Genomic DNA, 57671 nt, shown 5'->3' on the forward strand with positions numbered 1-57671 from the left:
CACCGCCTGCACATCCCAGTCGTTGAACACGCCGGTGCCCTTGACGTTGCCGGTGCCGTCGAGCTGGGTGCGCTCGGTGCGCAGGCCGACGACCTTGCCGTCCGCACCGAGCACCTCGGCGGGGGACTCGAAGAAGTGCAGGAACAGCTTGTGCGGCCGGTTGCCGACGTCGCGAATCGCCCACTGCTCGAGGGTGTTGGCGACCATGTCGACCTGCTTGGAATGCCGGCGCGCGGCTTCGGAGCCTTCGTCGTAATCGATGTCCTCGGGGGCGACGATGACCTCGATGGTCGGCGAGTGGTCGAGTTCGCGCAGCTCCAGCGGGGTGAACTTGGCCTGGGCGGGACCGCGGCGTCCGAAGACGTGGACCTCGACGGCCTTGTTCGCCTTGAGCCCGTTGTACACGTTCGGCGGGATCTCGGTGGGCAGCAGTTCGTCGCCGGTCTTGGCCAGCACGCGGGCCACGTCCAGGGCAACGTTGCCCACACCGAGCACCGCGACCTTCTCCGCGTCCAGCGGCCAGCTGCGCGGCACGTCGGGATGGCCGTCGTACCAGGACACGAAGTCGGCGGCGCCGAAGGAACCGTCGAGGTCGATGCCGGGGACGGGCAGGGCGCGGTCGGCGTTGGCGCCGGTGGAGAAGATCACCGCGTCGTAGAAGGCACGCAGGTCATCGAGGGTGATGTCGGTGCCGTAGTCGATATTGCCGAGCAGGCGGACCTGAGGCTTGTCGAGCACCTTGTGCAGGGCGGTGATGATGCCCTTGATCCGCGGGTGGTCGGGGGCGACGCCATAGCGGATCAGCCCGAACGGCGCGGGCATGCGCTCGAACAGGTCGATACTCACCTCGGCGTCGGACTTCATCAGCGCGTCGGCGGCGTAGATCCCCGCCGGTCCGGCGCCCACGATCGCAATGCGGAGCGGGCGGGTCGGCGCGGTGTGCGCGTCAGGCCCGGAGGAGGAAGCCTGCGTCGCCACCGAGGGCTCGCGAACACCGCCATCCGATACTGCACTCTGTTCGGTCATTTCTTACGCGCACCCTCATGGTCGAAACAATTAATGACGTCTGGCTTAGCTTAGGCTAAGTTGACACACCGGCTAGGTCGCCCCGGTCCGGTGCGGACGCCGGCGTTGCCGGCTCGTGGCTGCACGGTGCTCCGTTCGCCGCGGCGACGAGCTGCCGATTCGCTATCACAGCAGGCTGCCGTCCCGCGATTCTATCGGGACCCTCGATCGCGCCTCGAGCCGGTGCGTGAACCCCGTGGATGCCATAGAACCTCACAATCGGCGCATACCCGCTCTCGTTCGGTCTGAAGCGGCTGTTGGGGTCCCGGCGGCGACTCCCCCCTTTCCGGTGGGGCCGAGCGCCCGATAACCCCGCCGACCAGGGATCATCGAGCCATGACCGAGCAGCGGCCGACCGCGGACGACGACGACATCATCCAGGTCGATCAGACCGACCAGCCTTCCGCGATCCCGTTCATCGCGGCCGCGGTGATCGCGGCGATCGTGCTCGGCGCGATCGTGCTCGGCGGAGTCCTGTCGCCTGCTGAGAAAAATGTCACAGATTCCGACCGCATCGCCGCGGCCGTCCGCAACTTCGTCGAGGGCGCCAATGGCACCGAGACGGTGCCGGCGCCCGGTACCGGATGCCAGGGCTTCGACGCCGCCCGTTCGCCGCTGGCCGGGCAGTCCGGCGCCGGAAAGTCAGTCGAGATCAGGAAAATCGATCCCCCGATCGTCGACGGCGACAAAGGCAAGGCCACCGTGACCACGGTGACAGACGGCACGGAGACGACCAAGACGTGGAACCTCACCAGATCCGGCGCCAAGTGGTTGGTCTGCACCTGAGCGTTCGCGCAGTGTGAGCCACCGTTTGACACGGTGACCCGGCTCGGTGCAATCTCAGTCGAAGGTCATGAGAACCAGTGTCAAGCCCCGGCATTACTGGTCGGCAACCCTCCTCCGCGGTGGGGTGCTCCGGGTGACGACCGGGCCGTGCTCGAAGACGCGGGCGCGGCAAGTGCGGATTCGCAGGAGGAGCAGATGAGCAATTACGCCGGTGACATCACCCCCCAGCAGGCATGGGAACTGTTGCGCGACAATCCCGAAACCGTTCTCGTCGACGTGCGGACGGAAGCCGAATGGCGGTTTGTCGGCGTCCCCGACACGAGTTCGATCGATCGGCCTACCGTGCTGATCGAGTGGGTCGACTCCGCCGGCGCGCGCAACGAGGCCTTCGTCGAGCAACTGCGGCAGGCACTCGACAACCACGATCCCGCCACGCCGGTGGTGTTCCTCTGTCGCTCCGGCCAGCGTTCGGTCGGCGCGGCGATCGCCGCCACCGCGGCCGGCTACCACACCTCCTACAACGTGCTCGACGGCTTCGAGGGTCCGCTCGATGGGTTCGGGCATCGCGGCGGCGCCGGCTGGCGCGCCCTCGGACTGCCCTGGCGGCAGTCGTGATCACCGGCGGCGCGTTCGACAAGCCCCTGCCCGAGGGTGTCGGTCCCGCGACGCTCGGTGTGCGGGGCGGACTGCGGCGCTCCGGCTTCGAGGAAACCTCCGAGGCGTTGTACCTGAGCTCCGGCTTCGTCTACGAGAGCGCGGAAGCCGCCGAGGCCGCGTTCACCGGCGAGGCGGAGCATTTCGTCTACTCCCGCTACGGCAATCCGACGGTCGCCATGTTCGAGGAGCGGATCCGGCTGATCGACGGCGCCGAAGCGTGCTTCGCCACCGCGAGCGGCATGTCGGCGGTGTTCACCGCGCTGGGCGCATTGCTCGGCGCGGGTGACCGGCTGGTCGCCGCGCGCAGCCTATTCGGTTCCTGCTTCGTGGTGTGCAACGAGATCCTGCCGCGCTGGGGCGTGGAGACCGTCTTCGTCGACGGCGAGGATCTCGACCAGTGGGAGCAGGCGCTGTCGGTGCCGACCAATGCGGTGTTCTTCGAGACGCCCGCCAATCCGATGCAGACCCTGGTCGATGTCCGTAGGGTGAGCGAACTGGCCCATGCCGCGGGCGCGAAAGTGGTGCTGGACAACGTCTTCGCCACACCGTTGCTGCAAAGCGGCTTCGAACTCGGCGCCGACGTGGTGGTCTACTCCGGCACCAAGCACATCGACGGGCAGGGCCGGGTACTCGGCGGAGCGATTCTCGGCGCGCAGGACTACATCGACGGGCCGGTGAAAACGCTGATGCGCCATACCGGTCCGGCGCTGAGCCCGTTCAACGCGTGGACCCTGCTGAAGGGTCTGGAAACCATGCCGCTGCGGGTGCGCCATTCGGTCGACTCCGCACTGCGGGTTGCCCGCTTCCTGGAGGACAACAAGGCGGTCAGCTGGGTGAAATACCCTTTCCTGGAGTCGCATCCGCAGCACGCGCTGGCCACCGGTCAGATGAGCGGGGGCGGCACCGTGGTCACCTTCGAGCTGGACGCCCCCGAGAACGAGGCGAAGAAGCGCGCTTTCGAGGTGCTGAACCGATTGCGCGTCATCGACATCTCCAACAACCTCGGCGACGCCAAGACCTTGATCACCCACCCGGCCACCACCACCCACCGCGCCATGGGCGCCGAAGGCCGCGCCACCATCGGCCTGTCCGACGGCGTCCTGCGCGTCTCGGTGGGCCTCGAAGACGTCGAAGACCTCCTGGACGACCTCGACCGAGCCCTCTCCTGAGCGACCCGGCACCGGTCCCCGGAGAACGGCACGCGGCCGATATCCGGGGCCGGTTGCTGCCGCCCATCGCCGACCCGGCGTGCGAGTGTGACCCGGCTCGCCCTTCCGGCGTTATTGTCCTACTGTCAATTCACCCGTTCGGCGACGGCCGGGACGACGCACCAGCTGTCGGTGCGCTGAATCAACGACAAGCTGGATCAACGACCATGTGAGGTAGGGCGTGAGTACTCCATCCATCCCTGAGCGGGGCCCCCTCGCGGGCATCAAGATCGTCGAATTGGCCGGTCTCGGCCCCGGTCCGCACGCGGCGCTGCTGCTCGCCGATCTGGGCGCCGAGGTGGTGCGGGTGCAGCGCCCCGGGCAGTTGTCCGGCGAGCACGACCGGGCGCAGCTGCGCGGCCGGACCATCGTCGAGGCGGATCTCAAGGACCCGGCGGACGTGGCGAAGGTGCTCCGGCTGATCGACAAAGCGGACGTACTGATCGAGGGTTTCCGCCCCGGTGTCACCGAGCGGATGGGTCTCGGCCCGGACCACGCGCTCGCCCGCAACCCGCGCCTGGTCTACGGCCGGATGACCGGCTGGGGTCAGCAGGGCCCGCTGGCCGACCGCGCCGGGCACGACATCAACTACATCTCCATCACCGGCGTGCTGCACGCCATCGGCCGCAAAGGCGAACGGCCGGTACCGCCGCTGAACATGGTGGGCGATTTCGGCGGCGGTTCGATGTTCCTGATCTTCGGCATCCTGGCCGCGCTGGTCGAGCGGCAGAATTCCGGCAAGGGCCAGGTGATCGACGCCGCCATGGTCGATGGCACCCTTGCCCTTTCGCACCTGATCTGGGCCATGCGCGGCAGCGGCGCCTGGTCCGACGAGCGCGGCGTGAACCTGCTCGACACGGGGATGTCGTTCTACGACACCTACGAAACCTCCGACGGCAAATACTTGGCGGTCGGCGCGCTCGAACCCCAGTTCTACGCACAACTGCTCGCCGGGCTGGAAATCGACGCCGAAGGGCTGCCAGCCCAGCTCGACCCCGCGGGCCAGGACACGCTGAAAAAGCTTTTCGCCGAACGCTTCCGAACCAAGACGCGCGCTGAGTGGACGGAGATCTTCCAGGGCACCGACGCCTGTGTCTCACCGGTGCTCACCTTCGAGGAGGCGGCGACCAACGAGCACATCGCGGCCCGCGGCTCACTGCTGAACTTGGACAACATCACCCAGCACGCGCCGGCGCCGCGCTTCTCCCGCACGCCGAACGCGGTCCCCACCCCGCCGCCGACCACGGCCACGCCGATCGACTCGGTCTGGGCCGACTGAGACGGCCGCGTGGGCGCTGGCGCCACGGGGTGGCCGAGCGCGCCGGCGCCGGTTTCGTGAAGACCTCTACGGGCTTTCAGCCTTCCGCGCGAAATCCGCTCAGTAGCAAGTCAGTGGCGTCAACGGATCAGTGGCGCGCGGCGTCAGCGCCTCGTAGGCGGATGCGATCGCCTTGACCGCCAACCGCAAGTCCGGCTCCCGGTGGGTGAACGGCAGCCGCAGGAAGCGTTCGAACGCACCCTGCACGCCGAATCTCGGCCCCGCCGCGAGCAATACGCCGTGATTGGGGGCGGTGGCAGCCAGCGCCGTCGACACCGAGGTCGGCAACTGCGCCCACACCGACATGCCGCCCGCCCCGACGGTGACGCGCCAATCCGGCAGCTCCTCGGCGAGCGCATCGAGCAGAGCGGCGCGTTGCGAACGCAATTGGTCCCGGCGACGGTCGAGGATCGCATCCGCGTGCTCGAGCAGGTGCACGGTGGCCAACTGGTCCATGACGGGCGTGCCGAGGTCGACCGTCGAGCGGATGCCGAGCAGCTTGGCGATCAGCGCCTGATTGGTGCGAATCCAGCCGACCCGCAGACCGCCCCAGAAGGACTTCGAGGCCGAGCCGATCGTGACGATCTCGGCGCCCTTGGCGAAGCACGCGACCGGAGGCGGCGCAGCGGCGTCGCCGAGCCCCAGATCTGCCATGGACTCATCGATCACCATGGTCATCCTGGTCTCGCGGGCGATGGCGGCCAGCTCGGCGCGACCCTCGGCGTCGAGTAGCAGGCCGGTCGGGTTGTTGTAATCCGGCACCAGGTAGGCCAGGCTGGCCGCGGTTTGCTGTGCCGCGCTGCGGATTCCGTCGAGGTCCCAGCCGGCCGCCGGATCGTCCGGGCGCAGCGGCACCGGCACCGGACGCGCGCCGACGTCGCGAATCGCCTCGATGGCGTTCGGATAGGTCGGATGGTCGATGAGCACGCGGGCGGCGGGCGCGCTGAGCACATTCAGCAACAGACGCATGCCGTGCTGAGCGCCGAGGGTGACCAGGATCTGCTCCGGCTCGGTCGGCAGGCCGCGCGCGGTGTAGCGGCGGGCAATTGCCTCGCGCAGCGCCAGCACACCGACCGGATCCATGCCGTGCGTGTCGAGGTAGGCCGGAATCCCTTCCAACGCAGCGGTATACGCGTCCTGCATCTCGAGCGGCGCGGCCATAGCGGCGTAGGTCAGGTCGATGGTGGGCAGCGGCGGCGAACCCATCATGACCAGAATGCTCCTGGCCGGCTTGATGCCGTCGTGCTGCACGTCACGCGGCAGCGCCACGGTGCTGCGCGAACCCTGACGACTGATCAGGTAGCCGTGCTCGCGCAGCAGCGCGTAGGTGGACGTGATGGTGGTGCGGCTGACCCCGAGCGTGGCGGCGAGGTCGCGTTCGCTGGGCAACGCCACACCGAGCGGGGCCCGACCATCGTGGATCAGCAGCCGGATACCTTCGGCCAGCGCCAGATATGCCGGCCGCGCGGACCGTCGTGCGCCGGCATCCGGTTCGCCGTCGTGCGCGTTGCGCCAGCTGCCCAGATCGCGGGCCAGACTGCCCGCACCGATCACTCTCGTCGCCATAGAGTCCAGTATCGGCTGATTGGATATTTCTTTGCAAGGCCAGTTGAACGCACCCTGACGTAATGACCGCCCTCGCCACTCTCTGCACAGTCGCCGTTTTCGGCTTCCTGATCTATCTCTTCGGGCCGAAACGCGACGAGCGCAACTTCCGCCTCGAACGCTTCCACCCGGGCATACCGCTGTCGGACCGAACGCTCTCACACTACGATTACCAGCGGCGATACTCCGATCTCGCGGCGATCTACAGCCGTGCGGATGTGCCCGATCCCGACTGGACCGATACGGAGAAGGCCGCTTCACGTGGCGATCTACAGCCGCGCAGACCTTTCTGATGCCAACTGGACCGGCACGGTGCAGGCCGCTCGACCAGTACGGGGACGTCTGCGCGCTTGTAGCGTAGTCAGGGTAGTTCAGAGCCCACCGCTGACCACTTGATCTCGAGTCGATCGCATGGATAAAGGCTCGTATTCAAGTGGCCTGCACTCTCCGGGCTCATCTCGGTGGCAGTGTCCGGGGTGGATAGTCGTCCAACCGTGCCAGATCGGCGAGCGTGGCGACGGCAATGCCCCGGGGACCCTGCTGGAACTCGGCTACGATCAGCATCCATGTCTGTCTACCTCGTGACCGGTGCCGCAGGCTTTATCGGAGCGAACTACGTCCACCGCTTGCTGGAGTGGGAACCGGCCGCTGAGGTGATAGCGGTCGACTACATCGGTTTCGCCGGCAACGCCGCAAATCTGGATTCGGTGATCGACCGCATCGTCTTCGAACGGGCTGACATCGCGGAACTCGAAACTATGGAGGCGATCTACCGGCGCTATCGGCCGGATTTCGTGGTGAACTTCGCGGCGGAGTCACATAACGACCGGGCGATTCTGGGTCCGTCGGCGTTCATGCGCAGCAATGGGCTGGGGGCGCAGGTGATGGCCGAGTGCAGCCGTCTGGTGCCGGTTCGATCGCATGTGCATGTGTCGACGATCGAGGTGTACGGCGAGTTGGCGGCCGGGGACAAGTGGTTCACCGAAAAGTCGCCCTTGAATGCCAAGACCCCTTACAGTGCGGCGAAAGCGGCGGGGGATCAGATGGTGCGCGCGTATATGCAGACCTATCCGGAGATGAACATCCGGATGACGCACTGCGCCAACAACTATGGTCCGTATCAGCTGCCGGAGAAGTTGATCCCACTGGCGGTGACGAACCTGCTGCGTGGCCGCAAGGTACCCGTGTACGGCGACGGTCTGCAGAGCCGTGACTGGCTGCATGTGACCGATCACTGCGCTGCGGTGCACCAGGTGCTGCACGCCGAGCTGGACCCGATCCCGGCGTCGGCGGCCACCGATCCCGGGTTGTTGCCGATCTTCGACATCTCCGCCCGCTGTGAGGTCACCAACCTCGACATCGCGCACATTGTCGTCACTGCTCTCGGCCGCGATCCCGGCGAGTCGATCGAGCACATCCCGGACCGGCCGAACCATGATCGCCGTTACCTGATCAACCCGGAGAAGATCGAATCACAACTGGGCTGGCAGCCCAGCCACGACTTCGCGGCCGGGATCGCGGACACGGTCACCTGGTATGTCGAGCATCGCGACTGGTGGGAGCAGGTCATCGCCGACAAGGGCGAACTCGGCTTCGACTGGAGCCAGGCCGCACCACCGGTCGCGCGCTAGCCCCTTGTCCCTGCCGGGCCGGGAACTCGAACTCGTGGACTGATCAGTACAAACTTGCCGGTCCCCAGGTGCAGACTTGGTCTATGAGTGACGCCACGCGCCTGGCCCACGCGGCGGCCAAGGGCACCGGCTCCGCTGCGGAGCCCGGGGTCGAGAGTCATTCGGCAATGGCCCACCCGGTCGCGGCGGCGCTGTTCGATACCGCGATCGGCTGCTGCGCGATCGCGTGGAGCGGCGACGCCGTGATCCGATTTCAGCTCCCCGAAGCGAGCCCGGCCGCGACCCGCGCCCGCATCACCCGAATTGCCGCCGGATACCCGAGCGCGGAGGTCCACGAGCGAGCGCCCACCGCCGTCATCGCCGAAGCCATCGCGGGTATTCGTGCCCACCTCGCGGGCGAGCTCGATGATCTGCGGTGGATCCCCGTGGACACCAGCGCAATTCCAGCGTTCCACCGCGCGGTCTATGCGGTGACCCGCGCCATCGATCCCGGCCATACCCTCAGCTACGGCCAGGTCGCCGAGCGTGTCGGCGCGCCCGGCGCTGCCCAGGCCGTCGGGCAAGCCCTGGGCCGCAATCCGATTCCGCTCATCATCCCGTGCCATCGCGTGCTCGCGGCCGACCATGCGCTGCACGGATTCACCGCCCCCGGCGGAATAGACACCAAACGGCGGCTTTTGACCATCGAGCGCACGCCGGGGTTCGGCGAGCCCACCCTGTTCTGAACCCCTGAAGCCACTGGTCGGCGCGACCAGCGCTAGACAACCCTGCCCTGTCGACGAAAGTTATCCGGTGACCGGATACCGACCTGAACGGCGGCCCGCCGGAGCCGGTCGCGGGCACCTGCGCGGGTGACGTAGTGAGCCGTCGCGCCGACTGGTTCGACACCACGCGCGTGGGCTTGATGATAGGGACGCGCACCCTCGAAACTGGGCAGCATCGAGTGATGGATATTGATCGCCCGCCCCTCGAGTTCCTTACACAAGGACGAGCAGCACCGGCGCGCGACACGGACAAGAGCGGCCTGACCGAACGGGACCGATCACTTCCATCCGCGTCCTGACCCGCGCCCGAGTGGCCGCCACGACGTCGCGAAGCGCGACCGGGCAGAACTAATCGATCGGATGATCGTGGTAGAAATCGCAGGCTTCCCCGGTGATGTAACCGTCCATACAGCCGAAGTACGTCTGGATGCACGTATTCGACGAACAACCGAGTTCGATCAGCTTCTGCCGGATCCTGACGTTGCGTTCCTGCGGAGTCTCCGAGCTCGACGGCGCCACCGTTACCGAGGGGCGCGCCGAACTGGTGACCGGTCCAGGCTGTCCGTCCGAGCACCCGGCGACCAAAGCCACCCCGGCTGCTACCACACACGCCACCACCATTGACCGCACCTCTCAGTTCACCCCTTTCCGGATTCGCCGCGCATCAGGGCCCCGAGAGACTCGCGATCGGTGACGTCCATCTTGATGCAGGCCCGATACAGGTGGCCCTCCACGGTACGCACCGAGACGGTGAGACGGTCGGCGATCTGCCGATTGGACAGTCCCGCCGCCACCAGGTTCGCGATCTCCCGTTCCCGTGCGGTCAGCGGCAAAGGTTGGGCGGCCTGGCGCAGCGCGGGGGTGCTCGCTCCGCCGCACGCTGCGGCCAGGCGGTTGGCGGTGGCGGCGGACTCCAACAGCCTGCGTCGATCCCCGGCCCGCTCATGTGCCGACGCGGCCTGCGCTGCGGCGTCGGCGGCGGACAGCATCGCGCCGATCCGCTCGAATTCCGCTGCGGCGGCATCTAGTCCGTGGCCGTCGTGGGTGGACAGCGCCATTGCGTGCTGCGCCTGCGCCTGCACCAGTCGCCCGTCCACGCGGGCAGCTAGATCGGCCAGTCGGCCCGCCACGGTATGGTCGCCGAAACGAGCCGCGGTATGCAGCGCCATGGCCTCGATCGCGTGCTGATGCGACTGGGCCGCCGCATCGGCGGCGGCGACCGCGATCCGGATGGCCGGGGATACGGTTCCTTCGGCCGCGGCCACCCAGGCGCGGGCGATTGCCAGTTGCGGCTCGTAGACCGCGCTGTGCCGGCCGCCGCGTGCGGTGGCGTGCGCGATCGACTCGGCGGCCTCGGCGGCGCGACCGAGCGCTGAATATGCCTCCGCCAGGCGGATTCTCGCGGGAAACATCCAGGCGGCCGCGCCCTCCGCGGCCAGCGCGGCCAGCGCCTGTTCCAAATGCTCGATGCCGTCGGCGAACCGGCCCTGCGCCACGTCGACGGTGCCCTGCAGGATCTTCGACATCCCCCAGGCCAGGTACTGGCCGGGCGAAGAGTAACCGAAATACGCTCCCGCGCAACGCCGCGCGGCCTCGAGATCGCCGGTGAAGGTCAGCGCGAGCACCTCCGCATGGGTGGACATGAAGCGGTTGAGCCCGTCGATATGCTCCTCCACGTCGTGCCCGCGGGCCGCGTACTGCTCGGCTGCGTCGGCTTTGCCCATCAACGCCAAGGCCAAGCCGCCGCCGAACGCGGCCCACCACACCGCCCACGGCGGTGCGTCCGCGGTGGACATGACCGTCTCGGCCAGGGCGACCGCGTGATCGATGTTGTTCTCGTTGACCGCGCCGGCCGACGCCAAACCGGTGAAAATGGCTGCGATCTTCGGGTGGCGCACCTTCCCGCGCACGAGTGTGAGCACCTGGTCGGCGCGGTCGGCATCGCCCATGGCCCACAACAGGTTCGCCACCCGGGTGCTGCCCCAGCGCGCGAGCTGCACCTCGTCGAGCTGGTCGGGGTCGAAGCTGGCCAACGTGCGTTCGGCCTCGATCCGGTGGCCCTGCCACAGCAGGGCCCGCGCCAACAGGTCGGCGGCTTCCACCCCGCCGCGTCGTTCCACCGCGGCTCGCGCGAAGCGTTCGCCCAGAGGCAGATTCGCCAGTCCGATCGCGTCGGCGGCGGCCGCCTCGAACAATTCCAGATCGGCGGATTTGTCGCTGTCCAAGGCCAATTCGGCCAACCGGATACGGTCGGCCGCGGATTTGATCGGACGTTCCTTCAGCGAGGAATACAGGCGGCCGCGCAGGCGACGCGCCGAGGCGATCCCGAGCCTGCGCCGGATGACCTCACCGAACAGCGGGTGGTTGTAGCGCACGCTCAGCTCTTGCGAATTCTCCATCACCCGGATGACACCGCGGGTTTCCGCGGCCTCCACCGCGGCCTCACCCGCCAATTCGGCGAGTACGTCCAGGTCGATCGGCTCGCAGAAGGTCAGCAGTTCCAGCACCCGCAGCACCGACTCGGGCAGCTGCTCCACCCGGTCCTCCAGCAATGCGGCCAGTTCCGAGGTCACCGCGGCTCGCCCACGCAGCTGCCACACGCCGTTGACCTGCCGCAGCGTGCCCGCCTCCAGCGCCCCCTCGACCAAATGCCGAAGGAACAGCGCGTTTCCAGCGGAGGATTCCCACATGAGATTGGCGGTGAACCCCTCGAGTTGTCCGCCGAGCATCGACTCCACCAGTTCCACGCTCTGCTGCTGGGTGAACGGGCGCAGGTTGATGCGGCTCAGGTGCCCGTCTTTCCATAGCGAGGTGATCGCGTCCGGCGCCGGCACCCCGCTGCGGACGGTGACCACGATGTGCGCGGCCTTGTCGATGGCCAGTTGCAGCAGCAGGGTGGCGGAGAGTTGGTCGAGCAGGTGCGCGTCGTCCACGCCGATCACCGTGTGCCCGTCGGCGAGCAGCGCCTCGCGCGCCGCCGACATGAACGTCACCGGGTCGTGCGCCGTGTAGACCCCGACCATGTGCGCGAACACCCCGAGCGGAATGCTGCGGGCCGACTCGGTGCCCGCCACCCAGCGGATATTGCCGCCGATCGCGGCCGTCGCATGCCGGGCGAGGGTGGTCTTGCCGACTCCGGCATCGCCGGTCAGCACCACTCCGACGCGCTCCGGACCGGTCAGTGCCGCACGGATCGCCTCGAATTCGCTTTCCCGCTCGATCATCGGCCAGTTCCGAGCCATGCTGTAACTGTAGATCTTCAGCGATCATGATCGAAGCCGAGCGGGCACGATCACGGTGGCGAGTTCGTCATAACCCGCCGAATTCCCGCTGGACCGGATGGGATTCGCCGACCGGTTCTAGCTGAGGATGTCGTGCCGGACGATGGTCTGGTCGCGGCCCGGACCCACCCCGATGCACGAAATCCGCGCGCCGGACAGCTCCTCCAGACGCAACACGTACGCCTGGGCGTTGGCGGGCAGTTCTTCGAAGCTCCGCGCGCCGGAGATATCCTCCCACCACCCGGGCATCTGTTCGTAAATCGGCTTCGCGTGATGGAATTCGGTCTGTGTGGTCGGCATCTGCTCGACTCGCTCGCCGTCGATCTCGTAGGCCACGCAGATCGGTACCGTATCCAGGCTGGAGAGCACGTCGAGTTTGGTCAGGAAGTAGTCGGTAATGCCATTGACCCGGGTGGCATAGCGGGCGATCACCGCGTCGAACCAGCCGCAACGCCGGGCACGGCCCGTGGTGACGCCGACTTCGCCGCCGGTTTTGGCCAGGTACGCGCCGGATTCGTCGAACAGCTCGGTCGGGAACGGACCGGAACCGACCCGGGTGGTGTAGCACTTCAGGATGCCGAGCACCGTGTTGATCTTGTTCGGCCCGATACCCGCGCCGACCGCGGCCCCACCCGAGGTCGGGTTCGACGAGGTGACATACGGGTAGGTGCCGTGGTCGACGTCCAGCAGAGTGCCCTGCGAACCCTCCAGCAGCACGGTCTCACCCCGTTCCAGCGCCAGGTTCAGCGTCAGCCGGGTGTCGGTGATTCGATGTTTGAAGCTGTCGGCCTGCTCGAGCACCTCATCGACCACCTGCTGCGGGTCCAGCGCGCGGCGATTGTAGATCTTGACCAGCACTTGGTTCTTGAACTCGAGCGCCGCCTCGACCTTCTGGGTGAGGATCTTCTCGTCCAGCACATCCGCGACGCGCACGCCGACGCGGGCGACTTTGTCCTGGTAGCACGGGCCGATACCACGGCCGGTGGTGCCGATCTTCTTGTTTCCGAGGAACCGTTCGGTGACCTTATCGATGGCCACGTGGTACGGCATGATCAGGTGCGCGTCGGCGGAGAGCAGCAGCCCGGAGGTGTCGACGCCGCGCTGCTCCAACCCGGCCAGCTCGGCGAGCAGCACGCCGGGATCCACGACCACGCCGTTGCCGATGACGTTCGTCACCCCCGGGGTAAGGATGCCGGACGGGATCAGGTGCAGGGCGAAATTGTCGCCGTTGGGCAGCACCACGGTGTGACCCGCGTTGTTGCCACCCTGGTAGCGGACCACCCAGTGCACCCGGCCGCCGAGCAGGTCGGTCGCTTTGCCCTTCCCCTCGTCGCCCCACTGGGCGCCGATCAGGACGATTGCCGGCATGGTCGTGTCTCCTACGGTTGGACAGGCAACTTCGACAGGCAACACTGGCGTGTTGCAGCTACCTGCCGTATTGAGGCGGTGGCCGGGAGCACAGTCTAGTCGAGCCGGCCGAGGCGGCATCGCGTCGGATCTCGCCGTAGGCTCGGCAACCGTGTGGTCGCGGCCGGGCAGGGCTATGGTTGCACGGCACGCCGAGCGGTAGCGCGACGTGCCCGGGCGAGGCCCCAGTGGGATTCGCCCCGGAAGTGGCAAGGGGCTGACGGTGTCGGCTCGAACCGAGGAAGGTGTGCGGCAGCTTGAGTACCCACGTTCTCCGCTGCGACGGCGCACCCGTCCCCATCGCGCTCTCGGCACTGCCGACCACCCAGACGGCCGCCGTTCCCGACCCCGCCGAAATCGACGCACTGCTGCCCGTGCTCGCCGCCGACAGCCTGCCGCGGCTCATCGTGCTGGGCGAGGATGCCGCACTGGCCGCGGTGCTCACCCACCTGATGCGCACCGAGCGGCTGCATGTGGAGATCGGCTACGTGCCGGTCGAGAAGACCCATGCCGCGCACGTGTACCACACCGGCACCGGCAACGCGGCGGCCAAGCGCGCCATCGAAGGTCGCGCCGTGCCGACGCCGCTGATTCGGGACGACACCGGCACCGTGCTCGTCGGTCGCGCGGTGATCACCGGCGTCGGGGGCGCCAAACTGGAGGGCGAAGCCTATGTCGACGACACCCAGCTGTTCTCCGGAAAAGTGACGTCCATGATCATCTCGCCATCACTCGAACTTCCCGGTGTGCGGGCCACCGCGCGCAAGGGCATCCGCAAGCGCGGCTGGCTGGAGGGGCGGGCCGCCCAGCTCGGTACCCCCGGCGCCATCGTGACCAGAGATGACGTCCGCAGCGACCGTCCGGTACCGCGCTCGACGTTCTACCGCCACCACGAGTCCTGGCATCTGGTGCGATGAACTCACCATTCCCGATCAATCGCAGGTCGCGCGCGGTCCGGCCGAGCCCGGTGTTCCTGCTCGTGGTCGTGCTCACGGCGGTCGGCGGCGCGCTCGCCTGGGACGCCCCGGTGGACTCGACCAGGGCCAAAGCCGGTGTATTCATCCTCGTGGTGTTCGGCTGGGTCGTCACGCTGTGCCTGCACGAATTCGCGCACGCGTTCACCGCGTGGCGCGCGGGCGACCGGGAGGTCGAGCTGCGCGGCTATCTGACGCTGAATCCGTTGAAATACAGTCATCCGCTGCTGTCGATCGTGCTACCGATGGTGTTCATCGCACTCGGCGGGATCGGCCTGCCCGGCGGCGCGGTCTATGTGCACACCCACAACGTCGCGCGACGAACGCAACGGATCATCAGCGGTGCCGGCCCCGCCGTGAACGCGCTGTGCGCGGTGCTGCTCCTGCTGGCGGTCCGGGTCTTCGGCGGCACCGAAACGCATCCGGCGTTCTGGTTCGGCGTGAGTTTCCTGGCGTTCCTGCAGATCACGGCAACCCTGCTGAATCTCATCCCGCTGCCCGGGCTGGACGGTTACGGAGTAGTCGAGCCGTCCTTGAGCTACCAGACCAGACGCTCGCTCGATCAGTTCAAGCCGTTCGGCATGCTGATCCTGTTCGCGCTGCTCTTCACGCCGGCCATCAACAAAATATTCTTCGACGCGGTGTACGCGCTGTTCGAATTGTCCGGCGTCCCATCGGATTGGTCGCGGTACGGCAGCTACCTGACCCGCTTCTGGGCCTGACTGCGGCCCAAGGGCGTCCGGCACGCATATCGGTCCGGTAGCGACCTGTGCACGCCCGACGCAGCACAAGGCCGCCCGGTCGGATCGACCAGGCGGCCTCGGCTTCCTCGCCCGCGTCCGACTTCGGCCACCACACCCTGGCCGGAGTCATTTCGTCCGCTTGCGAAGCGATCGACCGCGATACCCCGCGACCCGCGGTCGCTGCCGAAACTACGACGCTGGTGCGCGGAAAACGCGGGTAGCGCACTACCTGTAGATCAACTCCGCGCGACGGCGCTACGGATGCGAACCACCTTGCCCGGCAGGAATGTCCGATTACCGCTGAGTAGTCCGGCTCAGACTTACGGCTCTTGGTACGGCTGCTCGACCATCGGCGGCAGCAGGGCAATCGCCGAGATGCGCTGTATCCCACACACCTGCATCAGGTCCACCAGCGTCGAACGCACCTGCGCGAACACGACGTGCGCCGAAAGTCCCGCGCCGGCAACCAGTTCCGGGTGCGCGCCCTTCGCCACCGAACGCAGCACGCGAGCGGCCTCGGCGCTGTCGGGCTGCTCTCCCGGGTCGGCGAGCATCATCCGGCGCATCACGTCCAGAGCTTGACCGAGGCGTTCCACCTCATCGATCACACCGGGATGAAGGATTTCGTCGTCACGCAGCAGAGTCAGCGAACGCCGCAATAGGACTCGGGTATTGCGGATGGCGTTGTCCAGCGGGTCCGCGGTGGCCCTGATGCGCTCGAGCCGCGAACGAGAGTTCCAGTACAGCGGGGAAATCCGGCTGATCTCGCGGCCCCCCTCCAGGGTGGCGCGCAACGAATCGAGCTGCGGTTGGGTCGCGCGGACCGCGGTGAGTGCGCGGTGCACCTTCTCCGGGTCCTGCTCGAGCAGTCCGTCGGCGCACGCGGTGAGCGAGGTGCCCATCACCCCGAGGATGTCCGCGGCCAGCACCCTGGCCCGGCGTACCGGATGCAGGGGGATCGCGGCCACCACCAGCACACCGACCAGACCGCCGACCAGGGCGTCGATCATGCGGGCCAGGCCGCCGCCCACCGAGGGCGGCAGCAATGTCGCGACCAGCACCGCGGAACTGGCCGCCTGCACGGTGATGATCGGACCGCCGTCGAGGAACACCGCAGCGGCCATGGCGACCGCGACCACCAAGGCGATCTGCCAGACTCCGGTGCCCGCCCGGGAGATGAACAGATCGCCGACGCCGATGCCGACCGCGACGCCGACCACGAGTTCGACCGAGCGCCGCAGCCGGGCGCCGAAGGAGATACCGATCGACACCACAGCGGCCGTCGGCGCGAAGAACGGTTGCGTATGACCGATGACGTAATGCGCGAGAAACCAGGCCAGCGCGGCGCCGACCGCGCACTGGACGATCGGCAGCGCCGAACGCCGCAGCCGGTCCCAGGCGACGCGCAGCTGAGCCATGCCGCTCGCGCGAGCGGTGCCGACCCGGGAATTCAGCTCGAGCACCCGACCGCCACCCTCATCCAACCGCTACGTGCCGCTGTGATCACTACAAATCAGTCACTACGAATCAGTCGAGGCCGAGCTCGGCGGCCGCACGAGGGTCGCAGTCTTCCAACAGGTCCAGGCAGCGGGCGTACTCGTCGGTCTCGCCGATCGTCTTGGCCGCGCGGGCCAGCGCGCCGACGCAACGCAGGAAACCACGATTGGGCTCATGGCTCCAGGGCACCGGACCGTAGCCCTTCCAGCCGTTACGACGCAGGAGGTCCAGGCCGCGGTGGTAGCCGGTGCGGGCGAAGGCGTACGCGGCGACGATGTCGTGGTCGACCGCCTCGCCCTCGGCTTCGCCGCGGGTCAGCGCCGCCTCGGCGAGGTAGGCCCAGGCGATCGAGGCGGCGGGATGATCAGCCGCGACCCGCGCCGGATCGGCATTGTCGCCGAGCGCGTCCTCGGCGTCGGAGATTTCGGGTAGCAGTACCGGTTGCGGTCCGAGCAGGTCACCGAACGAGGTCATGCGGTTCATTCTGCACGGCACATCGATGTGGTCGATAGGCACCTGCCCCGCCTTCGCTCGGCCCGGCACGAGACTGATTGCGGACTTCGTCCGGCTGCGCCCATTAGGCTTGCGTCGAGTTCCACAGATCCACCTGAGCGAGGGGTGTGCGTGTCCGACCCGAACGACGAGAAGAACCCGGCGCGGGGTAGTGCCGGACCGGCTGACCGGGCCGGGGCCGACGCACATCCCGATACCGCCGCCGACCGCACCCCGGCCGCCGAGAAAGCCACGCCGACGCCTCCGGTCGCCCCCACCCAGCCGATCACTCGGCAACCGCGACGGCCGGGCACCACGGCGCAGCGTGGTGCGAGTGAATCCGCCTCGGAAGCAAAGGATTCCGCAGTCGAGGGTGCCGCTTCCGGGCAGGCGCGCGGCGTCGCGTCCAGCGCATCTGAGCGCGGCGAATCGGGCCGGGCGCCCAACGAGCAGGGTGACGCGCCGAAGAAGGCGAATTCGGCGACACCGGATTCGGCAGACGCCGCCCCGGGCACCCCGAACACACCTGCGGCTCGCCCCGCAGGCACCACCGCACCGGCGACCCCGGCTCCCGGTTCGGCTCCCCCGCACACACCCGCATCCGGACCGGCAAACACCACCCAGAACACCGACTCCGAAAAGCAACACACCCCGACACCCGCGCCCGACGCCGACGGCGCCACACCCGGCGCGCCGAACGTCACCACACCGCACCCCGAGGCCGGATCAGGAAACTCGGCCCGCCCCAGTGCAGCCGGGCCCCGCCCCGCCACCACACCGGCTTCCGGCGCAGCCGACGGCGCGAAAGCCTCGACCCCACCCTCGTCCGAGACCGGGCCATCCGGTGACACGCGCAGCCCCACACCTGGAAATAAGACGCCGAGCGGAACGAACGCCGCACGATCCACAGCGGAGTCGGGAACAGCGGGCACACCCGCGTCCCGATCGGAGACCGGCGGCCATGGCGCCGCCAGCGGTGCGGAGGCGGATTCTTCCGGCACGACGCACGCGAGCAAGCCCGCAGGAACCCCGCCCGCCAAGTCCGCGGGCGCGCCCCGCGATCCGAGTGAATCGAAGACGCCCACAGTGCCGTCCGCCGGTTCACCCGCGTCCGAAGATGCGGGCACCGACCACGGCGAGAACGCGTCGTCCTCCCGCCCAGAGGCCGCCACGAGCACCGATGCGGGACCACGTTCCGGTTCCGGCGCGCAGACCGGAGTTCCGGATCGACCCACGACGCAGGACGCGGAAACGGCGGCGATCGAACGGAGTACCGCGCCGGAACGGACACCCACCGGCGGCGCGACCGCAGGCGCGGCGAAGGCCGGTTCCGCATCGGGTGGAGCAGCGACCGACGCGCGCACCCAGGTGATCAAGCGGGATCAACTTCCGTCCGGCTCTACTCCCCCCGCTGGCTCCACTTCGAAAGAGGCTGCGGCGCAGCAGAGTCAAGTCGCCGAAGGCACGAAGGCAACAAGCACCGCCGCCGGCGCCACAAGCGCGGCCGGCGCGAGGCCCGAGTCGACCGGCCCGGCATCGCCGGCGCCGAGTTCGTCAGCCGCATCCACTGCGGCCCACGCCCCTAGCACGGCCACCACCCCCGATGCCGCGGCGAAGACGGCGCCGATCCCGCAGAAGGATTCGAAACGATCGGGTGGCGACGCCGCGACCGTCGCGTTGCGCAAGCCACAGCCGCCGACCGGGCCTGCAGACCCGCAGCAGAAAGCGGCAGCGCCCACCGCCCCCGATGCGCAGAACCCGCCGGGTTCGGATGACGTGACCATGGCGATGCCGGTGATCGGGGTAGACGACGCCAAGACCGTCGCGCTGCCGATCCAGCGGCCCGCGGGCGCCACCCGGCCGGGCACCGATCGTGTGGTCGCTCCCGCGGCGCGGCCGGTGCCGATCACCAAGCCGCCGAGCACCCCGCGTCCAGCGGCCGGTCCCAAGCAGCCCGGGCCGCACGGTCCGTCCGCGCCACCGCAGCATGGACCGGGAGTCGAGCAGACCCGCCCGTCCGCGCCGCGGCCCCCGAGCGCGCCCCGCCAGGTGGCGACGGCCCCATCGCCCGCCGACTTCCAGCACACCGTTCCCGCCCAGCAGCGGCCGGTCGCGCAACCGCAGCGGATCGCTCCGCCCCCACAGCCGAGCACCGCGCCGTCGGACACCGCGCGACCGAATCGGCGGATGCTCGTCCTGGGCGCGGCAGCCGTGCTCGTGGTCGCGCTCGTCGCGGTGATCGTGGCGCTCGCCACGTCCGGCGACAACTCCCCCGAGTCGCAAGTGCGGGCCGCCATCACCGGCTATACGGATGCCCTGAAAACCGGCGACCTGGCCACCCTGCGCTCGACCACCTGCGGGCCCTTGCACGATTTCTATCAGGGCCTCGCAGAAGACCAGTTCGCCGGCGTACACGCGCTGTCGATGGAGCGTAAGAACATCCCGGTGGTCGACAGCATCGACGCCGTCCGCATCACCGACGACACCGCGCTCGCGCAGGCCACCGTGTACACCGAGGCCGACCCAGGTAAACGGTCCCAACGTACCTTCGACCTGCAACACACCGGTGACGGATGGAAAGTCTGCGACCCGCCTTCCGGTACCGGGTAGCCCCCCGCCATGTGATAGCCGACACGCGTCGGATGCCGGTCGCGCGCGTCACACTTCCGTGGCCAATGGTCCGGCTCGCCAGTAGCATGGCCGGGATCATGGGCAGGGAACAGACGATCGCGCGGCCGGACATCGACGCGGTTGCGGCATCGCTTGCCGGACAGCGCTTCCAGGTCGACGATCACTACGAGGTCGGCCGGGAAAAGGTTCGGGAGTTCGCTCGCGCGGTGCAGAACCAGCACTCCGCGCATCAGCACGAAGCTGACGCACACGCACTCGGCTATCCCGGCATCATCGCTCCGCCGACCTTCGCGTCGGTGGTCGGGATGACCGGGACCAGAGCACTGCTCGATTCGGTGCTCGCCGACTACGACCTGTCCCAGTTCCTGCAGACCGACCAGGTCTTCGAGACCTATCGGCCGATCCTGGCCGGCGACCGGCTCCGCAGTGAGATGGTGATCGAGTCGATCCGGCAGTTCGGCGACAACGACTTCATCGTGGTGCGGTTCGCGCTGATCAACCAGCACGATGAGGTCACCGTCGTGGGATCGACCACGATCGTCGCGCGCCGCGGCGCCGAGGCCGACGCCCACCTGGCCGACGTGATCGAGAACATCATGATGCACGGGCGGCCGGCCGAATCCGATCCCACCCACCGCGACGAGCTGGTCCCGCTCGGCGTGAGCCCGCTGACCGAGCCGGTCGAACACCGGATCGCGCCGGTGCACACCGTGCCCGCGTTCGACGACTTCGCCCCCGGCGACCTGCTGCCCGTCGGCAGCTTCCAACTGACCCGCGGCGACCTCGCCAACTACGCGGGCGTCTCCGGTGACGCCAACCCGATCCACTTCAGCGACCACGCCGCGCAGGTAGCCGGCCTACCGACCGTGGTGGCACACGGCATGCTGACCATGGGCCTGGCGGGCGGCTACCTCACCACCTGGCTGGGCGATCCGACCGCCATCCGCAAGTTCAGCGTCCGCTTCTCCGGTTTCGTCCCGATCGCCGCCGACGCGGCCAGCACCGTGGAGTTCACCGGCCGGATCAAATCGCTGGACCCGAACACGCGAACCGCGGCCATCCTGCTCGGCGCCACCTCGGACGGACGCAAGCTGTTCGGTCGCGCGCTGGCCGAGGTCCGGCTCCGGTAGGCGCGTCAGCGCCCGCGCACCGCCGTCCAGCCTGGAATCCAGTTGTCGCCAGGACGAGATCGCGGCTGGATAAGCCGACGATTGGTGATCGGCTATCGCCAGCCGCTTTCGACCTCTTGAAAGCTGGTTGTCGTAACGTGTCGGCGGCGTGACTTCGGTTTCGACGCAGGTGATCTCGGCGAACTCGGCTCGGCATCAAACGCAAAGGCATTCAACGGCTCCATCGTCAGTACGGCGCCCGCGAGGTATCCGGTCGCATCCGACCGGCGTCGATCAGCGTCTGGCGAGCCACCGCTTTACGTGGGCACTGGTCAGCTCGGCATCCCCTGTGGCGCTGCATAGTCTGGTGTGCCTCGGAAACACTCAGTGAATAGTCGGGCGCTTCGTGTGGCCACCCAGCCGGCCAGAGTCCGACGTCGGGCTGTGAAGCTCGAATCCGTTCGTGTCGGCGCCCGGCACGCCACTCGGCCTGCACGCGGTCAATAATCGCTTGCACTGATGTATCGTCCTGCTCGGCTTCTCGCCACCAGTTGAATGGCATCACATCACCCCTGTTGTCTCGCATGTTGTTCGGGTGCACTCCACCCGGCGGGGTTGTGGTCACCGCGGGCCGCTCACGGTCAGCGGTGCGTCCGTATCGCGAAAGCAACTGGGACGCACCCGCCAGGTGGGTGCTGGGTACGAGCGTCACACCGGGGCTGTTCCCCTCACACCTGTGCAGCGGTTCGATCTCCGCCAGATTCATGGGCGCGCTGACCTGCGAATTCAGGCATTCATCCTGATGCTGCCCATCAGAATGGGTAGCTTGGATGGAACGCCTGCCGTTCGGGAGTGCGAAAGGGGTGTGTCCGTGGGGGTCTCATCAAGGTTGCCGCAAGCGAAGGCAACGTCGAGCCGACCGCTGAGCCCGCAAGCGCGTGGTCGTGAGATGGCCGCAGTAGGCAAGAAGCTGTGGACCGAGCTGGGGTCGGTGCGACGCGCTGCGGCAGAGTTGTCGGCCAGTTACCCCGATGTGCCGAGTTTGCAGGCATTTCGATACGCCGCCGGCTTATCTCAGGACCAAGCTGCTGAGCGGTATAACCAGGTCACCGGGCATCAGACCAGCCTGGGTGGTACGTCTATCAACGCGTGGGAAACCTGGGCGCGAGGGCGTGGCCAAGGGTCGCCGCCGTCATTGTCGAGTGTGCTGATCTTGTGCGCGGCGTACGGTCGCGGCCCCCTTGGCGCGGCGGAAGAATACGTGTCGCCGAGCGAACTGATCGCCGAAGCTTACGAACGTCTGCCAATCGAGGATCAGCTGTCGCTCAAGCAGTTCACGGCGCAGAATAAGGGCCCATCGGAAACCACGCGTGAGCAGTCGAACACCATCTCGACGAGACAGGAGTCCGCCACCGCTCCGGAAGGGATAGTAAGCCAGGTTGGTGGCGAGTTCGACCTTGCGGTGCCCACTGTCGAATACGGCAACTCCACCATCATGGTGTTTTCTCTCCCCAATCCGTACCCGGGCCAGCTACTCGATTTAACGTGGGAGACATTCGGGTTCGGCATCGAACGGCTGTCACGACAAATAAAAAATGTCGGCAAACGCCTGGATGTAGACGTGTGCTTCGGTGTGAACGAAGCCGGTCTTGTGATGGCCACTTTCCTCGCTTCTTCCCGTTTCTCCCGTTGCAAGATCGGCTACCTCCGTTGCAGCAAGATACGGGATGGAATCGATCTCGATGACGCATCGCATTTCCCTGACGCCAGAGATGCACCCACGATATTGATCTGCGATTTCGAGGTCAAACACGCTGACGTTGTCGGATTTCTTACCCATCAGGTGCGCGCACGGTACCCGAATGCCGAGCTGTATTTCGCCGTGTTCGGTGCCATGACCAAAGGACGTGACTTGAAAGTGGGCAGCTTCGATGAGCTGACCGGAGCCAAGATCATGCGTGCCGCCGACTTCGCGGCTATCTTTATTGCCGCAACCATGAGCCCACCCGGCATCGAACCCCCGCTGGAATTGCGATGACACCCGAAGAGAGGCAATCGCCCGATGACCAGCTCGAGCAGGATCCCCGACATCGCACAGCGCATCGCTGAGGTGGTGCGCCAGATGATCGGAGAAATCCGGCCACAACTGATCGAAGCCGCGCTGACCGGCCGTCGCGCAGAGAATGAGAATTTGCGCCATACCGACAACTTCCTGTCCGAGTACGACCTGTGGATGCACCAGCGCTACAAAGAGATACTGGTCGAGTACATCTCCTCGTTCGTCTACGCGTCGGAGGAAGCTGATCCGGAAGTCGTCGGAGACGAAGCCGAGCCGGATTTGTGCGTGCTGGTCGATCCCCTCGATACCAGCGAGCTGGCCGTGCGCGGACTGTACGGCTATACGCATATCATGGTGTACTCACGCACATTAGCTCGGCCGGTTGCAGCGGTCGTCGGTGATATCTTCCATACTATCCAAATATATTTGGCAGCCCGCGATGAGAGTTGCGATGATCGAGCATTCATGATCACCGACGACGGCAACGAATACATTCTTGACAACCCATCTCACGCAAGCCTTTCCGGCGCCCTGGTCACCAATTACATGATGCGCCCCGAAGCACGGTTCCGGCCTCTTGCCGAGCAGCAGAATTTCATCAGCGCGTTGAGTTCGCCGTCTTGGGACGGAAAAGCGAGAGGCCGTATCGGCGTCGATTTCGGCTCGATCGGCTTATGTCATGTAGCGGCCGGATTTTCCGACGCCATGATCGAATTCGCAAAGGGATTCGCAATCTGGGATCTATCGCCTGGTCACTACATTCTTCACGCCGCGGGCGGCACCCTGATCGATCTACACGGAGCACCCATATCGCTGGATTACGGCTTGAGCTCATTGCCCGAAATCAAGAGCGCGATGAACAGGCGCCAAAAATTCATTGCCGCCGGAAACCCGCACCTCGCGAGCGAAATCAGGACAACACTCCACGTGTGAGATCGTATGCACCGGCGACCAGCCCGATTTGCCGATTCAGGCGCCGCGGCCGTTCACTCGCCGAGCACCGAGTGCATCAGGTAGACGTTGTAATCGCTCCAGGTCGACAGGGTGAAGTAGAAGTCCGACCCGGACGACCAGGGGTGAATGAAACCGCCGTACAGCTCGGGGTAGTCCAGTACCGAAACGGTCGGCGTGCTCTCCGACCAGACGCCCTGGGGTGAATCCGCTTCGCGGACTACGATGGCGGCCTTCGCAGTGTCGAGGTAGCTCATCTGCCAGACGTCTCGGGCGGTGTCGTAGCGCACCGAGAGTTCACCGACCGGGCCGTTCACTATCGGTGTGGCCGCGGTGAATCCACCGACGGGAGTCCAGGTGCCGTCCCGCCAGTACTGGTAGGCGGTGGTGTTGAGGATCTGGTCCGCGGGTACCCGCGCCAAGCCGACCGCGCCGAGGCGGGTATTGGGGGTGCCGAACATGTACACATAGCCGCCGTGCGGAACCATCGCGCTGACCTGGAAGTTGGCGAGGCCGAAGATGTTGTCCCAGCGGGCGTGCGGGTCCTTGGTCCAGGTCTCGCCGTGGTCGTCGGAGTAGGCGATGCCGCCGTAGTTGGTGAAGAACGTGCCCGGGGCGCTGTTCCAGGTCCGAATGGACATGTAGCTGAGGTATTGGCGTCCGCCGAGCGCGAAACCCGAGGTGGGAATCGTGGTGACCTCGACGTTGTCGAGCTTGCGGCTGGCGAGGATCTCGGCGGCGTGGCAGCGGCCGTCGGTGACCATCCGGTCGTAGCTCATCCCGTCGGCGAGATCGTGATCGGTGCTGAACGCGAGCACGTTGCTGCGCCAATCCAGCCCCATACCGCCGGGCGGATGGAAACCGCGCCCGACAGTGTCGCCGAACACGGTCGCGATCTCGCCGGGCGCGCTCTCCCACATGATGCCGAGATCGGTGCCGTCCACCTGCCAGCGTTTGTCGGTCCGGTTCACCGAGTTCGCACCAGTCAGTTTGGCCACCTCGCGTGCCGGGCTCAGGCGCGGCGCGGGACGGGCGGGCGACTGCGCCGCTGGTTCGACCGGCGGCTGCACCGGCGGGGGTGGTGGCACCGAACCGGGGTCCGGGCCGGGGCCGGGAAACGCGAAGTGGAACGGCTTGGGATTCAACAAGATCTCCGGAATCCCCAGTTGCGCGGCGAGACTCGGTGGCGCGCCGGGCAGGTCGGTGAGGTCCGGGCAGGGGCTGGTGCACGGGTCCGGCGGCAGCTGCATCGTGATCCGCGTGGGCGTGGGTTCCGGCGCCGCGGGCGGCAGCACGGTAACCACGGGATACGGAATCGGCACCTCGAGTGTCTTGGGCACCAGCGCCTCATGGGTCGGCACCGGGTCGGTCACGCACGGCCCCACGCCCGCCGCGCGATCGGTCATTTCCGGCGCCGCGACGGCAGGCCGATCGGCGTAGACGAGCATTCCCGCGCCGAAGACCATAGCTCCGACCGCGGCCAGCATTCGCGTGGCCATAGCAAACCCCTCGAAATCCGTTGCGGACACAAACTTGCGGACAACGAACCAGCGGACCGACCCTACCTCCTTCGGCTTTCGGAATCCGGCGCGACGACACACCGAATCAACGAGCGCTGGATCAACTGCGGGCCGAGGTATCCGGCTGGGGTGGGTTCTGCTATGTCAGCGGATGCACGGCCAGCTGGGAAGCGATCCACTCGACATCAGTTCGCTCGGTTGCGACGGCGTCGATGAGTTTCACCACGGCCGCGCCGTGTATGCCGGGGGTCAGTCGGTGGCAGCCAAGGATCAGTCGGACCGCCACCCATGCGGTCTGCTTGTTTCCTTCGCTGAACGGCTGCTCGCGGATGACGGATTGGAACACGGCCGCGGCTTTGAGCTCGGGCGTCGGATAGGCCTCCTGACCGAGAGCTATCACGTCGGCTCTGGTGGCGGCCGCCGCAACCAGCCCGAGATCACGAACCCGCCCGCGGCCCTCGGTGACTCGCTGATTGCACTTGATCAGCGCCTCCGGCCGCACTATTCAGTGTCCCGGATCAGGGCCAGAAGCTCGGCGTCCTCGGACATGACCCGGTCCAGAATGACGTCTTCTCTCCGGCTCAGCGCACGGGCGGTGACCCAGTCGCGCAGGGCATCACAGATGGCCGTATTGAGCGAGACGTGGGCGGCCTCGGCCTCAGCGGTGGCTGCCGCGTGCAGGTCCTCGGGAAGTCGCAGGTTCAGATTCGACATAGCACCAATTTAGCACCACGCATGGCATGGCTCGTCGCTGTTCGGGTGACCGGCGACGGCAGCAGGCACCGAACCGGTCCGACTCTCAGTCCGAGACAGTGGCGCCCTAGCCCAGTCGCGCGGTACCTCTCGGCGGAGCCCGCCTGGCGAGGCGGAGTCCTGTGGTCGCGCAGGCGCGGGAGACGGTTGCGCTAGTGCAGGGCCTGAAAGGTCAGGATCGTCGCGCCGATGCGGATCTGGTCGCCGTCGGCGAGCAGCACGCCACTGTCGATCGGGTCATCGTTGACGAAGACGCCATTGGCCGAATGCAGATCCTTGATCAGCAATCCAGCCCGGCTCGGCATGATATGCGCGTGATAACGGCTGGCCCGCGGATCCTCCAGGACCAGGTCGTTATCGGTCATCCGGCCGATGCGCAGGCCGCCCTGTGCGATGGCCACCACGCGACCGTTCGGCAAACGCAACTGACCGCTGCGCACCGCGCGCGGCAGTTCGGTGACCGTCTCGGTCATCGCCGCGGCCAGCCGCTCGACCTGACGGAGTTCGACCGTGCTCAGCGGCTCCTGCCGCAGCACGCGCTGTTCCAGATCGATCAGCGCGGCCCCCGGATCGATGCCCAGTTCGTCGGCGAGCACTCCGCGCACTTTCCGGCACGCTTCCAGCGCGTCCGCTTGCCGCCCGGACAGATACAACGCGGTGATCAACTGACCCCACAGCGGTTCGCGCAGCGGATGCTCGGTAGTCAGCGTGACCAACTCGCCGATCACCGACGACGCACGCCCACAGGCGATTTCGGCGTCGATCCGCGCCGAGGCGACCAGCAGGCGCTCCTCGTCCATGGCGGTGGCGAAACCCTCGGCGAAGGACAGACCGGCCAGATCCGCCAGCGCCCGGCCGCTCCATTCGCGCAGCGCGGAACCGAACAGCTGGGCGGCGCCCGCGTGATCGCCCGCCTCGGCGGCACGGGTGCCCTGCTCCCGCGCCGCCTCGAAACGGCCCAGGTCGCTGGCGGTCTCGTCGATCTCCAAGCGGTACCCGGACGACTCGGTGCGCAGCACCGCCGCCGGATCGATCCCGGAATTCCGCAGCGCCTTGCGCATATTCGATACGAAAACCTGCAGGCTGGCGGCGTAGGAGTCGGGCGGATCCTCGTTCCACACCATGTCCGCGAGAGCGGCCGACGACACCGCGCGCCGCCGATTCACTACGAGCGCGGCGAGCAGAGCTCGCGGTTTGGGCCCGCCGACGGCCACCGGCTCACCGCCGACGAGCAGTCGCACGGGCCCGAGCACGCGCACATCCAGACTCATGTGCACCAAGCCCCCGACGGGTGTCGCAGGGTCAGGCGCTGATCGAGCGTCCAGCGGAGTTCAGGTCGTTGCACGCCTCGACCACGCGCGCCGCCATCGACGTCTCGGCCTTCTTCAGGTAGCTGCGCGGGTCATAGGTCTTCTTGTTGCCCACCTCGCCGTCGATCTTCAGCACACCGTCGTAGTTGGCGAACATATGCCCGGCGACCGGCCGGGTGAACGCGTACTGGGTGTCGGTGTCGACGTTCATCTTGACCACACCGAAGCGCAGCGAGTCCTCGATCTCCGACTTCAGCGAGCCGGAGCCGCCGTGGAAGACGAAGTCGAACGGCTGCGCGTCGGCGGACAGGCCGAGCTTGGCCGCGGCGACCCGCTGGCCCTGTGCCAGCACCGCGGGCTTGAGCACCACGTTGCCCGGCTTGTACACGCCGTGCACGTTGCCGAAGGTGGCCGCGAGCAGGTACTTGCCGTTCTCACCGGCGCCGAGCGCGTCGATGGTCTTTTCGAAGTCCTCCGGCGAGGTGTAGAGCTTCTCGTTGATCTCGGCCTCGACGCCGTCCTCTTCGCCGCCGACGACGCCGATCTCGACCTCGAGAATGATGTTGGCCGCGTGCGTGGCCTTCAGCAGTTCCCGCGCGATTTCCAGGTTCTCGTCGATCGCGATCGCGGAGCCGTCCCACATGTGCGACTGGAACAGCGGGTTCCGCCCGGCGTTGACCCGCTCCTGCGAGATCGCGATCAGCGGACGAACGAAGGTGTCCAGCTTGTCCTTCGGGCAGTGATCGGTGTGCAGCGCGATGGTCACGTCGTATTCGGCGGCCACCACGTGCGCGAACTCGGCCAGGGCGACCGCGCCGGTGACCATGTCCTTCACGCCCAGGCCGGAGCCGAATTCCGCACCGCCGGTGGAGAACTGGATGATGCCGTCGCTGCCGGCGTCCGCGAAGCCCTTGATGGCCGCGTTGATCGTCTCCGACGACGTGCAGTTGATGGCCGGGAAAGCGAAGGAGTTGGCTTTGGCCCGACCGAGCATCTCGGCGTAGACCTCCGGAGTCGCGATGGGCACAGTAAGACCTCCGTTTTGTTGCGGCAAATTTGATGCGGGAAAGACCTCTTTTGTCAGCCTTCACCCTAAGGCAGCCGAAGTTTCGCCTGGTATCCAGGGACGCGATGGATAGTTGACTGGCGAGTAATATTGCCCACAGCGCGAGCATTCTCCGCCGCAGCCGGTACTGTGGGGCCGGTAATTTGCGCTGGCGGCGTCCGACGCGGGAGCGAGCGACGCAGGCCAGCCGGATCGGGACAGGAGGCCACGTGATTCTGCAGGCAGCGACAGAATCGGTGACGAGCAACCTCGCGCTGACCGAGCTGCTCGACCCGATGCACCTGCTCACGGAAACGTGGCTGAAGAACGCGGTGCTTCCGGCCATCCTGGTGATCGTCTTCATCGAGACCGGCCTGCTGTTCCCGCTGCTGCCCGGCGACTCGCTGCTGTTCACCGGCGGCCTGCTGGCGGCGCAGCCGAACCCGCCGGTGTCGATCTGGGTGCTCGTCCCCGCCACCGTCCTGGTCGCGTTCGCGGGTGACCAGTCCGGGTATTGGATCGGCCGGGCGATCGGGCCCGCCCTGTTCCACAAAGAGGACACCCGCTTCTTCAAGAAGCACTACGTGACGGAAACACACGCTTTCTTCGAGAAGCACGGGCCCAAGACGATCATCTTGGCCCGTTTCGTGCCCATCGTGCGGACCTTCATGCCGGTGCTGGCCGGCGTGTCCAAGATGGACTACCGCAAGTTCGTCGCGTTCGACCTCGTCGGCGCGGTGCTCTGGGGCGGCGGTGTCACGGTGCTCGGCTACTTCCTGGGTAACATCGCGTTCATCCGGGACCATGTCGAGGCGATCTTCCTGCTCATCGTGTTCGTGTCGATCCTGCCCGGTATCACCGCGGTGGCGAAGAAGCTTCTCGGCCGCCGCGCACCGGAGGCTGCCGCGGCCGAGGCGGATACCATCGAGTTGACCGCTTCGACGAGCGATCCCGCACGCTGAGCCGGCGTTGTCGACGGCGTCTGCGCCCCTAGCTGTGGGCAGTTTCGATCCGCTGATGTCGGCGGGACCCGCGCTCGTCTGGACAGTGGTGCTGGCTTTCGTCTTCCTGGAATGCGCGGTAATTCTCGGGCTGTTCCTGCCGGGTGACTCCATGCTCATCACGGCGGGCATCGTGATGGCCTCGCACGCCTCCGGCGAAGCGCACGTGTGGGCGCTTTCGGTGGGCGCGATGATCGCGGCCGTCGCGGGCAACCAGGTGGGATATGTGATCGGGCAGCGCACCGGACAACATCTGGTCGCCCGCAAGGACGGTAGATATATCAACGTCCGCAATCTGCAGCGGGTGGCGCAGTTGCTGCATCGGCACGGGTTCGTCGCAGTGCTGGTCGCACGGTGGATTCCGTGGGTCCGCACGCTCTGCCCGTCGGTCGCGGGCGCGGCGCGAATGGACCACCGCAAGTTCACCGTGGCCAGCACCATCGGCGCGATCGTATGGGCGCCGGTGCTGTTGCTCATCGGCTACTACGCGGGCAACTTCCTGGGGCGGGTGCCGTGGCTGATGCCGATCGTGATCGGCACGCTGGTGGTGGGCCTGATCATCGGAACGGTGCTCGGCGTGCGGCACTACCGGCAGGAGATGTCCCGGCCCGCCGAGGACTTCGACCTGGAGGACGCGCCGACCGTGGCGCTGGAGACCGAACGCTGCCGCGGGCTCACAGACCCGCGGCGCTGACCTGATAGGCCGCCTCCATCAGCAGCCAGCCCGACAGCTGCACGGACAGATCACGTTCCGGCACCTTCGACGAGGTCACCGAACCGCCCGCGGTGAAGTATCCCGCTCCGGCGCTGCCACCGGGCAGCTGTGCGGGCTTGTTCCAGTCGTGCCCGAACAGAGGCTCGCCCTCGACCTCGAGCCTGTTCGCCCAGGCCGCCGTGGCGGACGCGCGCACGATCGCGGCGGCCGCGCGGCGATCCGCCAGTTGCGTGGGGCCGTCGCCGGGCAGCATCATCGCCACAATCGCGAGGTAGCGAGCCAGGATGCCGTTGAAGAGTCCGCCGTCGCCGCCACCGCCGCCGTGCACGACGCCACCTGTGGTCAAGTGGTTCTCGACGGCCGCAAGCAGCCGGTGCACTCGTTCGGTGTGCCGGGCCTCGCCGGTTTGCAGAGCCAGTTCGGTCTCCAGACCGAGCACCACCCCCTGGCAGTAGGTGAAGACGGGACGCTCGATCTCGCCGGAGGGCAGGTGGATCCCGTCCACGATCAAACCGGTCTCCCGGTCCCGCAGCGTCGCGTCCAACCAGTCGGCTATCTCCTGGGCACGCTGGATCCGGCCGAGTCGCAACAGCGCGATGGCGGCGGGACCATTGGCGGGGGCGTTGAAGTAGTCCGAGCCGATACGCCACGGCAGTCCGCCGCCCGTCTGCGGCTCCCAGCCCTCGTACAGCGTGTTCTCCAGCGCGACCAACGCGGTGCGCACATCGGCGCCCTGGGTGCGCTCGGCCCGCTCCAGCGCGATCGCCAGCCAGGCCATGTCGTCGTAATAGCGGTTCGTCCACCCGGTGAGATTGCGCAGGCGATGCGCGCGCGCCAGTGCGGCGATTCGCTTGCGCCGCATGGGAGTCGGCGCGCGGTTGGCGGCGTCGGTCGCGCAATCGAGCAGATGCGCCTGCCACCAGTAGTGCCACGAACCGAATAGTCGTTCGCGTTTGGTGGCCGGCCAGCCCACCACACCCAGCTCCGTGCCCGGCAGCACCCATAGCGCACGCAGATGACGCGAGACGATGGCGGATTCGGCCATGTCGGCCCGTTCGGACCACAGTATCGCCGGAGCGACGGCGTCCCGGCCGGACCGCGAAGGGCCGGCCGACGGATGCGGTGCCGCGGAGGCCGATCCGGCGTGCTCCGCGTGCGGCACGTCGATATCGTCGCTCCGCGAGGTCATGTCTCCATGGTGCCAGGATCGAACGCATTTTTGCGTCCGATTTGTTACGAAAGCGATGTGAAATCGTCGTGCTTCGCTCGGTGATCGGAAGATCCGCTGGTCACGCCGCCGAGCCGCTCGTGCGCGCCTACCAGGCCGTCGCGAGATCGGCGTGTTGCCGGATCCACGCGTGCATCGCGATCCCCGCCGCCACGCCCGCGTTGATGCTGCGAGTGGAACCGAACTGCGCGATCGACACCGTCAGCACGGCGACCTGTTTGGCGTGCTCGGTGACTCCTGGCCCCTCCTGACCGAACAGCAGCAGGCATTCGCGCGGCAGCGTGACGGTCTCCAGCGGGACCGAACCCGGCACGTTGTCGACGGCGACGATGGTCAGACCCGCGCGCTCGCTGAAGGCGAGCAGCTCGCCGATATCGGCGTGATGCTCGATGTGCTGGTAGCGGTCGGTCACCATCGCACCGCGCCGGTTCCAGCGCCGCCGGCCGACGATGTGCACGGCCGCGGCAGCGAAGGCATTCGCCGTGCGGACCACCGTGCCGATGTTCGCGTCGTGCCCGAAGTTCTCGATCGCGACATGGAACGGATGCCTGCGCCGATCGATATCGGCGACGATCGCCTCGCGGCTCCAGTACCGGTAGGCATCGACCACGTTGCGGCGGTCGCCACCGGCCAGCAGTTCCGGATCCAGACGCGGGTCCTCCGGCGGCGCCCCCGCGTGCTCGACCGCCCACGGGCCGACGCCATGCGCGTGCACACCCCACTCCGTCGGCCCGGGAAGGTCCTGGTCCGTTGCGTCCGGCACTGGATGGCTCACGCTGACGATGCTAATTCCGGCCGCCACACCGATGACGGGCGGCCACGGCTGGACTCAGTAACCGGACGAGCTTCCCGCGAAGGCACCGATCACGAGGAGCACCAGGAAGAACACGCCGAACAGGAGGCTGAGGCACAGCAGCACCGTCGCGATAATGCCGCAGATGTAGCCCGCGTTGACATTTCCCCGGCCGCCGATGGCGCCACCGGACGAGTCGATCTCGTTGAGTGCGCGCTTGCCCATCACCCAGGCGAAGGGACCCATGAACTGGCAGAACACGAGGCTCAGGATGCCCAGGATCAGGATCGTGGTGGCTTGCGGGTGGTCCGGTGGCGGACCGTACGCACCATAGGCTGGGTAGCCGTATGGTGGCGGCTGCGGCGGGTAGCTCATCCGCGGGATGGTAGCGGTGTGCCGTCACACCACCATTCATCGGTGTCCTGTGCAAGACTGGCCACGACGCGGTAGCCGTGCGGGGAGGGAGGAAGCGATGACCGTCGAAATGCACTGGCCTGATCATCTGCTGACCCTGGAGGACTGGACCGCGCTGCCAGAGGACAACAGCCGCAGTTACGAGCTTGTCGAGGGGGTTCTGGTCGTATCGCCGAGGCCGGTCTTGCGCCATCAGTTTGCGGTCTGGCAGCTGGCTGCTCAGCTCCACCCACAGCTGCCCGGTCAGCTGTGCGCGGTGACCGAGGCCGAGGTGATCATCGACGCGGCGTTGCCGCCGACGGTGCGCGTGCCGGACGTCGTGGTGATCCCGAACAAATCGCTGGAAGACGATCTGGCCCGCGCCCAGCCCGAGGACGTCGTGCTCGCCGTCGAGATCCTGTCCGACGGTTCGCGCCGCACCGATCGTGTGACCAAGTTCTTCGAGTACGCCGACGCCGGTATCGAGCACTACTGGCTGGTCGACTTGGACGAGCCTGCCAGCCTGGCCGCCTATCGCCTGGTCGATGGGAACTACGAATTGGTCGCAGAGCAATCCGGCCAGATGGGGCTGGAGCTCGCCGAAACGCCGATCACGATCGATATCGCCGCACTGACCAGCACTCGCACGGACCGATAGCCCTTCGCGACGGGCGCGGCAGGCCTATTCTGGAGGTCTGGCGCTCGGGGTGGAGGCTGGCATGGATCACGAGCGGATGCTGCATACGGTGCTCGGTGTGACGGCCGGGTATCTGGTGCTGCTGGCGTTGTGGCTGGGGTGGGTAGTGCATCGGACACCACCGGGAACCGTGCCCTATCAGATCGTCGCGTTGGTCGGATTGTTCGGCACCTGCGCGGGAATCGGGATGATTTTCGCGGCGCGACCGTCGAAAGCGGACCGGAAGCTGTGGCGGCACGGCCTGGAGGGGTGGGCGACCGTCGAGGGCGTGCATCCGCTGGAACGCACCGACCACTCCACCGAACTCACCGAACTGGATCTCGAATTGACCGTGCCCGGATCCGAAAGTTATCGGGGGACCGTTGTTTTCGACGCCACCCCAGCCGACAAACCGCGCCTCGTGGTCGGCGAGATCCTCTCGATCCGCGTCGATCCCGCGAACCGGGACCGCATCATTCTGGTGCTATGACCACAGTCTTCACATGCGCTTTCGGATCAGCCAGCAGGTACTGCGCGGCGGCGTAGGTCGCCAGGATGACACCTTCGGTCACCCGGCGGGCCCGCTCGCCGCGCGCGAACAACCGCCGCAGCACGACGAGGCCGTCGGAGACGGTGAACAGCAGCGCGCCGAGACCGAGGCGGCTGCGTGGATCAGCACCGGGAATATTCACGCCCGCAAGGTTTTTCGCGGCGGGTGCCAGTGCGGGATCGGAAGCCAGCGCAGCCGCGGCACCCAAGGTGACTCCGTAAGCCGCCAGCGGTGCGGCCACCGATGGAGCTTTCACCCGCAGTAATCCGATCGCCGCCAGCCAGGCCGCCACTCGGGGGACGACCGCCGCGCCGGTGGGCCGGCCACCCATCCGCCACCAGAGCGCCGAGTACCCGGCCTGCATCACCGCGAACGACGACGCGCCCGCGATCAACCGACGATCGTCATCCGGGTCGATGAGCAGAATATCGCCGACCGTCGCCGCGCCGAGCGACCCGATCAGCACGGCGCGATCGGCGGGCGGCAATACGGTGCCCTGGGTCGCTACATCGGCCGCGAGCAGCGGCATCAGCAGCGGTTTCGCGATCCACTGCGCCCGCTTCCGGCCGGTGACCGCCCCGCAGACGGTGACCGCCGCCGCGACGAGGAATCCGGCTCGAAACGAGCGCATCGGTCAGAAGCTCGGTTCGGCCGGAGCGGGCGGCAGGGTGACCACCTGGCCCGCGTAGCTCAGGCCCGCGCCGAACCCGAGCAGCAACGCGGTCTGGCCACCCTTGGCTTTGCCGGTTACCAGCATCTCTTCGATCGCGAGCGGGATGGAGGCGGCCGAGGTGTTGCCGGTGTTCTCGATGTCGCCTGCCATCGGAACCTCGTCGGCCAGGCCGAGGTTCTTCTTCATCAGCTCGTTGATGCGGGCATTGGCCTGGTGCGGGACGAACACCTCGATGTCCTCCTTGGCCACGCCGGACACCTCCAGCGCGGTGGAAAGCGCCCGTGGCAGGGTGACGGCGGCCCAGCGGAACACGCGCGGTCCCTCCATCCGCAGCGACATCCGGCCGACCGGCTGGAGCTGCGGATCGAGGCCCTGCATGGACTGCGCCCGGTGCATGTACTCCAGGAAGTCGATGTCCTGCGTGATCGCGGAGGCGTTCTCGCCGTCGCTGCCCCACACCGTCGGCGAGATGCCGTTCTCCTCGCTCGGGCCGACCACCACCGCGCCGGCACCGTCACCGAAGATCATCGCGGTGCTACGGTCGGTCGGGTCGAGCCCGACTGTCATCGTCTCAGCGCCGATGAGCAGGACATATTCGGCCGAGCCCGAGCGGATCAGGTCGGCGGACACACCGAGGCCGTAGCCGAAGCCGCCGCAGCCGGAGGTCAGGTCGAAGGCGGCGACGCCGTTGATCCCGATGTCGTAGGCCACCTGCGGCGCGCCGTGCGGGGTGAGTGTCAGCCAGCTGGAGGTAGCCAGGATCACGGCACCGATCTTGGACCGATCGATGCCGCTGTTGGCGATCGCGCGCTCGCCTGCTGCCGCGGCGATCGACCGCAGCGTCTCGTCACCGCTGATCCAGCGCCGGTTGCGGACACCGGTGCGGTCGTAGATCCACTCATCGGTGGAATCCAGCACCTCACACACTTCGGCATTGCTGACCACGCGTTTGGGTCGGTAGGCACCGATTCCGAGCATCGCGACGTTCTCGCGACTTCGGTTTACTGCAATGCGCACCACTGGTGACTCACACGACCCTTCACCTTCTAGAACTCAGACCATCGACCAGGCTATCCCAGTGCGAGATCCCGCAAGCCGAGGATCGACCGGTATTCCAGTCCCTCCGCGGCGATCACCTGGTCTGCACCGGTCTCCCGGTCGACGACAGTGGCGACTCCGACAACGGTAGCGCCCGCCGCGCGCAACGCGTGCACCGCGGTCAGCGGTGAATTGCCCGTGGTGGTGGTGTCCTCGACAACCAGAACGCGCTTGCCGGCGACCTCCGGACCCTCGATCTGGCGCTGCATGCCATGCGACTTCGCGGCCTTGCGAACCACGAAGGCGTCGATCGGCCGACCGGGGGCGTGCATCACCGCCAGAGCGACCGGGTCAGCGCCCATGGTCAGGCCCCCCACGGCGGCGAAATCCCAGTCCGCGACCAGCTCGCGCAGCAACTTGCCGATCAGCGGCCCCGCCTCGTGATGCAGAGTCGCGCGGCGCAGGTCGATGTAATAGTCGGCTTCCTTGCCCGAGGACAGCGTGACCCGGCCGTGCACTACCGCGAGCTCGCGCACCAGCGCGGCCAAACTGTCCCTGTTGTTGGTAACCACCTGGTCGATCATGTCTATGTCCTTCCGCGTGCGTTGAGCAGCCCGCGATTGAGTCGGGCCACCAGGGTTCGCGGGATCAATCCGGCGACGGTAGTGAGCGCTTTGTACTGCAGACCGGGCACGCTGAGCACCCGGTCGGACTCCAGATCACGCAGCGAGCCGGCGACTACCTGGTCGACGCTCAGCCACAGCGCTTTCGGCACCGACGACATCTCGATACCGGCGCGCTCGTGGAATCGCGTGTGCACGAATCCCGGGCACAGGGCCTGGACCCGCACTCCGGTTCCGGCTAATCCGCCTGCCAACCCTTCCGTGAAGGATACGACGTAGGCCTTGGAGGCCGAATACGTCGAGCCGCGTCCGGGAACCAGGCCCGCCACACTGGCCACGTTGACAACGCAGCCCTTCGCCGCGGCGACCATCGACGGCAGCGCGGCCCTGGTGAGCTGGACCACCGACGTCACGTTGACATCCAACTGCGCCTGCAGCTGCTCGGGCGGCAACGTCCAGAACTCCCCCGAGTGCGCGAATCCCGCATTGTTGACCAGGAATTCGACACCGTCCGCCAGCCGCGCCGCGATCCGCTCGCGATCGGGCGCCCGCGCGAGATCCGCGACGAGCACCTGCGAGCGGGTGCCGAAACGGTGCTCCAAGTCGGTCGCGAGGGCCACGAGACGCTGCTCGTCCCTGGCGACCAGCACCAAGTCGTGACCGAGCGCGGCCAGGCGAGTCGCATAGCCGTGACCGATGCCCGAGGTCGGGCCGGTGACCAATGCCACCGGACGGGTGGCGCCGGGCAGACGCGGATGCGGGACCTCGGTCATGACGGCGCGATCGTTCGCAGCCGTGCCGACCCAGCCCCGGAGGGCGCGCGACCGATCACTGCGGCACAGGTCCCTGATAGGGCCGGAACCCGGGGTGGAACGGTCCACCGGGCGGGTCGGTGGGCCCGTCCACCCCGGCCGACCGGCTCTCCGCAGCGGGACGCTCCTCGTGCCCTTCCCGCGGCCGAACGCTCTCGCCCGCCCGATCTTCGGCACGGACCCGATCTTCTTCACGGACCCGGGCACGCGCGTCCGGCACCACCGCGAGCGACGGGCGACGCGGAGGTTCCGGCCTGTCGTCGGCCGTGGTCAGCGGCGCGCGCTCGTTCACGTAGCTGTCCTCGCCGACCAGCGCTTCGTCGCTCTCGGGCTCGTTGCGCACCCGCGGCAGCTGCGGCCGGGCGGAACCGCCCTCGGCGTCGTCCTCGGCATCGTGTTGCCACTCGCGTGGATGCGGACGGCCCGGGTCGTGCCCGCCGCCGTCGAAATGCGGCTCGCTGACCGGGGGCAGCACGTGCAGCAGACCGGACAGGCGCAGCACCGCGTCGATCGCGCTCTCCCAGTCTTTCGGGGGGGTGCCCACCGCCAGCATGCCCAGGGTCCAGTTGCCCTCGCTCCAGAGCATCTGCACGGTGTCCGACAGGTTCTCGATGAAGGCGACCATGCGCTGATCGACAGCGTGCCTGGCGATTTCGGGGTTGGTCGCGAAAACCACCCGGTCCCCGATCGCGCCGAGCAGTTCCAGATCGTGGTCCTTGGGCGGCGCGGCGGTCTTCAGCCGCATGTCCACGTCGATGTCCGAGCCGATCTGTCGGCGGACCGCGACCAGAGTCGCGGCATCCTCCAGATCGAACAGCACGAATTTCTCGCCCTTACGGACGCCGGAGACCACGTCGACCGCGGACAGATAGCCCAGTTTGGCCAACGCGCCACGCCGCCACGTAGCGGGCAGCGCGGGCTCCACGGACACGTAGGTATAGCCCTGGGATTTCGCCCAGACCTGTCGTGCGTGACCGGTCCGCTGCCGCTGGAGCCGATCGAAATACAGCAACACGATCGCGCCCACGAGCGCGATCGCCGCCAATCCGAACCACATTGCCGTCATCGCCGCCTAGCCTAATAGGCCCGGCCGGACATAGTCCGTCATTGGCCCCGCGCCGGGCCGAGGGAACACGAGACGGCCGCCGAACGAGCTCATCCGGCGAACGCGAGTCACCGTCCACCCCCGCCGCCTCATCGCCCACCGCCTCATCGTCCGCCGCCGGGCAGCGTGGTGCCGATGATCACCTTGGCCTGAATCGATCCGTCCGCCGCCTTGTCACCCTGGATCAGCACCAGCTCGCCGGTTTTCAGATCGGACACCGTGGTGCCCGACAGCGAGATCACCTGGGTGCCGCCGTCGGTATGCACGGTGACGGTCTGGCCGAGCACCGTGCTCACCGTCAGCGCGCCGCCGTTGTTACCGGTGATGGTGCCCATGGTCGTGCCGCGGCCATCGGCATCGCCGAGGCCGGGCAGGCCCGGCAGCCCACTCGGCGGAGTCGGCGCGCCGGTTCCGGCGCCCGGATGCGACCTGGTCGTGACCGGCGCCGAGGAGGCCGCCACGGTATCGCTGGAACCGGAATCACTGCCGCCCAACACCATGCCCGCGACCACGCCTATCGCACCGATCAACAACACGACGCCGATCCCGAGCGCGACCCACAGGCCGGTATTGCGCCGCGGTGGCCGCGGCTGCTGCGGCGCGGCCCCACCGGGCGGCACCGTCGTTGCGGCCCATCGGTCGTCGGCGCCGGCCTGGTAGGCGGCCCACTGAGCGTCGTAGGACGGGAACTCCCGCGTGGCATTCGGTCCTGGCGGCGGCCATCCCCCGTACTCCTGGGTCGGAGGATATTCCGAGGGTGCGCCGGTGCCGTACGCCTGGGTGTACTCCGCGGTATGCGCCGGCTCCCGGTATCCGGACTTGCCCGGCGGACCGAGGTGCTCGGTCGGCGCATCCTCCGGCCGTCCCCACGGATCGTTCGGGTTGGTCATGCATCCCAGCGTAGGTGGTCTTGTGGATTTGCCGCGCCTGCGGCGCTGCGTGTGCTGTGTTTGTTTGGCAGCGCCTGCGGCGCTGCGTGTTCGCGGGCCCGGGGAGTCTCGTGACCGTGCCCCTGGCAGGCCAGGACACGTCACGCGGCCCGCGCGGTAAGGCCGCTCGCGGTGCCGTGGCCAGGTCTTTGCCGGCCGACGGGTACGGATTGTGGTTCGTTCGCTGTGGAGGTGCGACGCGCCTCCACAGCGAACCGGGACTCACCGGCCGACGAGCAGGCTGTCGCCGTCCGGCGACACGGTCACCTTGACGCTGTCGCCATCGGCGACCTCGCCCGCGAGCAGTTCCTTGGCGAGCGTGTCGCCGATGGCCTGCTGGATCAGCCTGCGCAGCGGGCGAGCGCCGTAGGCGGGGTCGTAGCCGCGAACGGCGAGCCAGAACCTGGCCGAATCGCTGACATCGAGCTTCAGCCTGCGCTGCGACAGCCGCTTCTGGAGTTGGTCGAGCTGGATGTCGACGATGGTCTCCAGCTGGTCCTCGTCCAAGGCGTGGAAAATGACCACGTCGTCGAGGCGGTTGAGGAACTCCGGCTTGAACGCCGAACGGACCGCGTTCAGCACGAACTCGCGATCACCACCCGCACCGAGGTTCGAGGTCAGGATGAGGATCGTGTTGCGGAAGTCCACGGTACGGCCCTGTCCGTCGGTGAGCCTGCCCTCGTCGAGCACCTGGAGCAGGATGTCGAACACATCCGGGTGCGCCTTCTCGATCTCGTCGAACAGCACGACCGTGTAGGGCCTGCGCCGCACCGCCTCGGTGAGCTGGCCGCCCTGGTCGTAGCCGACGTAGCCGGGCGGCGCGCCGACCAGCCGGGCGACCGAGTGCTTCTCGCTGTACTCGCTCATGTCGATCCGGACCATGGCGCGCTCGTCATCGAACAGGAAGTCCGCCAAGGCCTTCGCCAGCTCGGTCTTGCCGACACCGGTCGGGCCGAGGAACATGAACGACCCGGTCGGGCGGTTCGGGTCGGCGACACCGGCGCGCGAGCGGCGCACGGCATCGGACACCGCTTGCACCGCCTCGGTCTGCCCGACCACGCGGCGCCCCAGCTGCTGCTCCATGCGCAGCAGTTTCTGCGTCTCGCCCTCCAACATCCGGCCCACCGGGATGCCGGTCCACGAGGACACCACCTCGGCGATGTCGTCGGGTCCGACCTCCTCCTTGAGCATGACCTCGCCGTCTCCGGCCGCGGCGGAGGTCTGCTCCGCCTCGGCGAGCTGCTTCTCCAGCGCGGGAATCCGGCCGTAGCGCAGCTCGGCCGCTTTGCCCAGATCACCGTCACGCTCGGCACGCTCCGACTCACCGCGCAGCGCTTCCAACTGCTCCTTCAGCGTGCGCACCTGGTCGATCGCGTTCTTCTCGTTCTGCCAGCGGGTGGTCAGCTGGTTGAGCCGCTCACGCACATCGGCGAGCTCGGCGCGCAGTTTCTCCAGGCGCTGCTTGGAGGCTTCGTCGGTCTCCTTGGTCAAGGCGACCTCTTCGATCTCCAAACGGCGCGCCGCACGCTCCACCTCGTCGATTTCCACCGGGCGGGAGTCGATCTCCATGCGCAACCGGGAGGCCGACTCGTCGACCAGGTCGATCGCCTTGTCCGGCAGGAACCGGGAGGTGATGTAGCGGTCCGAGAGGGTTGCGGCGGCGACCAGCGCGGAATCGGTGATGCGTACGCCGTGGTGCACCTCGTAGCGGTCTTTGATGCCGCGCAGAATGCCGATGGTGTCCGCCACCGACGGCTCCCCGACCAGCACCTGCTGGAAGCGCCGCTCCAAAGCGGCGTCCTTCTCGATGTGCTTGCGGTACTCATCCAGCGTCGTCGCGCCGACCAGGCGAAGCTCGCCGCGGGCCAGCATCGGTTTGATCATGTTGCCCGCGTCCATCGCCGATTCCCCGGTGGCGCCCGCGCCGACGATGGTGTGCAGTTCGTCGATGAAGGTGATGATCTGACCCGCGCTGTTCTTGATGTCCTCCAGCACGGCCTTGAGCCGTTCCTCGAATTCGCCGCGGTACTTCGCGCCGGCGACCATCGCGCCGAGGTCGAGCGCGACGACGGACTTGCCGCGTAACGACTCCGGCACATCGCCCGCCACGATGCGCTGGGCCAGGCCCTCGACGATCGCGGTCTTGCCGACGCCGGGCTCGCCGATCAGCACCGGATTGTTCTTGGTGCGGCGGCTCAAAACCTGGACCACACGGCGGATTTCGGTGTCCCGGCCGATCACCGGGTCGAGTTTGCCGGAACGGGCGGCCTCGGTGAGATCGGTGGAGTACTTCTCCAGCGCTTGGTAGCTGCCCTCCGGATCGGGGCTGGTCACCCTGGCGCTGCCGCGCACGGTGGTGAACGCGGCACGCAGCTCGTCCGCGGTGGCGCCGTACTTGGCGAGCAACATCGTCACGTCGGAGTCGCCCTCGGCGAGCCCGACCATGACGTGCTCGGTGGAGACGTACTCGTCACCGAGTTCGGTGGCCAGGCGCTGTGCGGCGGTGATCGCGGCGAGCGCCTCCCGGCCCAACTGTGGCGTGGTGGTGGCGCCGGTGGCCCTGGGGAGCCGGTCCACGATGTCCTGTGCCTCGCGCCGCACGGTCGCCGGATCGGTGCCGACGGCCTTCAGCAAGGGCGCGGCGATGCCGTCGGTCTGATCGAGCAACGCCACCAGCAAGTGCGCCGGACGGATATCCGGATTGCCCGCGGCGGACGCCGCCTGCAGTGCGGCGGTCAGGGCCGCCTGGGTCTTGGTGGTGGGATTGAACGAGTCCACGAGTCACCTTCCTACTAGTCGATTCGCAGGTGCCCAGTCGCGACCTCGCAGGAACCGCGATCTCGCAGGACCAGGTCCGGCTCGGCACCATTTCTATCCGTCCAACGTCGGAAAGGTTGAGTCTGTTCCACTCAAGTTTGAAATTTTTCCGCCAGCCGTTCCAGCCGCGTCGATGGTTCGCCGGGCTCGATTCGAACGCTACGCCGCGACAAGGGCGAAAGCGACGAGTGCGACACCGCCGAAAGCGGTGAATGCGCACGTCGGCGGGCTTCGGGCGCCTACGATGACCACGGCCGTCAGTCGATGCCTCACTATTCAGCCCGAGTCGAGGAGCCAACGGATGCGCGCAATCGTGGTACGGAAGTTCGGAACGACACCGGAGCTAGCCGAGATGCCGATGCCCGAGCCAGGGCCGGGAACCGTGCGGGTGCAACTCCAGGCGGCGGGGGTGAATCCCTTCGACCAGCGGATGGCCTCCGGCGTGCTGGACGGCAAGCTGCCGCACGACTTTCCGATGATCCTCGGGGTGGACGGCGCGGGCACCGTCGCGACGCTCGGGGCGGGCGTCAGCCGGTTCGCGGTCGGCGACCGCGTAGTCGGCAAGTTCCTCACTCCGCCGGTCGGCCACGGCAGTTTCGCCGAGTACGCGGTGCTGCCCGAAGGCGGCACACTGGTACCGATCCCGGTCGGCGTGCCGACAGTCCAGGCCGCGGCATTGCCGACCGCGGGGGTCACCGCGCAGGACCTGGTGGACGCCACCCACATTCAGCCCGGTCAGACCGTGCTGATCGTCGGCGCCACCGGTGGCGTCGGCTCGTTCCTGGTGCAACTGGCCAATATCGCGGGCGCGCATGTCATCGCGACGGCGCGGGGCGACTCCGCGGACCAGATGACCCGTCTCGGTGCCGCCGAGACGGTCGACTACACCGCCGGCCCGGTGCGCGACCAGGTCCTCGCCGCGCATCCGGACGGGATCGACGTCCTGTTCGACCTGGTGAGCGAGCCCGAGGTACTTGCGGAACTGACCGCAGTGGTCCGTGACGGCGGGACGGTCTACTCCACGATTTTCGCCGCCGACGAGGACGCCTTGCGCGCCCGGTCCATCAAGGGCGGCAATATCGAATCCAAAGGCAGAGCACCGGAATTGGCCCGGCTGATCCAGCGTGTCGCCGCCGGCGACGTGGTGGTGCCGATCGATGCGACCGTTGCGCTCGAGGACGGCCCCTCGGTCATCGGTGCGGCGGGCGCGCGCGGCAAAACCGTGCTCGCCATTTGAGCGCTGCCGCCAACCGGGTGGATCGCGCCCGGAGGTGTGCTCGAGCACCGAGCGGCCGAATTCGGCCCGTTTCCGAAGCCGACAACTACCGGCAACTCACCGACCCCAGCGGATCGGCGGACGGGCTCGTCTTCCGGCCGACCGTCGATGGAACCGGCAGAGCAGATCCCGCATGATACCGAGCAGGTCGTCCCTACGGTCCGTGCCGGCACCCGCCTGACCAGCTGTCTCCTCGCGACGACGCGGCGAGAGTTCCGGTGCCCCGACAGCCGCCATCGGACGGGGGCAGCCGCATCGCCTGTTTGCCCACCGATTACCGTTGGCCGAGCCTTATGGGCTTGTACCCACACGACCACGGCATTTTCGGGGATACTTGTCGCCGGGAGACCGCCGGTAACGGGCGTGTCTCCGGGAAGAACCGAGGGAAAGGAAGCTCGACGTCGTGGATGCGCGTTCGGCTGCGCTGGTCCGCGCCAATTTCCGTACGGTGATCGAATCGCCGAATGGACCCGAGCGGCTGGTCAGCGCCTTCTACGGACATTTGTTCGCCGAGGCTCCCCGGCTGCGCGAGTTGTTCCCGCCCGCCATGGACCTGCAACCCAAGCGGATCGCCACGGCCATTCAGTACGTGCTCGACCACCTGGAGAACTGGGACCGGGCGCAGAAATTTCTGGAACAACTCGCCCGCGACCACCGCAAATTCGGTGTCGAGGCGGCGCACTACGACCTCGCTGGGCGCGCCCTGCTGGCCGCGTTCCGGGTCTACAACGGCCCGGCCTGGCACCGCGACCTGGAGGATGGCTGGCGCGACATCGCCATCCTGATCTCCGCGTCCATGGCCATCGGCGCCAACTCCGACAAATCCCAGCCGTTCTGGCCGGCTACGGTGGTGGGCCATCGCCGCGTACTGGAGGACCTGGCCATCGTGCGCCTGCAGTCCGACGGGCCGGTGCCCTACCAGGCCGGGCAATATGTGCCGGTCACGGTGCCGCAGCGTCCGAAGATGTGGCGTTACCTGTCCCCGGCCATTCCGTCCAATCCGTATGGCGAGATCGAGTTCCATGTACGCAAGATCCGCGGCGGATGGGTCAGCCCCGCCATCGTCAACGAGACCAAGGTCGGCGACCGGTGGCAGATCGCCGGGCCGCTGGGCGGTCTGCATGTCGACCGGGACAGCGGCCGCGACGTGCTGATGATCGGGGCGGGCACCGGCATCGCCCCGCTGCGCGCGCAACTGATCGAGATGGGTCAGCGCGGCATCAATCCGCGGGTGCACTTCTTCATCGGCGGCCGCTACCCGTGCGACCTGTACGACGTGGAGAACATGTGGCAGCTGTCGCAGAGCAACCCCTGGCTGACCATCGTGCCGGTGTGCGAGGAGAAGACCAACCCGTGGTGGTACCCGCATCCGGCGCAGGACGCACCGTACGGCATGCACCGGCGCCTGATCGGTAACCTGGGCGCGGTGGTCGCGAGCTTCGGTGCGTGGGCGGACCGGCAGATCCAGATCGCCGGTTCGGCGCGCATGATCGCGGACACCCGCCGCGCGCTCATCGCGGTCGGCACGCCGGAGCAGATCATCAGCTGCGACCCTGTGTAGGAGAAGGAGGCCCCGGTGGGGGATCCGAGCATGCTCGGTAACGGTGTGCCAGAGGCGCCGGAATGGACGGCGACCGTTGTCGGACATCATCGGCTGCGGCACGACGTCGCAGTGATCCGATTGATCGGTGAGTTCGTGCCGTTCGCCGCGGGCCAATCGGTCGAGGTGCGGGTGCCGCAGCATCCCGGCGTGCGGCGCAGGCTCTCCCCGGCGCTGCCCCCTTCGCTGGACGGCAAATTGGAGTTCCACGTGCGGACCGTGCCGAGCGGCTGGTGCAGCGGCGCGATCGTGGCCGACACCCGAGCGGGTGACGAGTGGCGGATCGGCGCCCCGCTCGGTGGGCTCTGGGTGGACCCGGACGGCGACGAGGTGGTGATGATCGCGGGTGGTACGGGATTGGCGCCGATGCGCGCGCAGATCCTCGACCTGGCCCGCAAGCCGGAGCCGCCGCGTACCTATCTGTTCGTCGGCGGGCGCTGCCCGCGCGACCTTTACGCGGCCGACATGCTGTGCCTACTGGCCGACGAACTGCCCTGGCTCACCGTGGTCCCGGTCGTGGAACGCCTCGAGGACCCGGACTGGGCCGACGAGTGGTACGAGCAGTCCCGCGTCGACATCGGCTTCGCACCCGACGACCTGTTGCAGGGCACCCTCGCCGACGTCGTGAGCTCACACGGCGCATTCCTCGAACACCAGGTCCTCGTCTGCGGCTCCCCCGCAATGGTCCGAACCACCGTAGACCGCCTCCTCGAAACCGGAACCCCCGCAGAGCGAATCCGATTCGAGGGCCTCTGACTCTCCAGAGCCACACCGGCCGCCCAGCCGGTCGGTGATCATCGCGATCCGGAAAACGACACTGCCGAACAATTCAAAACAGCGGATCGTGGCGGATGTTCTTGGCCGGCGTCCCCGCGGCCATCAGACGGAACTTCGTGGTCTGCACCATCGAGGGTGAACCGACGATCTGCACGTCACGGTCTGCCCAGGCGCCGAAGCTCGCGACTACTTTGCCGATCTGTCCGATCACGCGCGGTTCCAGGCCGGGCAACAGGCCCCGAAAAACATCGGGTTCGACGTGCCACCACGGGTTTTCGTCGAGTTCGCTCACCGGCGTGACGGTGAGCCAGCGGTTGGCCATCGCCAGGTCGTTCAACGTCTCCAGGTCGTAGAGGTCGCACGGGTGGTGACCGCCGATGAACAGGTGCACCTTCGGATTGGTTCGCCGTTGCGCCATCGCCATGAGCTGCGCGCGCAGCGGCGCGAGGCCGCTGCCGCAGCCGACCATCAGCATCTTGCGCTTGGTGTTTCGCGGAACGCCGAGTCCACCGAGCGGCGAGCCGAGCAGCCACTGATCGCCGATGGCGGTCTGGCCGACAATGGCCGAACTGACCCAGCCGCCGAGCACGCCCCGGACGTGGAATTCGATCTCACCGTCGGCGTTCGCGGGCACCGCCGGGGAGAGGTACCGCCACATGCGCGGCCGAGACGGAATCTGCACGCTCACATACTGGCCCGCGGCGTACCGCATCGGCTGGTCGAGCTGGAGCCGGACGATGACCAGGTTGCGCAGCACCTCGCGCCGCTCGATGACAGTGCCGGTCCACACCGACGGCGTGGCTTCCTGCTCCGCCGCGCCGATCATGGTGTCGGAGATGATCTTCAGGCCCTCGTCCCAGGCGCGGTCGACCTCATCGGTCCACATCTCGGTGTCCGCGAATACTTTGACGGCCGTCTTCAGGGCGGCGGACACAGCGGCGTAATGCGCGGGCTGCACCCCGTACTTGCGGTGGTCCCTACCCAATTGAGCGAGGAAAGGCAGGAGCTTGTCCGGCTCCTCCAATCGGTCCAGCGCATAGGAGATCGCCTTGAGCAGGCGATCGCGCTGGGCATCCATCGCGGCCGGAAAGAAATCGCGGACGTGTGGGTATTCGGTGAACAAGATCGCGTAGAACGATCTCGCCAGCTTCTCCGGGCCCTCATCCTCCGCAGCAACCGCCTTGAATGTGGTTCTGATCAAAGCGACAGTGCGCGAATCCATTTGTCTCACAACCCCATTTCGCACTCGTACCCGAACCGTGCCGGCGAGTGAGGTGCTGCGGGCCACTCGACAGCAGCCGATGGCAAGGAGTTTAGGTGGGCCCAGCCAGCTATGTAATCTTTCGATTGAACCTCACGCGTGTAATTTCGGTAAAACGAGAGTGCAAAACGTTACACACCACAGAAACCGACTGGAAGACGGTAGATCTGGCAGAAAATCAGTCGGGCGCTCAGCGAATCATCAAGGCGGACTTAAGCATTAAGTCCCAATCAGTCGGTTTCTAGCGAATTCGCAGCAACATTACGGCTGCCGATCCGACCGCGAAACATCCGAACGCCGCCGTTACCGTCGAACGATCTATGGTGAGAAATGAACCGGAGATTCCGGACGAAAATGAAGAGGGCAGCACCACTTACGTCCAAGATATTGTGGTTTTCTGCCAGCAAATCTCGCGTCAGGCACGCCGAAACGACAAGCCCCCTGGCCTCGGATCGCAGTCCGAGACCAGGGGCGGTGGCGACGTGCGGTTACTGCCGGCGTCGGCTGTCGTCGCGGCGATTGCGCGGCTGCCAGACCACCAACGCCGTACTGCGTTGCGGAGGTGAGAGATCGGGACGGTAGCCCGCCCGCGTCCGCTCCAGCTCCGCCGACAGTTCGGCGACCTGCTGACGCAGCTGCTCCACCTGATTGGTCAGTTCGATGATGCGTTTGATGCCCGCCAGGTTGACGCCCTCGTCCTGGGACAGCCGCTGTACCTCGCGCAGCAGCTCCACGTCTCGCGCGGAATAGCGTCGTCCACCGCCCGAAGTGCGTTGCGGCGTAACCAGTCCCAGGCGGTCATACGTGCGCAGCGTTTGCGCATGCATACCGGCCAGCTGGGCCGCCACCGAGATCATGAAGAACTCGGCGCGCGACCCACCGGACGCCTTCCTCGGTTCAGAGGACATCACGCACCCGCCCATCCCGCACGTGGATCGAAACCGCTGGACCGCTCCGCCTCCTGGTAGCGCTTCAGCGCCTCCACGGCCTCGCCTTCCAGCTTCTGCGGCACCGCGACCTTGACGGTCACCAGCAGGTCACCCGCACCGCCGCCGCGCTTGGGCACGCCGCGGCCGCGCACACGCAGAATACGGCCATCGGCGGTGCCCGGCGGGACTTTGACCCCGACCCGACCGTCCAGCGTGGGCACCGAAACCGTGGTACCGAGGACCAATTCGCTGTAACCGACCGGAAGCACCAGGGTCAGGTCGTCGCCACTACGGCCGAAAACCTTGTCCTGGCTGACGTGGACCGTGACATACAGGTCGCCCGAGGGCGCCCCACGCAGGCCCGCCTCGCCCTGACCGGCGAGCCGGATCCGCTGCCCGTCACCGACTCCGGGTGGAATCCGCACCGTAATGGTGCGGGTCCGGTTCTGGATGCCGCTGCCGCGACAGTCGCCGCAGGGATCGTCGATGATCGAGCCGGTGCCCCGGCACTCGTCACACGGCTCGCTGAAGCCGAACGCGCCCTGGTTGCGGCTGACCACGCCGTTTCCGTTGCACACCGGACAGACCCGCGGACTGGTCCCCGGCTTGGCGCCGCTGCCGTGACATGTGGTGCACGGCGAGGGGCTGGTCATCCGCAGCGGAACCGTGACGCCCTGGGCCGCCTCCCGGAAACCGAGAGTCGTCTCGGTCTCCACGTCGGAGCCGCGCCGGGGGCGACTCGAGGTCCGCGTGCCGCCCCGGTTGAACAGACCGCCGAGCAGGTCGCCGAGGCCACCGTCGCCGGCGGTCGTAGCGCCGCCGAAGATGTCCCCTAAGTTGAACTCCTGCGAAAAGCCTCCCGCGCCGGAACCGAAACCACCGCGGCCGTACCCGCCGCCGGCGAAGAGCTTGCGCGTCTCGTCGTACTCCTTGCGCTTGGCCGGGTCCGACAGCACCGCGTGCGCCTCGCTGACCGCCTTGAACCGCTCCTCGGCTTGGGTATCACCGGGATTGGCATCGGGGTGCAGGTCGCGCGCGAGCTTGCGGTAAGCCTTCTTGATCTCGTCCTGCGAGGCACCGGAGGAAACGCCCAGTTCCTTGTAGAAGTCCTTTTCGATCCACTCCCGTTGACTCACCGGGCATCTCCTCCTCTCGCGTGCTCAGTTGTCGTTCGCGCCGGCATCAAGGTTCGATGCCTCTTCCGTGGTCCGATCGGCGGTTTCCGCCGCGGCGGCCTCCGTCGCCCCGGCCGCGCCATCGGTTACCCCGACCAGCGCGTGCCGAAGCACCCTATCGCCGAAGCGATAGCCTTTGCGCATTACGATGCCGATCACCGGATCGTGGCCGGAACCCTCATGCTGTACGGCCTCGTGCAAGGTCGGGTCGAAAGGCTCCCCTTCCGAACCGAACTCCTCGAGACCCTGCTTCAGCAGCGCGGCCGACAGCTTGTCGGCCACCGTCCGCAGCGGACCCGACTCCAGGTCGCCGTGCGCTCGCGCCCGGTCGAGATCATCGAGCACGCCCAGCAATTCGGTGACCACCGAGGCCTTGGCAGCGTCGATCGTGGACTTGCGATCGCGCTCGACCCGGCGCCGGTAGTTGGCGTACTCCGCGGTCAGCCGCTGCAGATCGGCCGTGCGCTCGGCGAGTTCGCCGCTGATGGTGTCGGCGAGTGCCTGAGCGTCCAAGCCGTTGTCCAGTTCAGCGCCATTGTCCTGTTCAGCGCGGTTGCCCGATTCCGTGGCCGGGCCGGCCGCGGTGGTGTTGTCCGCGGCCGGCTGGCGAATCTCCCCGGTCTCCGGGTCGATCCTCCGGTTGTCGACGAAGGTGATCGGTTCCTTCTCGGCGTTCGGCTCGGTCACTTCTTCTCCGTGTCGACCGGCTCGTCCACAACCTCGGCGTCCACGACCTGGTCATCCGACGCGGCGCTCGACGGCGCACCATCGCCGGAGGCCGCGGCATCCGCGGCGGAGGCCTCGTAGATGGCCTGGCCGAGCGCCTGCGACTCGGTGGCCAGCTTCTCCACGGCTGCCTTGACCGCGGCGATGTCGGTGCCCTTCAGCGCCTCGTTCGCCTCGGCGACAGCCGCCTCGACCTTGGACTTCACATCCGCCGGGACCTTGTCCTCGTTCTCCTTGATGAACTTCTCGGTCTGGTGCACCAGCGACTCGGCCTGGTTGCGGGTCTCGGCCTCCTCGCGGCGGGCCTTGTCCTCGGCGGCGTGCGCCTCGGCGTCCTTGACCATCCGGTCGATCTCTTCCTTGGACAGGCCGGAGCCGTCCTGGATCTTGATCGTGTTCTCCTTGCCGGTGCCCTTGTCCTTCGCGGTGACGTGCACGATGCCGTTGGCGTCGATGTCGAAGGTGACCTCGATCTGCGGCACGCCGCGCGGGGCCGGCGGGATACCGGTCAGCTCGAAGGAGCCGAGCAGCTTGTTGTGCGAGGCGATCTCGCGCTCGCCCTGGAACACCTGGATCTGCACCGACGGCTGGTTGTCGTCGGCGGTGGTGAAGGTCTCCGAGCGCTTGGTCGGGATGGTGGTGTTGCGCTCGATGAGCTTGGTCATCACGCCGCCCTTGGTCTCGATGCCCAGCGACAGCGGGGTCACGTCGAGCAGCAGGACGTCCTTGACCTCACCCTTGAGCACACCGGCCTGCAGGGCGGCGCCGACCGCGACGACCTCGTCCGGGTTCACGCCCTTGTTCGGCTCCTTGCCACCGGTCAGCTCGCGCACCAGGTCGGTGACCGCGGGCATGCGGGTGGAACCACCGACGAGCACGACGTGGTCGATGTCGGACACGTTGATACCCGCGTCCTTGATCACGGACTGGAACGGCGCACGGGTGCGGTCGAGCAGGTCCGAGGTGATCTTCTGGAATTCGGCGCGGGTGAGCTGCTCGTCGAGGAACAGCGGGTTCTTGTCGGCGTCGACGGTGATGTAGGGCAGGTTGATCGAGGTGCTCTGCGAGGAGCTCAGCTCGATCTTGGCCTTCTCGGCGGCCTCACGCAGCCGCTGCATGGCCATCTTGTCCTTGGTCAGGTCGATGCCCGAGCTGGCCTTGAACTTGTCGACCAGCCACTGCACGACCCGCTCGTCCCAGTCGTCGCCACCGAGGTGGTTGTCACCCGAGGTCGCGCGGACCTCGACGACGCCTTCGCCGATCTCCAGCAGCGAGACGTCGAAGGTGCCGCCACCGAGGTCGAAGACCAGGATGGTCTGCTCCTTGTCGCCCTTGTCCAAGCCGTACGCGAGCGCGGCGGCGGTGGGCTCGTTGACGATGCGCAGCACGTTCATGCCCGCGATCTGGCCGGCCTCCTTGGTCGCCTGACGCTGCGAGTCCTCGAAGTAGGCGGGCACGGTGATGACCGCGTCGGTGATCTCCTCACCGAGGTAGGCCTCGGCGTCGCGCTTGAGCTTCATCAGCACCCGCGCGCTGATCTCCTGCGCGGTGTACTTCTTGGCGTCGATGTCCACCGACCAGTCGGTGCCGATGTGCCGCTTCACCGAGCGAATGGTGCGGTCGACGTTGGTGACGGCCTGGTTCTTGGCGGGCTGGCCGACCAGTACTTCACCATTCTTCGCGAACGCGACGACCGACGGGGTGGTGCGCGATCCTTCCGAGTTGGCGACGACGACCGGCTCGCCGCCTTCGAGCACGGCGACGACCGAGTTCGTGGTCCCGAGGTCGATTCCGACCGCACGAGCCATTGTGTTTCCTCCTAGTTGACGTATCGATCTATGTCGGTGCCGGGCGAACAATCGCCCTGCGGCGCCGACGCGGCGCCGCGAGACCTCGCCCTGGCACCGCACGGAGCACAGTCTCAGCAACACTGAGCGTGGTCGGCTCAATCCTGCACCGAAGAGGCCGCGGGAGTCAACCTAAACTTGAGCCGATTGCGCTCAATGCTGTCGAAAGGCTCAACACGCGACCCTCGCGATTGATTCCCGAACGGGATGCGAATTTCCAGTCGACGCCGCGACGGGAACAGTGGCCCCACCGGACGGGTCGTGCTCCGCGACCTATGGGTCCACCGCCACGGCGGCCGGCCGGGCCTCCGATTCCGGTGGCGGACTGGTTGTTCGCGCCTGTCGAGTGTCGATCGCCCGGCCCCAGTTGGTACCGATCAGGATGAGGGCAGCGCCGACGAAGGTGAGGGCGGTGAGCGGGTCACCAGCGCCGACCCCGACCACAGCAGCCCACAGTGGTTCGGTGCCCAGGAGCAGGCTGACTCGCGCCGGAGATGTCCGCCGGACCGCCCACATTTGGATGAAGAAGGCGAACACGGTGCCGGCGAGCGCAAGGTAGACCGTGAGCAGCCACGCCGCAACGCTGAAATCCGCGGCGACCGCGACCGTGTCCCGTCCGATGAAAGTGGACAACCCCGTGAACACCCCCAGCGCGGTGACCAGCTGCACAAGCGTGACCCGGGATGAGTCCAGAGTGCGCCCGGCAGAAAAGCGCGCGATCACCGTGACATGGATCGCACGCACTGCCGCGGCGAGCAGCATGAGCAAGTCCCCGAGACTCGGTACAGCCAACCCGCCGCTCTGCGTGAGCACCGCTACACCAGCCACCGCCACCAGCGTGGCCCCATAGAACGCAGCAGGCACGGCGGTGCGCCGCACATACTGCTCCAGCAGTGGCGTCATGACGATCGTGAGGGAAATGATCAGCCCTGCGTTGGATGCGGAAGTCCCGGTCACGCCGAAGGTTTCCAGCGTGAAGATCAGGCTCAGGATCAGCCCGAACACCGCGCCCAGCGCGCATTCGCCGCGGGTGATGCCCCGCAGCCGTGGCGCCAGAAGTAGCGCGAGGCCCACTGCGGCGAGCCCGAATCGCAGTGTCAGGAAGGCGAATACGCTGTCGGCGGAGGCGACCTGCTTGGCCGCCAGATAGCTCGATCCCCAGGTGATGGCGACGGCGAGCAGCGCCAGATCGACGATGCGGTGCTGCCCTGCCACACCGGGAACCGATCGGCTCGTCACGCGCTCGCCGTCTCGGCCGTGCAGGCGATGACCAGGAGGTCACGATGTCCTCGATCGAACGCATCGCCCAGACGGACCGGGGTAACCGAGTGCATAGTGAGCAATCCCATCGCGCGAAGCAGTAGCAGCGGGCGCTTCCCGCACGTACCCGCGGCCCGTCGCCGCGAGCTTCGATTCTCTGCGAACCTCGCCGACCGAACAAGCGGACCGGGGTCAGCGCCGCAGCGCGACCTGCAATTGCCCTGCGCTCGGAATCCTCCCAGCAGCCGGCCCATGCCTCGGCGCTGGGACATCACAGTCCTGACAAGCACCTGGACCGGCCCGTCGTGGCGTTCGGCACCGGGTAGCGAGTCCGAGCCGCGTGGTTGGCTGGGCCCCGAGTCTTGGGCTGCCGGGAGTCTTGTGCTGCCGGGTGCTGATCGGGCGTCTCGCGCGGGGTACCTACTCGCCCGTGCACGGCGCGGGGTATCTACTGCCCGCCCGTGCACACCACGAGCCCACCCGCTCGGCCGTGGACCATGGGGTTCGCGGACCCTCCGGCGCTCGGGCCGAGGCGGGGTGCTCGGCCATGAAATCAGCAGCCCGATTGTCGATTACGCACCGGAGCTCCGCAGCTGGAGATCCTGATCGGACCCCGCATAGCTCCGCTGTCGAACCGGGCTGTCGAACCGGTCCGAGGTCCGGCGTCATCCTGGGGCGGCGGCGAGCACATCGTCGGCGATCTTCTCGTCCAGCGTCACCCGGACGAGCGCCGCGGCGAGATCCGCGGTGTGATGGGCGGGTGCGAGATCGGCCAGCCGATCGGGGTCTTCGGGCAGCTGGACCCGCTTGGCGCCGCGCAGGGCGCGTTCATCGAAGTGCGGCCGAACCCACGTCCAGATGTCCTGGACCTCGCGCAGGAAGATGTCGCTTCCGGTGGGGCCGATGCCTTGGAACTCCTGGAGCAGGTTGGCGGCGCGCTTCGGGTCGTGGTCGGCCTTCTCGGCGAGCTCGCGCAGATCCCCGTGGTAGCGGTCGAGCAAGCGCGAGGCGTTGGCGCCCAGCCGCGTCGCGGTGCTCTCGTCATATCGGCGATAGTTCGCTCGGCCGAGCGCGTCGACCAGCTCCTGCCAATCCGCATCCGCCACCCGGTGCGCTGTGCGGTAGCCGCTGCCGACCAGCTCCCGCGCCGCCGCCACCGCGATCTCGGCGGCGATTCGGGTGCTGAGCAACTGGGTGAGCATGAGCAACTGGAACAGTGACGCCGGCTGGTCGTCGAGCGTGATACCCGCTTCCTCGGCATACCCCGTGCCCGCACGAACGAGCAACTCGTGGACGACGTCCTCTTGACTCATCATGGCCTCCTCTCGGTACGGTCCGCATACCCGCAGGCACACCCGCTACACCGCAGCGCAGTGACCCGCTGGGGCCCTGCCTCGTCCCGCGATCGCGGAGTGCGCGTCCGTGGTCGACCCGGACTTGCCCCCCGATCACACAGATCTTCGAATCACCGCGCGGGTCGAGTTCATCGGCGCGGCGAGCGGCGAGGTAGGTGTCGAGCTGGGCTCATCGAAGCTCTCCGCACCTGAGCTGATCGACTACAGCTTGATCGGGCACTTTCGACGAATTTCGACCACGCTACTCAATCCCGCACACCAATCGCGGACCTCGGGACTGATCGCGCCGAGAAGGCGGAGAGCGTCGTTATGCCGAGCGGTGATGTTTACGCCGAGTAAAGGCCCCTTTTCCCGCTATCACTGACGCCAGATACGAGGACAAGGTCCCTTGTAAACACATGGAGTTTCCCCCGCGGCAAGAGCTAGGCCGTGGGGGTTCTTCGTTTCCGAGCGCGGTAGGTGCTCTGGGCCGCTCTCTGAAACGACTCCACCGTCTTGTGGGCCGCACGACGACAGTAGTGGATGAGCAGCCGAAGTGTGTCCCGACAAGCTACATCCGTTGTGGTGCGGCGATCCCCAATTGCCCCAACCCACGTTCGAGCGTGCGAGCAGTCAACTGGCACAAAGCGATTCGATTCGAGCGGATCGGTTCGTCCGCCGTGATGACCGGGCACGAGTCGTAGAAGGTGGTGTAGGCGCGGGCGAGATCGTAGAGATAGCCCGCCAGCCGATGCGGCTCCAAAGCCTCGGCTACCTCAGCGAGGATAGTTCCGTAGCCGTCGAGGGCAAGTGCCAGTTCCCGCTCCGCCGGCTCGAGTGGACCGAGAGTATCGACCGAGGCTCGGGTCGTGGCGCCGGCCTTGCGCAGGATCGAGCACACCCGCGCGTGGGCATACTGCAGGTAGACGCCGGTGTTGCCGTTGAGCGCGGTCATCCGGCCCGGGTCGAAGCTGTAGTCCTTGATTCTGGAAGTCGACAGATCCGCGTACTTGACGGCACCGATACCCGCTTGCTCAGCGATGGTGTCGAGTTCGTCCGAGGACAGTTCAGGGTTCTTCTCGGCGACAACGGCACGGACACGCGCGGCGGCTTCGTCCAGCAGGTCCATCAACCGGACCGTTCCTCCAGCACGGGTTTTGAATGGTTTGCCGTCCGGCCCAAGGATGGTTCCGTAGGCGACGTGGTCGACACCGATCGCGTCGGTGAGCCAGCCCACTCGCCGGGCCGCTTCGAAGACCAGCTGAAAGTGCAGTGCCTGACGTGAGTCGGTGACATACAGCAGCCGGTCGGCGTGCAGGGAGGCGATGCGGTATCGGATGGTGGCGAGGTCAGTGCTGTCGTAGCCGTAGCCGCCGTCGCGTTTGCGGGCCATCAGCACGGCAGGCTGGTCGTCGGGGCCTTTGACCTGTTCGGACAGCACGACGATCGCGCCGTCGCTGTCGACCGCCACGCCCTTGTCGACGAGTTCGGTGACCGTGTCGGCCAACTGGTCGTTGTAGAACGACTCGCCGATGTAGTCATCGGGTGTCAGCAGGACACCGAGCCGGTCATAGATCGCACCGAACGCTTTTTCGGACTCGGCGACGATTTCCCGCCATCGTGCGACAGTTTCGGGGTCACCGGCTTGCAGGGCAACGACGCGGTTCCGCGCCCGGTCGGCGAAGGAAGGATCGGCGTCGAACTGCGCGCGGGCAGCCTTGTACAGGCTGTCCAGCGCCGATACCGAGCTGGTTTTAGTATCGAGTTCCTCTGTGTGCCAGGGTGATTCGGGATGTTCGTCGATGTATTGGATGAGCATGCCGAACTGGGTGCCCCAGTCGCCCAAGTGGTTCGCGCGGACGACATCAGCGCCGAGGAAGCCGAAGACCCGGGCCAGGCTGTCACCGATGATGGTGGTTCGCAGGTGGCCGACATGCATCTCTTTCGCCACGTTCGGGCCCGAGTAGTCGATGACCACCCGACGCCCGTCCTCCGTGGTCGGGACGCCGAGCCGAACGTCGGCCAGTCGCGCCGCGACGCTCTCCCACACGGCCGAGTCCGTCAGGGTGATGTTCAAGAACCCCGGGCCGGACACCTGCACGTCGGCAATCACACCATCGGCGACTTCAATGTGGGTGGCGAGCTCGCCGCCGAGTTCGGTCGGCGGCATACCGACCCGCTTCGCCAACGGCAACGCGGCATTGGACTGGAAGTCGGCACGATCGGATCGTCGCACTACCGGGTCCGCATCCGCCGTTTCCGGACGGACTCGGGCGATCGCCTCCGACACAGCGGCAGCAACACGTCCGAGCAGCGGCACAACACCGGCAGAGCTCACCTTGGATTCCTTTCGATGGGGATGGTGAACCGATTGTCGCAGGTGCGTTATTGACCCGGAATTAAACGGTTGAAGCGTAAATGGTGTGTGGACCTTGGAAGTAGCCGCGGACATGGTCGGGTAGCTTCTGGACGCGTCGGAAGAACGACCGCACCGCCAGTTCCATCTGGTCTCGGCCGAGGATGGTCTTGTCGGCGAGGCTGCGTTTGAGGTCGGCGTTGGCCAGTTCGTCGGGGTTGAGGTGCGGGGCGTAGGCGGGTAGGTAGTGCAGCTCGATCTGGTCGTGGTGGGCCTGCATCCACGCCTTGGTCGCTTTCGCGCGATGCACTGGGTGCCCGTCCACGACCAGGTGGATCTTGGTGTCGTATCCGGCGATCAGGCGCTTGCAGAAGGTGAGGAACTCGGCGGTGTCGAACCGTCCGGCGAACACGGTGAACCGCATGTCACCGCGCGGGGAGATCGCCGACATCGCGTTGAGGGAGAACCGCTTTCCCGTCCGCGTCACTGTCGGTGTCTGCCCCACCCGAGCCCAGGTCGCGCCCGAGAGGTGATCCGGACGCACCCCGACCTGGTCGGCGAACAGGATCACCGCGCCCTCGGTCTCGGCGCGTTTCACCAGCGCCGGATATGTGGACTCGACCCATTCGGCCATCGCTCGCGGGTTGGCCTCGACCGCGCGCCGGTCCGGACGCTGAAACGACAAACCCATGCGCCGCAACAGTTTTCCCATACCCTCCTCGGAGTAGGACACCCCGAACAAGCGGCGCGCGAGTTCGGTGGCCTTGCGCCGGGTCCACAACTTCCCATCCAGATCCAACTGCTCGGGCTCGAACTCGATGATCGCCTCCACCAACGCCTGCTCCTGATCCGGTGTCAGCTTGCGCGCCATACCGGCCTTGCGGCCACCGCGACGCGACTCCAGCCCCTCCACACCACCAAATACATAGCGGGCCTTCCAATTCCGGATCGAGTTCTCCGACACCCCGAAC

General features: G+C 67.2%; 50 protein-coding genes, 1 pseudogene and 1 riboswitch (2 of these 52 running past the window's edge). Of the genes and pseudogenes, 20 read left to right on the plus strand and 31 right to left on the minus strand.

All coding sequences use genetic code 11. The features are described from left to right. Positions 1-1026 carry the 5' portion of an FAD-dependent oxidoreductase gene (locus tag ACT86A_RS04055; protein WP_445090608.1) on the minus strand. The gene continues 438 nt to the left of window position 1, outside the view, so the window shows 1026 of its 1464 coding nt (coding positions 1-1026); the start codon lies at positions 1024-1026; the stop codon falls past the left edge of the window. Positions 1027-1401: 375 nt separating this feature from the next. Between ACT86A_RS04055 and ACT86A_RS04060 the strand changes: the two genes are divergently transcribed. From ACT86A_RS04060 to ACT86A_RS04075, 4 genes are all read left to right on the plus strand, one after another. Next, positions 1402-1851, plus strand: coding sequence for an Rv0361 family membrane protein (locus tag ACT86A_RS04060; protein ID WP_445090609.1), 450 nt, complete (start codon positions 1402-1404; stop codon positions 1849-1851). 63 nt (positions 1852-1914) lie between these two features. Then, positions 1915-2032: riboswitch (SAM riboswitch) on the plus strand. A 14-nt stretch (positions 2033-2046) separates the two neighbouring features. Next, positions 2047-2466, plus strand: coding sequence for a rhodanese-like domain-containing protein (locus tag ACT86A_RS04065; protein WP_445090610.1), 420 nt, complete (start codon positions 2047-2049; stop codon positions 2464-2466). Next, the gene (locus ACT86A_RS04070; RefSeq protein WP_445090611.1) at positions 2463-3677 is read left to right on the plus strand and encodes an O-succinylhomoserine sulfhydrylase; all 1215 of its coding nucleotides are present in this window, start codon (positions 2463-2465) and stop codon (positions 3675-3677) included. The genes ACT86A_RS04065 and ACT86A_RS04070 overlap by 4 nt, the downstream gene beginning before the upstream one ends. Positions 3678-3897: 220 nt before the next feature. Beyond that, the gene (locus tag ACT86A_RS04075) at positions 3898-4995 is read left to right on the plus strand and encodes a CaiB/BaiF CoA transferase family protein (protein WP_445090612.1); all 1098 of its coding nucleotides are present in this window, start codon (positions 3898-3900) and stop codon (positions 4993-4995) included. Between the two features lie 99 nt (positions 4996-5094). On the opposite strand, the gene yczR is transcribed toward ACT86A_RS04075, so the two are convergent. Then, on the minus strand, positions 5095-6600 hold the full coding sequence (gene yczR, locus ACT86A_RS04080) for a MocR-like transcription factor YczR (protein ID WP_445090613.1): 1506 nt from the start codon (positions 6598-6600) through the stop codon (positions 5095-5097). A 62-nt stretch (positions 6601-6662) separates the two neighbouring features. Between yczR and ACT86A_RS04085 the strand changes: the two genes are divergently transcribed. The 3 genes from ACT86A_RS04085 to ACT86A_RS04095 all read left to right on the plus strand — a co-directional run bounded on the left by ACT86A_RS04085 (position 6663) and on the right by ACT86A_RS04095 (position 8995). Then, on the plus strand, positions 6663-6932 hold the full coding sequence (locus ACT86A_RS04085) for a hypothetical protein (protein WP_445090614.1): 270 nt from the start codon (positions 6663-6665) through the stop codon (positions 6930-6932). 273 nt (positions 6933-7205) lie between these two features. Beyond that, positions 7206-8270, plus strand: a complete 1065-nt coding sequence (locus ACT86A_RS04090) for a dTDP-glucose 4,6-dehydratase (RefSeq protein WP_445090615.1) — start codon at positions 7206-7208, stop codon at positions 8268-8270. Positions 8271-8437: 167 nt separating this feature from the next. Beyond that, entirely contained in the window at positions 8438-8995 is a 558-nt protein-coding gene (locus ACT86A_RS04095; RefSeq protein WP_445090685.1) for a methylated-DNA--[protein]-cysteine S-methyltransferase, read from the plus strand. A 125-nt stretch (positions 8996-9120) separates the two neighbouring features. Here the strand turns inward: ACT86A_RS04095 and ACT86A_RS04100 are convergent. From ACT86A_RS04100 to ACT86A_RS04110, 3 genes and pseudogenes are all read right to left on the minus strand, one after another. Then, positions 9121-9246: pseudogene (locus tag ACT86A_RS04100) on the minus strand (formyltransferase family protein); the annotation flags it as partial. Between the two features lie 426 nt (positions 9247-9672). After that, entirely contained in the window at positions 9673-12276 is a 2604-nt protein-coding gene (locus ACT86A_RS04105) for a helix-turn-helix transcriptional regulator (protein ID WP_445090616.1), read from the minus strand. A 117-nt stretch (positions 12277-12393) separates the two neighbouring features. Then, a complete protein-coding gene (locus ACT86A_RS04110; protein WP_445090617.1) occupies positions 12394-13683 on the minus strand; it encodes an adenylosuccinate synthase in 1290 nt (429 codons plus the stop codon). 296 nt (positions 13684-13979) lie between these two features. On the opposite strand from ACT86A_RS04110, the gene ACT86A_RS04115 reads away from it, so the two are divergent. Both ACT86A_RS04115 and ACT86A_RS04120 read left to right on the plus strand, forming a co-directional pair. Further along, positions 13980-14639: a hypothetical protein gene (locus tag ACT86A_RS04115; RefSeq protein WP_445090618.1), complete on the plus strand. Its 660-nt coding sequence runs from the start codon at positions 13980-13982 to the stop codon at positions 14637-14639. Continuing rightward, positions 14636-15418, plus strand: a complete 783-nt coding sequence (locus ACT86A_RS04120) for a site-2 protease family protein (protein WP_445090619.1) — start codon at positions 14636-14638, stop codon at positions 15416-15418. The genes ACT86A_RS04115 and ACT86A_RS04120 overlap by 4 nt, the downstream gene beginning before the upstream one ends. A 341-nt stretch (positions 15419-15759) precedes the next feature. On the opposite strand, the gene ACT86A_RS04125 is transcribed toward ACT86A_RS04120, so the two are convergent. Continuing rightward, positions 15760-16857 (minus strand): FUSC family protein, encoded by a 1098-nt coding sequence (locus tag ACT86A_RS04125; protein WP_445090686.1) that lies wholly within the window; start codon positions 16855-16857, stop codon positions 15760-15762. Positions 16858-16966: 109 nt separating this feature from the next. Continuing rightward, positions 16967-17410 (minus strand): DUF3151 domain-containing protein, encoded by a 444-nt coding sequence (locus ACT86A_RS04130; RefSeq protein ID WP_445090620.1) that lies wholly within the window; start codon positions 17408-17410, stop codon positions 16967-16969. Positions 17411-17560: 150 nt separating this feature from the next. On the opposite strand from ACT86A_RS04130, the gene ACT86A_RS04135 reads away from it, so the two are divergent. The 4 genes from ACT86A_RS04135 to ACT86A_RS04150 all read left to right on the plus strand — a co-directional run bounded on the left by ACT86A_RS04135 (position 17561) and on the right by ACT86A_RS04150 (position 24160). Then, positions 17561-20038, plus strand: a complete 2478-nt coding sequence (locus ACT86A_RS04135) for an Rv0361 family membrane protein (protein WP_445090621.1) — start codon at positions 17561-17563, stop codon at positions 20036-20038. Between the two features lie 98 nt (positions 20039-20136). Beyond that, entirely contained in the window at positions 20137-21189 is a 1053-nt protein-coding gene (locus tag ACT86A_RS04140; protein WP_445090622.1) for a fused (3R)-hydroxyacyl-ACP dehydratase subunits HadA/HadB, read from the plus strand. Between the two features lie 850 nt (positions 21190-22039). Next, positions 22040-23206 (plus strand): helix-turn-helix domain-containing protein, encoded by a 1167-nt coding sequence (locus ACT86A_RS04145; RefSeq protein WP_445090623.1) that lies wholly within the window; start codon positions 22040-22042, stop codon positions 23204-23206. A gap of 24 nt (positions 23207-23230) precedes the next feature. Continuing rightward, positions 23231-24160 carry an inositol monophosphatase family protein gene (locus ACT86A_RS04150; protein WP_445090624.1) on the plus strand — a complete coding sequence of 310 codons (930 nt, stop codon included), beginning with the start codon at positions 23231-23233 and terminating at the stop codon, positions 24158-24160. Between the two features lie 53 nt (positions 24161-24213). On the opposite strand, the gene ACT86A_RS04155 is transcribed toward ACT86A_RS04150, so the two are convergent. From ACT86A_RS04155 to fbaA, 5 genes are all read right to left on the minus strand, one after another. Next, positions 24214-25677, minus strand: coding sequence for a glycoside hydrolase family 183 protein (locus tag ACT86A_RS04155; protein ID WP_445090625.1), 1464 nt, complete (start codon positions 25675-25677; stop codon positions 24214-24216). Between the two features lie 160 nt (positions 25678-25837). Next, positions 25838-26200 (minus strand): type II toxin-antitoxin system death-on-curing family toxin, encoded by a 363-nt coding sequence (locus ACT86A_RS04160; RefSeq protein WP_445090626.1) that lies wholly within the window; start codon positions 26198-26200, stop codon positions 25838-25840. Further along, positions 26200-26412, minus strand: coding sequence for a toxin-antitoxin system HicB family antitoxin (locus ACT86A_RS04165; protein WP_445090627.1), 213 nt, complete (start codon positions 26410-26412; stop codon positions 26200-26202). The genes ACT86A_RS04160 and ACT86A_RS04165 overlap by 1 nt, the downstream gene beginning before the upstream one ends. A 191-nt stretch (positions 26413-26603) precedes the next feature. Next, on the minus strand, positions 26604-27722 hold the full coding sequence (locus tag ACT86A_RS04170; protein ID WP_445090628.1) for a BTAD domain-containing putative transcriptional regulator: 1119 nt from the start codon (positions 27720-27722) through the stop codon (positions 26604-26606). 31 nt (positions 27723-27753) lie between these two features. Next, positions 27754-28788, minus strand: a complete 1035-nt coding sequence (gene fbaA, locus ACT86A_RS04175) for a class II fructose-bisphosphate aldolase (RefSeq protein WP_445090629.1) — start codon at positions 28786-28788, stop codon at positions 27754-27756. Positions 28789-29102: 314 nt separating this feature from the next. On the opposite strand from fbaA, the gene ACT86A_RS04180 reads away from it, so the two are divergent. Together ACT86A_RS04180 and ACT86A_RS04185 are read left to right on the plus strand one after the other, a co-directional pair. Next, positions 29103-29768: a DedA family protein gene (locus ACT86A_RS04180; protein WP_445090687.1), complete on the plus strand. Its 666-nt coding sequence runs from the start codon at positions 29103-29105 to the stop codon at positions 29766-29768. A gap of 55 nt (positions 29769-29823) precedes the next feature. Beyond that, on the plus strand, positions 29824-30501 hold the full coding sequence (locus tag ACT86A_RS04185; protein ID WP_445090630.1) for a DedA family protein: 678 nt from the start codon (positions 29824-29826) through the stop codon (positions 30499-30501). Here the strand turns inward: ACT86A_RS04185 and ACT86A_RS04190 are convergent. From ACT86A_RS04190 to ACT86A_RS04200, 3 genes are all read right to left on the minus strand, one after another. Next, on the minus strand, positions 30482-31567 hold the full coding sequence (locus tag ACT86A_RS04190) for a glycoside hydrolase family 76 protein (protein WP_445090688.1): 1086 nt from the start codon (positions 31565-31567) through the stop codon (positions 30482-30484). The genes ACT86A_RS04185 and ACT86A_RS04190 overlap by 20 nt on opposite strands. Before the next feature lie 271 nt (positions 31568-31838). After that, positions 31839-32525 (minus strand): TrmH family RNA methyltransferase, encoded by a 687-nt coding sequence (locus tag ACT86A_RS04195; protein ID WP_445090631.1) that lies wholly within the window; start codon positions 32523-32525, stop codon positions 31839-31841. 54 nt (positions 32526-32579) lie between these two features. Next, entirely contained in the window at positions 32580-32918 is a 339-nt protein-coding gene (locus ACT86A_RS04200; protein WP_445090632.1) for a DUF4190 domain-containing protein, read from the minus strand. 97 nt (positions 32919-33015) lie between these two features. Between ACT86A_RS04200 and ACT86A_RS04205 the strand changes: the two genes are divergently transcribed. Both ACT86A_RS04205 and ACT86A_RS04210 read left to right on the plus strand, forming a co-directional pair. After that, positions 33016-33594: a Uma2 family endonuclease gene (locus ACT86A_RS04205; RefSeq protein WP_445090633.1), complete on the plus strand. Its 579-nt coding sequence runs from the start codon at positions 33016-33018 to the stop codon at positions 33592-33594. Between the two features lie 61 nt (positions 33595-33655). Next, positions 33656-34102 (plus strand): hypothetical protein, encoded by a 447-nt coding sequence (locus tag ACT86A_RS04210; protein ID WP_445090634.1) that lies wholly within the window; start codon positions 33656-33658, stop codon positions 34100-34102. On the opposite strand, the gene ACT86A_RS04215 is transcribed toward ACT86A_RS04210, so the two are convergent. The 7 genes from ACT86A_RS04215 to clpB form a co-directional block, all read right to left on the minus strand. Next, positions 34086-34793: a lysoplasmalogenase family protein gene (locus tag ACT86A_RS04215; protein ID WP_445090635.1), complete on the minus strand. Its 708-nt coding sequence runs from the start codon at positions 34791-34793 to the stop codon at positions 34086-34088. The two genes, ACT86A_RS04210 and ACT86A_RS04215, sit on opposite strands and share 17 nt — an antisense overlap. Before the next feature lie 3 nt (positions 34794-34796). After that, entirely contained in the window at positions 34797-35855 is a 1059-nt protein-coding gene (locus ACT86A_RS04220; protein WP_445090636.1) for a beta-ketoacyl-ACP synthase 3, read from the minus strand. Between the two features lie 50 nt (positions 35856-35905). Beyond that, entirely contained in the window at positions 35906-36457 is a 552-nt protein-coding gene (gene pyrE / locus ACT86A_RS04225; RefSeq protein ID WP_445090637.1) for an orotate phosphoribosyltransferase, read from the minus strand. 2 nt (positions 36458-36459) lie between these two features. Next, positions 36460-37269 carry an SDR family NAD(P)-dependent oxidoreductase gene (locus ACT86A_RS04230; RefSeq protein ID WP_445090638.1) on the minus strand — a complete coding sequence of 270 codons (810 nt, stop codon included), beginning with the start codon at positions 37267-37269 and terminating at the stop codon, positions 36460-36462. A 55-nt stretch (positions 37270-37324) separates the two neighbouring features. Continuing rightward, positions 37325-38374, minus strand: a complete 1050-nt coding sequence (locus tag ACT86A_RS04235) for a TtfA family protein (protein WP_445090639.1) — start codon at positions 38372-38374, stop codon at positions 37325-37327. Between the two features lie 143 nt (positions 38375-38517). Continuing rightward, a complete protein-coding gene (locus tag ACT86A_RS04240; RefSeq protein WP_445090640.1) occupies positions 38518-39303 on the minus strand; it encodes a DUF5666 domain-containing protein in 786 nt (261 codons plus the stop codon). A gap of 261 nt (positions 39304-39564) precedes the next feature. After that, positions 39565-42120, minus strand: a complete 2556-nt coding sequence (clpB, locus tag ACT86A_RS04245; RefSeq protein ID WP_445090641.1) for an ATP-dependent chaperone ClpB — start codon at positions 42118-42120, stop codon at positions 39565-39567. A 340-nt stretch (positions 42121-42460) separates the two neighbouring features. Between clpB and ACT86A_RS04250 the strand changes: the two genes are divergently transcribed. The 3 genes from ACT86A_RS04250 to ACT86A_RS04260 all read left to right on the plus strand — a co-directional run bounded on the left by ACT86A_RS04250 (position 42461) and on the right by ACT86A_RS04260 (position 45791). Next, positions 42461-43396, plus strand: a complete 936-nt coding sequence (locus ACT86A_RS04250) for an NADP-dependent oxidoreductase (protein WP_445090642.1) — start codon at positions 42461-42463, stop codon at positions 43394-43396. 442 nt (positions 43397-43838) lie between these two features. Then, positions 43839-44996, plus strand: coding sequence for an FAD-binding oxidoreductase (locus ACT86A_RS04255; protein WP_445090643.1), 1158 nt, complete (start codon positions 43839-43841; stop codon positions 44994-44996). Between the two features lie 30 nt (positions 44997-45026). Continuing rightward, positions 45027-45791 (plus strand): FAD-binding oxidoreductase, encoded by a 765-nt coding sequence (locus ACT86A_RS04260; RefSeq protein ID WP_445090689.1) that lies wholly within the window; start codon positions 45027-45029, stop codon positions 45789-45791. Positions 45792-45864: 73 nt separating this feature from the next. Here ACT86A_RS04260 and ACT86A_RS04265 read toward each other — a convergent pair whose 3' ends face one another. The 9 genes from ACT86A_RS04265 to ACT86A_RS04305 all read right to left on the minus strand — a co-directional run. Further along, the gene (locus ACT86A_RS04265; protein WP_445090644.1) at positions 45865-47034 is read right to left on the minus strand and encodes a globin domain-containing protein; all 1170 of its coding nucleotides are present in this window, start codon (positions 47032-47034) and stop codon (positions 45865-45867) included. A 527-nt stretch (positions 47035-47561) separates the two neighbouring features. Beyond that, entirely contained in the window at positions 47562-47981 is a 420-nt protein-coding gene (locus tag ACT86A_RS04270; protein WP_445090690.1) for a heat shock protein transcriptional repressor HspR, read from the minus strand. Then, complete coding sequence (dnaJ, locus tag ACT86A_RS04275) at positions 47981-49138, minus strand: molecular chaperone DnaJ (protein WP_445090645.1); 1158 nt, start codon at positions 49136-49138, stop codon at positions 47981-47983. The genes ACT86A_RS04270 and dnaJ overlap by 1 nt, the downstream gene beginning before the upstream one ends. Positions 49139-49162: 24 nt before the next feature. After that, the gene (gene grpE / locus ACT86A_RS04280) at positions 49163-49864 is read right to left on the minus strand and encodes a nucleotide exchange factor GrpE (RefSeq protein WP_445090646.1); all 702 of its coding nucleotides are present in this window, start codon (positions 49862-49864) and stop codon (positions 49163-49165) included. Further along, complete coding sequence (gene dnaK / locus ACT86A_RS04285) at positions 49861-51711, minus strand: molecular chaperone DnaK (RefSeq protein WP_445090647.1); 1851 nt, start codon at positions 51709-51711, stop codon at positions 49861-49863. Before dnaK ends, grpE begins: the two co-directional genes overlap by 4 nt. A gap of 312 nt (positions 51712-52023) precedes the next feature. After that, the gene (locus tag ACT86A_RS04290; RefSeq protein WP_445090648.1) at positions 52024-52989 is read right to left on the minus strand and encodes a DMT family transporter; all 966 of its coding nucleotides are present in this window, start codon (positions 52987-52989) and stop codon (positions 52024-52026) included. 686 nt (positions 52990-53675) lie between these two features. Further along, positions 53676-54323 (minus strand): endonuclease, encoded by a 648-nt coding sequence (locus ACT86A_RS04295; RefSeq protein WP_445090649.1) that lies wholly within the window; start codon positions 54321-54323, stop codon positions 53676-53678. Between the two features lie 592 nt (positions 54324-54915). Further along, on the minus strand, positions 54916-56682 hold the full coding sequence (gene argS, locus ACT86A_RS04300; protein WP_445090650.1) for an arginine--tRNA ligase: 1767 nt from the start codon (positions 56680-56682) through the stop codon (positions 54916-54918). A 61-nt stretch (positions 56683-56743) separates the two neighbouring features. Further along, positions 56744-57671, minus strand: the 3' portion of a protein-coding gene (locus tag ACT86A_RS04305) for an IS630 family transposase (protein ID WP_445090651.1). Its footprint extends 146 nt past the window's final position; only the last 928 of its 1074 coding nucleotides appear in the window; its start codon lies beyond the right edge, outside the window; it ends in the stop codon at positions 56744-56746.

The sequence above is a fragment of the Nocardia glycosmidis genome (assembly GCF_052545115.1).

Excerpts from the sequence above, each read along its gene's own strand:
- ACT86A_RS04060 (WP_445090609.1), top strand. The coding sequence starts at position 1,402 with ATGACCGAGCAGCGGCCGACCGCGGACGACGACGACATCATCCAGGTC.
- ACT86A_RS04065 (WP_445090610.1), top strand. The coding sequence starts at position 2,047 with ATGAGCAATTACGCCGGTGACATCACCCCCCAGCAGGCATGGGAACTG.
- yczR (WP_445090613.1), bottom strand. The coding sequence starts at position 6,600 with ATGGCGACGAGAGTGATCGGTGCGGGCAGTCTGGCCCGCGATCTGGGC.
- ACT86A_RS04085 (WP_445090614.1), top strand. The coding sequence starts at position 6,663 with ATGACCGCCCTCGCCACTCTCTGCACAGTCGCCGTTTTCGGCTTCCTG.
- ACT86A_RS04090 (WP_445090615.1), top strand. The coding sequence starts at position 7,206 with ATGTCTGTCTACCTCGTGACCGGTGCCGCAGGCTTTATCGGAGCGAAC.
- ACT86A_RS04095 (WP_445090685.1), top strand. The coding sequence starts at position 8,438 with ATGGCCCACCCGGTCGCGGCGGCGCTGTTCGATACCGCGATCGGCTGC.
- ACT86A_RS04105 (WP_445090616.1), bottom strand. The coding sequence starts at position 12,276 with ATGGCTCGGAACTGGCCGATGATCGAGCGGGAAAGCGAATTCGAGGCG.
- ACT86A_RS04110 (WP_445090617.1), bottom strand. The coding sequence starts at position 13,683 with ATGCCGGCAATCGTCCTGATCGGCGCCCAGTGGGGCGACGAGGGGAAG.
- ACT86A_RS04120 (WP_445090619.1), top strand. The coding sequence starts at position 14,636 with ATGAACTCACCATTCCCGATCAATCGCAGGTCGCGCGCGGTCCGGCCG.
- ACT86A_RS04125 (WP_445090686.1), bottom strand. The coding sequence starts at position 16,857 with ATGGCTCAGCTGCGCGTCGCCTGGGACCGGCTGCGGCGTTCGGCGCTG.
- ACT86A_RS04130 (WP_445090620.1), bottom strand. The coding sequence starts at position 17,410 with ATGACCTCGTTCGGTGACCTGCTCGGACCGCAACCGGTACTGCTACCC.
- ACT86A_RS04140 (WP_445090622.1), top strand. The coding sequence starts at position 20,137 with ATGGGCAGGGAACAGACGATCGCGCGGCCGGACATCGACGCGGTTGCG.
- ACT86A_RS04150 (WP_445090624.1), top strand. The coding sequence starts at position 23,231 with ATGACCAGCTCGAGCAGGATCCCCGACATCGCACAGCGCATCGCTGAG.
- ACT86A_RS04155 (WP_445090625.1), bottom strand. The coding sequence starts at position 25,677 with ATGGCCACGCGAATGCTGGCCGCGGTCGGAGCTATGGTCTTCGGCGCG.
- ACT86A_RS04165 (WP_445090627.1), bottom strand. The coding sequence starts at position 26,412 with ATGTCGAATCTGAACCTGCGACTTCCCGAGGACCTGCACGCGGCAGCC.
- ACT86A_RS04170 (WP_445090628.1), bottom strand. The coding sequence starts at position 27,722 with ATGAGTCTGGATGTGCGCGTGCTCGGGCCCGTGCGACTGCTCGTCGGC.
- ACT86A_RS04180 (WP_445090687.1), top strand. The coding sequence starts at position 29,103 with ATGCACCTGCTCACGGAAACGTGGCTGAAGAACGCGGTGCTTCCGGCC.
- ACT86A_RS04185 (WP_445090630.1), top strand. The coding sequence starts at position 29,824 with ATGTCGGCGGGACCCGCGCTCGTCTGGACAGTGGTGCTGGCTTTCGTC.
- ACT86A_RS04190 (WP_445090688.1), bottom strand. The coding sequence starts at position 31,567 with ATGGCCGAATCCGCCATCGTCTCGCGTCATCTGCGTGCGCTATGGGTG.
- ACT86A_RS04200 (WP_445090632.1), bottom strand. The coding sequence starts at position 32,918 with ATGAGCTACCCGCCGCAGCCGCCACCATACGGCTACCCAGCCTATGGT.
- ACT86A_RS04205 (WP_445090633.1), top strand. The coding sequence starts at position 33,016 with ATGACCGTCGAAATGCACTGGCCTGATCATCTGCTGACCCTGGAGGAC.
- ACT86A_RS04210 (WP_445090634.1), top strand. The coding sequence starts at position 33,656 with ATGGATCACGAGCGGATGCTGCATACGGTGCTCGGTGTGACGGCCGGG.
- ACT86A_RS04215 (WP_445090635.1), bottom strand. The coding sequence starts at position 34,793 with ATGCGCTCGTTTCGAGCCGGATTCCTCGTCGCGGCGGCGGTCACCGTC.
- pyrE (WP_445090637.1), bottom strand. The coding sequence starts at position 36,457 with ATGATCGACCAGGTGGTTACCAACAACAGGGACAGTTTGGCCGCGCTG.
- ACT86A_RS04230 (WP_445090638.1), bottom strand. The coding sequence starts at position 37,269 with ATGACCGAGGTCCCGCATCCGCGTCTGCCCGGCGCCACCCGTCCGGTG.
- ACT86A_RS04235 (WP_445090639.1), bottom strand. The coding sequence starts at position 38,374 with ATGACGGCAATGTGGTTCGGATTGGCGGCGATCGCGCTCGTGGGCGCG.
- ACT86A_RS04240 (WP_445090640.1), bottom strand. The coding sequence starts at position 39,303 with ATGACCAACCCGAACGATCCGTGGGGACGGCCGGAGGATGCGCCGACC.
- ACT86A_RS04250 (WP_445090642.1), top strand. The coding sequence starts at position 42,461 with ATGCGCGCAATCGTGGTACGGAAGTTCGGAACGACACCGGAGCTAGCC.
- ACT86A_RS04260 (WP_445090689.1), top strand. The coding sequence starts at position 45,027 with ATGCTCGGTAACGGTGTGCCAGAGGCGCCGGAATGGACGGCGACCGTT.
- ACT86A_RS04265 (WP_445090644.1), bottom strand. The coding sequence starts at position 47,034 with ATGGATTCGCGCACTGTCGCTTTGATCAGAACCACATTCAAGGCGGTT.
- ACT86A_RS04270 (WP_445090690.1), bottom strand. The coding sequence starts at position 47,981 with ATGTCCTCTGAACCGAGGAAGGCGTCCGGTGGGTCGCGCGCCGAGTTC.
- dnaK (WP_445090647.1), bottom strand. The coding sequence starts at position 51,711 with ATGGCTCGTGCGGTCGGAATCGACCTCGGGACCACGAACTCGGTCGTC.
- ACT86A_RS04295 (WP_445090649.1), bottom strand. The coding sequence starts at position 54,323 with ATGAGTCAAGAGGACGTCGTCCACGAGTTGCTCGTTCGTGCGGGCACG.